Genomic DNA, 56,724 nt, shown 5'->3' with positions numbered 1-56,724 from the left:
CATCCTGGCCACGCCGGTCGTCGAGCGCCTCACGGGCCTGCTCGACGACCTGGCCGCCCGTCCCGAGCTGCGGGTGCTGGTGCTGCGCGGCAGCGGGGACCGGGCGTTCAGCGCGGGCGCCGACGTCCACGAGATGGCGCGCCTCGAGCCCGGCTCGGCGCGCGCGTTCATCCGACGCCTCGCGCGTCTCTGCGAGACGGTCCGGACCTTCCCGGTGCCGGTCCTCGCACGTATCCCCGGCTGGTGCCTCGGCGGCGCGCTCGAGCTCGCGATGGCCTGCGACCTGCGGATCAGTAGCACCGAGGGCCGCTTCGCGATGCCGGAGATCGAGGTCGGCATCCCGTCGGTGATCCACGCCGCCCTGCTGCCGCGGCTGGTCGGCGCGGCCCGCGCCCGCCGGTTGATCCTCACCGGCGAGACCGTCGACGCCCGCACAGCGCTCGACTGGGGTCTCGTAGACCAGGTCGTCGAGGCCGATCAGCTCGACGACGCCGTGCGGCGGGCCGCGGAACGCCTCGCCGGCTTCGGGCCCTTGGTCGTGCGGCAGCAGAAGCGCCTGCTGCGGGAGTGGGAGGAGCAGGGCCTCTGCGAGGCGGTCGAGGCGAGCGTCGCCGAGTTCGGTGCGGCGTTCGAGACCGGCGAGCCGCAGGAACGCATGCAGCGGTTCCTCGCGCGCAAGCGCGGCTGACCGGCCGCGCGAGGTGGGGCCAGCCCCCCTGGTCGGTCGGCGGGTCTGCCGGGTGGGTTCGCCGCTCGCGCCCCGTCACGCTCGACGGCATGACGACGAAGCGCACAGGTGCGCTGCTGGCCGCCACCACCGCCGTTCTCCTCGCCGCAGTGCCGCTGCGCGCAGCGGCGGACCCCGTCGGCCACGCGCCGGCCGCTCCGTCGTGGAGCGCGTGCGTGGGCGCGGGGCTCGACCCGCGGCAGGAGTGCGCCACGCTGGAGGTGCCACTGGACCACGACGATCCTCGTGGCGAGCGCATCGACCTCGTGATCTCCCGCATCCCCGCCGCTGACCCCGCGACGCGCCGCGGCACGCTGCTGCTGGTGCCCGGAGGGCCGGGGGAGCCGGGGCTGTCCGACCCGACCACCGCCGCCCGCAGCCTTCCCCCGGAGGTGCTGGACGCCTACGACCTGGTCAGCTTCGACCCGCGCGGGGTCGCGAAGTCCTCCCCGATCAGCTGCGACCTGGCCGGCGAGGACCTGTCCCTGGTGAAGCTGCGCTCCTGGCCCGGCGCCGACGGGGAGATCGCGGAGAACGCGGCGACCGCGCAACGCCTGGCCGACGCCTGCGCAGCCCACGGTGGCCCGCTGCTCGACGAGATCAGCACGGCGAACGAGGCCCGCGACATCGACCACATCCGGCGAGCGCTGGGGGAGGCCCGGATCTCGCTGTGGGGCGTGTCGTACGGAACCTACGCCGGCGCCGTCTACGCCCAGCTGTTCCCCGAACGCACCGACCGCGTGGTGCTCGACAGCGTGGACGACCCGGACCCGACGCGGGTGGCCCGCGGCTGGCTGGCGAATTACGCGGTCGGGGTCGAGGACGCCTTTCCCAGCTTCGCGCGGTGGGCGGCCGACCCGACCAACCCGCAGCATCTGGCCGACGCTCCCGAGCAGGTGCGGCCGCTGTTCCTGGATCTCGCCGCCCGCCTGGACCGCGAGCCCGTCCCGTGGCCGGGCGCCAACCCGCCGCAGCTGTCGGGCAACGTGCTGCGGCAGACGCTGTTGGACGCCCTCTACGCGCCCGACCGATACCCGGCGTTGGCCGAGCTGATGCGCGCAGCCCTGGACGGCACCGCGCTCCCCGCGGCGAAGACCGCGCCCGACGAGGTGGTGCAGAACTCGGCGGCCGTGATCGCGGCGACCATCTGCAACGACGTCGCCTGGCCCACCGACATCGACCACTACGCCCGCAGCGTCGCCACGAGCCGGGAGCGCCACCCGTTGACCGCGGGCATGCCGGTGAACGTCACGGCCTGCGCGTTCTGGAACGGCGGGCCGGCCGAACCGCCCGTGGAGATCACCTCACGGGGCCCGTCCAACGTGCTGCTGGTGCAGAACCTGCGCGACCCCGCCACCCCGCACTCCGGAGCCCTCCGGATGCGCGAGGCCCTCGGTGACCGGGCACGGATGATCACCGTCGACGCCACCGGCCACGGTTCCTACGCGAGGACCGGCAACGCCTGCGGCGACCGCCACGTGACCACCTTCCTCCTGACCGGCCACCGCCCTGACCAGGACACGTTCTGCGATGGGTGAGCGCCCCACGACTGGTCACGCCCGATCGGCGGCCGCCACGACGCACACCGGGGACGGAACGACCTGCGACCCCACGAGCTCCGGCACGCCGGTGGCCGGGTCGAGCCGGAACGTGCTGATCTCGTCGGACCGCTCGTTCGCGACGTGCAGCCACCCGCCGTCCACCCAGATGTCGCGGGGCCAGGTCCCGCCGCAGGGGGTGTCGACCACCGGGCGCAGGCCCACGTCGGTGACCTCGTGCGTGGTGATCACGTCGGCGCCGCGGGTGGAGGTGTAGACGAAACGCCCGCCGGCACCGAGCCGGATGGCCGCGCCCGAGGAGCCGTCGTCCGTGGCGGCCACGGTCACCGGCGTCTCGGCGCGGATCCGCAGGTCGGCGTACCCGGCGCCCGGCGTCAGTGCGATTACGGTGCGCCCGAGCTCGGTCAGGACGAACACCGTGCCGTCGGGGTGGATCACCATGTGCCGCGGGCCGCAGCCGGCGGGCAGCGGGATGTCGGCGACGGGGCGGAGATTCCCGCCCTCGACGCGGTGGGCGCGCAGCAGGTCGGCGCCGAGGTCCGTGCTGAGCACGGTGGCGTCGGGGGCGAACGCCACCGCGTGGGCGTGCGGCCCCTCCTGGCGGTCCGATCGCGGCCCGCTGCCGTGCCCGGGCACCGTGGAGACGGGCCCGTCGAGCCTGCCGTCGGTCAGCGGGTGGGCGCTGACCTCGCCCGTGCCGTAGCTCGCAGCCACGACGACGCCCTCGCCCGCCGCGAGGTGGCACGGCGCGGCGGCGACGGCCGCGGAGCCGGTCGGGCGCAACCGGCCTCCGGCGGCGTCGAAGGCGAGCACGGCGCCGGGGTCCTGCTCGCTCACCGCGTACAGCGCGCTGCCGCGCGCCGCCAGGTAGGAGGGGCTGTCCACCTCGACGGCGAGCACGGGGGCCTCGAGGACGCCGTCGGGGGAGCGGTCCGCGCGGTAGATGCCGCGCCCGTTCCCGGCCGCGCCGGTGTAGGTGCCGATCCAGAAAGCCGACGACATGGGTGTCCCTTCGCTGCGGTCCGCGAGTATCGGATCACGCGGCCGGGAGCACCTGCGCCGGAGGTCCCTCGCCCACCAGCCGGCCGTCGCGCAGCAGCAGGCAGTGGTCGGCCCCGGCCGCGACGTCCGGGTCGTGGGTCACGCGGACGACGGTGACGCCGTCGGCGGCCGCCTGCCGGAGTGCCTCGTCGATCCGGACGCGGGCCTGCGCGTCGAGGCCGGCGGCGGGCTCGTCGAGCAGCAGCAGGTCCGACTCCTGGGCCAGCCCCTGCGCGACCAGCACCCGCTGGCGCTGCCCGCCGGACAGGGCGCCGAGCGGGCGGTCGGCGAGGTCGGTGACGCCGAGGCGCTCCAGGCAGTCCGCCACGACGCCGCGGTCGCGCGCGGTGAGCCGCCGCCACGGCCCGCGGGTGGCCCAGCGGCCCATCGTGACGGTGGCCCGCGCGGTGATCGGCAGCGTCTCGGGGGCCGTGCTGCGCTGCACGACGTAGGCAGGGCGGGCGTTCCCGAGCCGTTCCACCACGCCCGCGACCGGGGTGAGCACGCCGGCCAGCACGTCCAGCAGTGTCGACTTGCCCGCGCCGTTGGGGCCGAGGACGGCGGTGATGACGGCCCGGGGGATCGCCGTGCGGATCCCGTGCAGGGCGGGGTCGCCGTGCCCGGCGACGAGGTCGCGGACCCGGATCGCGTCGTGGATCTCGTCGTCGCTCATCTCGCCGTCGTTCATCTCGCCGTCGCTCATCTCACAGCCTCTCGATAACGGAAATCGATGTCGTTAAGGTACCCGGCGTGCTGGAGTGGCTGCTCGTCCCGTTCGAGGTGTCGTTCGTCCGGCGGGCGTTGGTGGCCGGGGTCCTCGTGTCCCTCGTGTGCGCGCTCGTCGGCACCTGGGTCGTCCTGCGCGGGATGGCGTTCCTGGGCGAGGCGGTGTCGCACGGGCTCCTGCCCGGGGTGGCGCTCGCGTCGCTGACCGGGCAGAGCGTCCTGCTGGGCGCCGCGCTGAGCGCGGGCGTGATGGTGGCAGGCGTCGCGCTGGTCGGCCGCTCCCGCCGCGTCTCCCGCGACACCGCGATCGGCCTGCTGTTCGTCGGCATGCTCTCGGTCGGAGTGATCATCGTCTCGCACTCCGACTCGTTCGCCGTGGACCTCACCGGGTTCCTGTTCGGCGACGTCCTCGCGGTCGGGCCTGCGGACCTGTGGCAACTCGGCGCCGCGCTCGCCGTCGCCGCGGTCGTCTCCCTGCTCGGCCACCGCGCGTTCCTCGCGCTGGCGTTCGACGCGCGCAAGGCCCGCACCCTCGGGCTGGCGCCGGGCGTCGCGCACGGCGTGCTGCTCGCCCTGGTGACGCTGGCGATCGTGGCGTCGTTCCGGGTGGTCGGCACGCTGCTGGTCTTCGGTCTGCTCATCGCCCCGCCGGCCGCCGCGCTCCTGTGGGCCCGCCGCGTCGCCACGATCATGCTCGGCGCCGCGCTGGTCGGTTGCGCCTCCACCGTGCTGGGGCTCGTCGTCTCCTGGCACGCCGGCACGGCCGCGGGCGCGACCATCGCCGCGGCCGCGGTCTCCCTGTTCTTCGTCTCCGCGCTGGCCTCGCACCTGCGAGGTCGGCTGTCCGTCGGCGCCACCGTGGCGTCCCCCGAGGAGGTTCGCGCGTGATCGCGCATTCCCGAACACCGCTCTACCGCGCCACCGTCCTGGCCGCCACGGCCGCCGTCGCCGTGGCCTGCGGCGCGCCCGCCGAGGAGCCCGCGCCCGAGGCGCCCCACGGCTACGTGGCCGGCGCCGAGGAGACGGCCGAGGTGCAGTCGCGCCTCGTCGTCGCCGACGCGGCGGGCGCCGTCCGCGTGCTCGACCTCGCCACCGAGGAGGTGGTCGAGGCGGGCCGGGTCGACGGCGTCGGGTCGGTGACCGGCGACGGGCGCCACGCCTACCTCGCGAGCGACGACGGCTCGGTGCGCATCGTCGACAGCGGCTCCTGGACCGTCGACCACGGCGACCACACGCACTACTACCGGGCCGCGGTGCGGGAGGTCGGGTCGGTGCCCGGCGCCGACCCCGTCGCGGTGCACGCCGACCAGGCCGTCACCGCGCTCGCCCTCGCCGACGGCACCGTCGCGCTGCTCGACCGCGCCCGCCTCGACGAGGGCGCTGTCGTCGAGCTCGCGACGATCCCCCGGACGCCGCACCGCGGCCCGGCCGTCCCGTACGAGGGGCACGTGCTGGCGTCGGTGGCCGAGCCGGGGCAGCAGTTCGGGTCGGGCGTCGCGGTGCACGACCGGGCCGGGGCGCCGGTCGCGACGATCGACGAGCCGTGTCCTGCGCTGGAGGGCGCCGCCGTCACCCGGCGCGGCGTGGTGTTCGGGTGCGCCGACGGGGCGCTGCTGGTGAGCGGCTCCGACGGCGCGTTCGCCGGGGAGAAGATCCCCTACCCGCAGGCGGTGACCGCCGACGAGCGCGTTCGCGAGTTCCGGCACCGCCCGGGTAGCGCGCTGCTCACGGCCCGGGCGGGGGAGGCCGGTATCTGGGCGCTGGACGTCACCGCCCGGACCTGGACCCGCCACGACACCGGCCCGGTCGCGGCCGTGAACAGCGCAGGCGCGGGCACGGCACTGCTCACGCTCACCGCGGACGGCGTGCTGCACGCCCTCGACCCCGCATCCGGGGCGGAGCTCGCGGCCACGCCACTGCTCACCGCCCCGGTCGCGCCGGGCGTCCGCATCGAGGTCGACACCTCCCGCGCCTACGTCAACGACCCGGCCGCCGGCGTGATCCACGAGATCGACTACGCCGACGCCCTGCGCGTGGCCCGCACCTTCGACCTCGGCGGGACGCCGAGCCGCATGGTGGAGACCGGGCGATGAGGCGGCGTGCGCTCGCAGCCCTCGTCGGGGTGCTGCTGCTCGCCCTCGCCGGGTGCGGGGAAGCGGAGCAGGAGCGCTCGGTCGTCGTGACGACCAACATCCTCGGCGACGTCACCCGCCAGATCGTCGGCGACCAGGCGGAGGTCACGGTGCTGATGGCGCCGAACGCCGACCCGCACTCGTTCGGCGTCTCCGCCCAGCAGGCCGCGCGGCTCGAACGCGCAGGGCTCGTCGTGCACAACGGCCTGGGCCTGGAGGAGGGCGTGCAGCGCCACGTCGACGCCGCCCGCGCCGCCGGCGTCGCGACGTTCGCCGCGGCCGAGGCCGTCGACCCGATCGCCTTCGCCACCGACGGCAGCGCCGGGCATCCGGACCCGCACTTCTGGACCGACCCGCAGCGCGTCCGCCGCGTGGTCGACCTCGTGGCCGACGAGGTGGTCGCGCACGTCGAGGGCGTCGACGAGGCGGCGGTCCGTGCGAACGCCGCACGCTACGGCGCCGCCGTCGACGAGCTCGACGCCGCGCTGACCGCGCAGTTCGCGCGCATCCCGGCGGAACGGCGCAAGTTGGTGACCAACCACCACGTGTTCGGCTACCTCGCCGAGCGCTACGGCTTCGAGGTGGTGGGCGCGGTCATCCCGAGCGGGACGACGCTGGCCTCACCGAGCGCCTCGGACCTGGAGTCGCTCGCCACCGCGGTGCGCACCGCGGGCGTGCCGGCCGTGTTCGCCGACTCCTCCCAACCCGACCGCCTCGCCCGCGTGCTCGCCGACCGCGCCGGCGTGCAGGTGGCGGTGATCCCGCTGTTCTCCGAGTCGCTGACCGACGAGGGCGGTGGCGCGGCGACCTACCTGGAAATGATGCGCGCCAACGCCGACGCGATCGCGCGCGGCCTCGGCGCGACGCCCTGAGGCCGTACCCCCCGAAACCGAGTAGAAGAACGAAAGGCGATCGCATGCCCCTCCCCGTACGCGTCGCGGCACTCGCCGCCGGAGCGCTGGTCCTCGCGGCCTGCGGTTCCGGCGCCGGTTCCGAGGAACCGCAGGCCGCCGCGCCTGCGCCCGCGCAACCCGCGCCCACCGTCGCCGAGCCACTGGTGACCACCTACGACGGTGGTTTCCACGTGCTCGACGGCACCACCTTGGCCGTGGCCGCGGACATCCCGCTCCCCGGCTTCAACCGCGTCAGCCCCGCGGGCGACGACCGGCACGTCATCGTCTCGACCTCCGAGGGTTTCCAGGTGCTCGACGCCGGGGCCGCGACCCTCACCGACGTGCGGTTCCCGGGCGCCGAGCCGGGCCACGTCGTGCGCCACGCCGGCCGCACCGTCCTGTTCACCGACGGCACCGGCCAGGTCCGGGTGATCGACCCGGCCACGTTCGGGACCGGCGCGCCGAGCGTGCAGGAGTACACGACGCCCGAGCCGCACCACGGCGTCGCCGTCGAGCTGGCGAACGGCGAGCTGGTGACAACGGTGGGCAACGAGGAGGAGCGCCCCGGCATCGTCGTGCTCGACGCGCAGCGCCAGGAGATCGCCCGCAACGAAAACTGCCCCGGCGTGCACGGCGAGGCAACCGCGCAGGGCGAGGCCGTCGTGATCGGCTGCGAGACCGGCGCGCTGGTCTACCGGGACGGCGCGATCACCAAGATCACCAGCCCGACGCCGTACGGCCGCATCGGCAACCAGGCGGGCTCCGACGCGTCCCCGATCACGCTCGGGGACTACAAGCAGGACCCGGACGCCGAGCTCGAGCGCCCCACGGCGGTCTCGCTGATCGACACCACCGACGCGACCCTGCGCCTGGTGGACCTCGGCACCAGCTACACGTTCCGCTCGCTCGCCCGCGGGCCGCAGGGGGAGGGGCTCGTGCTCGGCACCGACGGGCACATCCACGTGATCGACCCCGCGGCCGGCGCCGTGACGCGGACGATCCCGGTGATCGAGCCGTGGCAGGAGCCGATCGAGTGGCAGCAGCCGCGGCCGGCGATCTTCGTGCGCGGTGCCACGGCCTACGTGAGCGACCCGGCGGAGAACGCGGTGCACGCCGTCGACCTCGCGGCAGGCACGGTGACGGCGACCGGAACGCTTCCGTCGACCCCGAACGAGCTGAGCGGGGTGCTGGCAGCCCACTGAGCCCGCCCCGGCCGTGTCTGCTAGACGCGCCGCGGACCGATCACGGTCCGCGGCGTGCACGGGCCGGCGATGCCCGCCCCCATCCGTCCACGTCGAGGAGCGTGTGCTACGGATTCCGGCGGGGTTTCTGATCCGGGTCGATCCATTTCGGCGGGATGAACTCCGGTAACCCGTCACGGATCCGCACCACCCACCCAGAATCGTGGATCAAGCGGTGGTGCACCTTGCACAAACTCACCAGGTTGCCCAGTTCGGTGGGCCCGCCGTACTCCCACTCCCAGATATGGTGGATTTCGCACCAAGAAGGTGTCCGGTCGCAGCCCGGGTGCGCGCATCCACGATCCCGGGCGGTGACCGCCCTGCGCAACCCGTCGGGGATCACCCGGGTGGAGCGCCCCACGTCCAGGGGTTGCCCGGCGCCGTTCATGACGATGGGTACGACCGCGGCGTCGCAGGCCAGCATCCGTAGCGAGGCGGGGCTCATGCGGCCGCCGAAGTCGAGCATCGCCGAGCGGGCGCGGGTTTCGAGGTCCTCGAGCCGGATCAACACGTTCAGGTGCGGCCGCCGCCCGCCGGCGTCGGGGAGGGTGGCGTGATCGGCGTGAGCGAGGACGAACCCACACGCATCGGCGAGGGCCTCGGCCTGACGCTGCCCCGTCGATCGTTGATCATCGCGGCCGAGGGGCTTCGCCTTGGCACCGATCACAGTGGCGATCGCATCGAACATCGCCGCATCGTCGAACTGCCCGCTGATCGTCCCGCCCGACCCGTCGCGACGCTTACGGACCTGCAGCCGGTTGACCGGCTCCGGCGGATTGTCATCAGGCTCGGGACCGTCGCCGTCGAGCGCTTCCAGGAGCTGGGTGCCCAGCTTGCGTAGTTGCCCGGGCGAGTATTCGGCGGCCATACCGGCCAGCTGCTCTTCCAACCCGGCCCGCTGCCAGTCGGTGATCCGCCCGGCCTCGGGGGTGTTGAGAAGGGCGGCGATGACCTCGACGTGACGCAGCCCGGCCTGACCGGCCGCGAACGCCTTCCCCGTCGCCGGGAGCCGGGCGGGCAGCACGGTGCCGTCGAACCCGATCTGCTCGCACGCCTGCTCCGCGGCCACCACGCGGCGGCGCGCCTCGTAGGAGTCGCATCCCAGCAAGTCGGTCAACGCGCCTTCGGGTTTGCGATAGCCGCGTTCGGCGAACGTGCCGCGCCGTTGCAGCGCGGCAGTGGTGGAGACGGTCACGTAATCCAACTGCCGCGACACACCTTCGGTCACCGACAACACCGACAGCAGCTCATTGTCCGAGGCCAGAGCGGATTCCGCAGCCGTCCGCAAATCCTCGATCGCCTCGTGGAGGCGTTCGTATGCGGCGGCGACTGCGGACATACCCCGAGTTTAGTCGAACAGGTGTTCGATGGCATGGGTCTGTTCGGGTGGTCCACCATTTGCAATAGTGAACGGTGCAGCGGAGGGCGCAGCGACCGGTCCGCATCCACCCCGCCCGTGCACCCCTTCTCCGCCCCAGGCCACCCGTCGGCGGGGTGCGCGACACGAATCCGGGGGCATGACCGGACACAGCGAGCGTGAGCGTCCCGCCGTCCCGGCGTCCCGCCGTCCCGGCGTCCCGGCGTCCCGGCGTCCCGGCGTCCCGGCGCCCCCGCGCCCCGCGACCGGCCTCCCCGGGGTCCTGCCTCGTAGCCCGGTTTGCCGTGGGCGCGCCGTTCCCGGCTCGACGCCTCCTGCCTCACCCCGTAGCTGGGTCTCACTCGCAGTCGGTTCGGCGCCGACCCCGACCCCCCGCGCCGAGGACGGCCGGGTTGGGCGCAACCCACGAATATCGTGGTCGGCTGGGCAGTCGTCCCCGACACGGGCCCAGGCCTGTCCACGACGAGCCCGTCGCAGCCGGGTGCCACTCGACCGGCGGTGGTGCCGTCCCCGAACCCCTCCGACGACGCCCTTGATCAGCGCACCGGGGACACGAACCGCACCCCTGCAGCCCATGTCCCAATCCCGCCGATCATGAGGGGTGAACACGCCTCGAACCGGCCCGATGATCATCTGGAAGGGGTGGAACGGGACCACCGCAAGGTGCGCGAGCACGCAGCAGGGGCGGGCTCGTCCGGACGGGCCTGGGCCCGCATCGGGGACGGCCGCCCGGCCAGCCACGATATTCGGCAGTTGTGCCAACCCGGCCACCCCGCCGACGGGCAGGAGTAGGGGGAACCGGCCGATTTCACGGAAGACCTGGACCGAAGGCGTGGGGCAGTGGCAGCGAGCCGGGAACGGCGCGCCCACAGGAGATTCCATGACCATATAGACGTGAGAGGGGTTGGATCTTCCCCGAATCCCTCTCACGTCTATCTGATCATGAAACGGACGTGGAATGCGAAACACGCGCGGCCATGAGCAGTGCCGTGGCGATCATGACGGCGAGCCGGCGGGTGAGGAGTAGCCCTCTCTCCGCGCTGATCACGAACCGAACCCGGTCATGCGTCGGTCTGGCGCCGGCCCACCGCAGGCACGCGCCGACGCGCTCAGGGCAGAGGCGTGCTCGGCGGCCGTGCAGACACCGACCCCGAGGCAGGCGACGACGGCCAGCGTGATCGTGAGCGGAGAGCGGTCCCCGTCGATGATCCAGAAGTACGGGATGACGAAGACTGCGGAGAACGCGATGCGAACAGGATCACCGGCTTGCGCCCGATCCGATCGGACAGGGTGCCGAAGAGCAGCGACCGCCACGTTCGGATCTGGTCGCGGGTGATCGCCCGCAGCTGTGGGATGCGCTCCATGATCGACTCCCTGGCCGCGACGGGAATGGCGGTCGCCGATGCGAGGCGTTCGTGCCCGGCCACGTCCTCGGCCGGGAGGTCCGCGCCCGGCTGCTCACGGGCGCGTTCTGAGCTCGTCGGGAGACACCGCTCACATCCGGCGCGTCCTGGCTTCCCCATTGCTTGCGGATGCGCAACCGTTGTGCCATGAGTGCTGCACAAGCGCGCCCGGCGCAGGACCGGGACTGGAAGGACCAGCTGGTCGAGCTGCACGTCCTCGCGGCGAACGGCGACAAGGCCGCTGCCTCGGAAGCCGAGCGGTGGATGGCCGACGACCCCGAGGTCCGCAAGGCGTGGGCCGAGGTCGAGGCCACCTGTGATCGGATCCGCGGCTCCGAGGGGTCCGCGTAGCCGGGATCGCGGGGTGCCGGTCCGCGCATCGGCAGACTGGTGCCGTGGCCGATCCCGGCAGCGACGAGGTCTCCGCGGTGATGAGAGCCGCGCGCCTGCTCGTGGCGCTCAGCGCGCGCTCGGTGGCGCTGGTCGAGGACGTCGTGACGTTGCCGCAGCTGCGGGTGCTCGTGATCGTCGCCAGCCGCGGCCCGCTGCACCTCGGGGCTGTCGCTCAGGGGCTCGACGTCCACCTGTCCAACGCCACGCGCGCGTGCGACCGCCTCGTCGCGGCGGGCCTGCTCGACCGGCGTGACGATCCCGCCGACCGCCGCCACCTCCTGCTCGAGCTGACGGTGGCGGGCCGCGACCTCGTCGAGCGCGTCATGGGCCACCGGCGGGCGGCGATCGCCGAGGTGCTGGCCCGCATGCCCGCACACGAGCGCGAGGCGCTGGCCCCCGTGCTGCGCTCCTTCGCCGCGGCGGGCGGCGAGGTGCCCGAGCCGGCCGCCTGGGCGCTGGGGTGGACGACCTCGGACTGAGCGCGCGGATCCGCTCATCCTGTTACAACAGGTGATAGCGTCCCGACCGTGAAGGCCGTTCGCTACGAGAAGCCCCGCGAGTTCACGGTCTCGGACGTTCCCGAGCCTCATGCCGGGCCCGGCGAGGTGCGTCTGCGGGTCACCGCCGCGGGCGTCTGCGGCACGGACGGGCACCTGCACGACGGCCAGTTCGACCCGGTCTACCCGTTGATCCCCGGCCACGAGATCGTCGGCGATGTCGACGAGGTGGGTACGGGTGTCACCGATCTGCGCGCGGGCCGGCGGGTCGTGGTCGACAACATGCGGTCCTGCGGGGTGTGCAGCAGCTGCCGTCGCGCACGCCCGGCGTTCTGCCGCGACCTGGTCGCGCAGGGCGTCAACGCCCCGGGAGGGTTCGCGGAGTACCTCGTCGCGCCCGCCGGGAAGTGCCATCCCGTCGACGACCTCGAGCCCGAGGTGGCCGTCCTGACCGAGCCGCTCGCGTGTGTGATCCACGGCCTCGACGTCCTGGACCTGCGACCGGGCAGCGATGTGCTCGTGTTCGGGGCGGGGCCCACCGGCCTCCTGCTCGCCCAGCTGCTGCGCTACTCCGGGGCGAGCCGGGTGACGGTAGCGGCCCCCACCGCGTTCAAGCTGGAGATCGCGGCGCGCCACGGAGCGGACCGGACCGTGGAGATGGACCGCGAGCGCCCCGACGCCGCGCTGGAGCAGCTGCGGGCGCTGTCGCCCGAGGGGTTCGACGTGGTGGTCGACGCCACCGGGGCGGTCGGCGTGCTGGAACGGTGCACCGCGCTGACCCGGGACGGCGGCACCGTGTTCGTCTACGGGATGGCCGACGAGTCGGCGCGGATGACCGTGTCGCCCTACGAGGTCTTCCGCCGCGAGTTGGTCATCAAGGGCTCGTTCTCGCAGGCGTACAGTTTCGACCGCGCATTGCAGGCGCTGCGGTCCGGTCGTGTCATCGCCGATGGCATCATCACGCACCGCTTCGGGCTGGACGAGTACGGGGACGCACTGGCGGCGCTGCAGGACCGCGCCTGTGTCAAAGCGGTGATGCGGCCGTAGCGAGGTCCGGGGAAGGGCGGGAAGCGGTGTCGAGCGGGGGAGCTGCCGACGGCGGCCGCATCGACCGCACGTCGGCGTTGCCGTACTACCACCAGCTCAAGCAGCTCCTGGTGGGCGAGATCGCGCGCCGCGGGCTGCAGCCCGGCGATCTGCTGCCGGGCGACAACGCCCTGTGCGAGACCTACGACGTGTCGCGCACGGTCGTGCGCCAGGCGCTCACGGAGCTCGAGTTCGAGGGCGTCATCGAGCGGGTGAAGGGCAAGGGCACCTACGTCGCCCGACCGAAGACGGCCGAGGGGCTCGTGCAGTCCCTCACCGGGCTCTTCGAGGACGTGGCCGCGCGCGGGGCGCACCTGCGCAGCGAGGTGCGCACCCTGAAGGTCGTGCCCGCCGACAGCCAGGTGGCCGCCGACCTGCAGCTCGCTCCCGACGCGCCGGTCGTGCTGCTGGAGCGCCTGCGGTTCGTCGAGGGGCAGCCCTGGGTGCTCACGGTGACGCACCTGCCCTACGACCTCGCGCCGGGTCTCGAGCACGAGGACCTCACCGACCGCTCGCTCTACGCGGTGCTCGAGCAGACCTACGGGGTGCGGCTCGCCCGCGGCCGCCGTTCGGTGGAGGCGATGGTGGGCCGCCCGCCGCTCACGGGCGCGCTCGGGATCGCGGTGGGCGCGCCGGTGCTGGTCCTGCGCAGCCTCAGCGTCGATGCCGGCGGCAGGCCGGTGGAGAGCTTCGTGGCCTACCACCGCGGTGACCGCAGCCGGTTCGAGGTCGACCTGGTGCGCGAGCCCAGCCTCGCGTCCCGCCCGTCGATGATCGTCACGGAGACCGGCGTCACGTCAGGGTGAGCACCCGAGCGGGGTTGGTGACCAGGAGCAGGTCGAGCACGTCGTCCCCGACGCGTTGCCGGACGCGGGGCAGGAACCGCACCGGCAGGTAGTCGAGACCGGGGATGCCCCCGTAGGCGCGGTAGCGGCTGCGCCGGGCCACGTCCCCGCCCAGCAGCAACCGGCGGGGATCGCCGCGGGTCAGCACCTGCTCGAGGCAGTCGAGGATCGCGGCGTCCGGTGCCTCGCGGTGCCGGGCCATCCCGTCGTAGCCCAGGTACGCACCGGCGCGGGTCAGCTCGGCGTGCAGCCCGGGGTCGAGGTTGCGATCGGCGTGCGCCAGCACCACGCGCTCGGCGGACAGCCCGGCCGCGGCCAGCACGTCGAGCACCTCCCACGCCGCCGAGCCGTGCTCCAGGTGCACCATCATCGCGACACCCGTCGCGTTCGCGGTGGCGGCGCCCGCGGCCAGCACCCGCCGCTCGAAGGCGTCGATCCGCCAGTAGCCGACGCCGGCCTTGACCATCCCCGCGCGTACCGGGGCCCCGTCCGGGGCGGTGGCCACCGGGCCGTCCGTCGCACCCTCCGCCGCCGGGAGCCCGTCGCGGACGTCGGCGGCGAAGCGCGCGGCGAGGGCGGCCTCGGAGAGCCCGGTGAGCCGATGGCCCTCGCGGTAGTGCTCGCTGCGGTGCGCTCCGGTGACGTGCACGACGACCAGCCCGGTGGCCGCGCTGATCCGGGCCACGGCGGCCGGGTCGCGGCCGAGGCCGGTGGGGGTGGCCTCGACCATCGCGCCGATGCCCGCTCGATGCAGCGACACCGCTTCGGCGCCGCTCGCGGTCTCGTCGTCGAGCTCGTCGCCCGGGAGCAGCGGAGAGGTCTGGAAGAGGTGCTCGTGGTAGTCGCAACGCCCCAGCGCCGTGGCCGGAACGTCTCCCAGGACCGTGCGGACAAGGGGGCGGACCACGCTCACAGGGTCTCGAACCACGGTTCCAGCCGCCGGTAGGCGTCGAGGAACACCGCGTGTTCGCCCCGGTAGCGCGCGTGCGCCGCCGCGTCGGGGACGCACGGCGCCGCCTGCTCCGACATCCGCCGCGCCACCGCGAAGTCGTCGAACAGGCCGACACCCACCCCGCCGACGACCGCCGCACCCAGGGCCGTCGCCTCGTCCACCAGCGTGCGGCGGCGTACCGGCACACCCCAGACGTCGGCGAAGATCCGCAGCAGCGGAGCGGCGTTGGCGGCGCCGCCGATCGCGTCGATCCGCTCGATCGACGCGCCGTTCTCCAGGAACGCCAGCAGCCCGGTGCGGAGGTTGAAGGCCACGCCCTCGACGACGGCGCGGGCCAGGTGCCCGGGCCCGTGGTGGCGCGCGAGCCCTGCGAAGACCGCGCGGGCGCGCGGGTTCCAGTAGGGGGAGCGCTCGCCGAGCAGGTGGGGCAGGAAGTAGAGGCCGTCCTCGGCGGCCTGCACGCCGTCGGCCGCGTCGAGCAGCCGCTCGTAGCGGGACTCCTCGCCGGGGGCCAGCACATCCATGATCCATTGCAGGGACGCCCCGCCCGCCTGCATCGTCGCCGTCGGGACGTACCGGCCGGGGATCACGTGGTTGAAGGTCATCGAGCGCATCTGCGGGTCGTGCAGGGGCGCGTCGGCGGCGAGCGAGACCCAGGACGACGAGCCGAGGTAGGCGTAGGCGCCGGACGCGGCGTCGACGATGCCCGCGCCGAGCGCGGCCATCGGCCCGTCACCGCCGCCGAGGACGACCGGGGTGCCGGCCCGCAGGCCCGTGCGGGCCGCCGCGACGGCCGTCACCGTACCGACCTCCGTCGTGGACGCCACGACCTCCGGGAACAGGGCCCGGTCCAGGCCGGCGGCCTCGATGAGCTCGTCCGACCACGCGCCCGCGGACTGGTCGAACGCGTTGGTGCTGCTCGCGTCCGAGGGGTCGGTGACGAGCGCCCCGGTGAGCCGGTGCACCACGAAGTCCTTCGCGAGCACGACGCGGCGGGCCCGGGAGAACACCGCCGGTTCGGTGTCGCGCACCCACATGACCTTGGTGAGCGAGTAGGTCGGGTTGAGCCGGTGCCCGGTGATCCGGTAGCCGCGCTCCATCCCGACGCGCTCCAGCAGCCGGTCGGTCTGCGCCGTGGAGCGGGTGTCGGCCCAGATGATCGCCGGGCGCACGGGATCGCCCGCGGCGTCCAGCAGCACCGCGCCCATCATCTGCCCGGAGAAGCTGACGCCCTCGATGCGGTCGACCGCCCCCGGTACATCGTCGAGCAGCCGGCGGGTGGCCGAGCAGACCGCGTCCCACCAGGCCTCGGCGTCCTGCTCGGCCTTGCCCCGCGGGCCGAAGTCGGTGTCGTAGGTCGCGGTCACGGCGGCGACCACCCGGCCGTCGGCGTCGACCAGGGTGGCCTTGTCGCCGGTGGTGCCGAGGTCGTGGGAGAGGATCATTCCGGTGGTCATCGCAGGGAGAACCCTCCGTCGATGAGTAGTTCGGTGCCGCAGCAGAACGCCGAGTCCTCGCTGAGGAAGTACTCGACGGCACGCGCGATCTCCACCGGCTCCGCGAACCGGCCGAGCACCGTCTCGCCCTTCCACTGCGCGTGCATGTCGGTCTTCAGGCTGTTCAGCGGCGTGTTGACGTAACCCGGCGAGACCGTGTTGAGCCGCACGCCGCGGGGACCCCACTCCACGGCCAAGGACCTGGTCAGTGCGCTGACCGCGGCCTTCGACGTGTTGTAGGCGCTCTGGCGCTGCGGGTGGTTGACGATCGCGTTGCCCGACATGGACGCGATGGTGACGATGGCGCCGCCCCCGCGGGCGAGCAGCTCCCGCCCGAACTCGCGGCAGGCCAGGAACACGCCGCGCAGGTTCACGGCCATGACGCGGTCGAACTGGTCCAGCGACATCTCCTCGGCGGCGACGTCGTCCTCCACGATGCCGGCCGAGTTCACCAGGTCGACCGGCCGGTCGACGGCGGCGTAGAGGCCGCGCACCGCGGCGGCGACGGACTCCTCCGAGGTCAGGTCGGTCGGCACCGCCTCGACGCCTGCGGGCAGGCCGTCGAGACCTTTCAGGTCGAGGCCGTACACCTGCGCACCCTGCTCGGCGAGGCTGCGGCAGATCGCCAGGCCGATCCCCCCTGCTGCGCCGGTGACGGCGACACGCCGTCCCTCGAAGCGGTTCGTCATCGTTGTCGCTCTCCCGGGGTTTCGCGGCGGGCTGTGATGTAGTACTACTAGCTCATCGCCCGGCCGGGCGCAATGATTCGGGCCGTGCGGCCGCTCCCGACCGTAGCTTCTCGACACGGGGGCGGACGACTGTGCAGTGTCATGTAGCAGCACTACAGAACGAGCGCGTAGGAGATCTCCGATGACAACCTTCGGGCCGGTGCCCGAACCCGCCAGGCTGACCATCGACGTCGGCGGCGGGATGCGCGGGCGGACCGGCGGCTACGACAAGCGGCTCGGCGACATGACCGGCGTCTACCGGGACGGCGAGGCGCACGCGGGCGCCGTCACCGAGCGCGGGGCCGACCACCTCGTCTACCGCGTCGAGGAGCACCGCGCGGGCGACGGCCCGGGCGCACTGATCATCGGTACCAGCACCCTGGCGCCCGGCCGGTACGGCGACGAGTTCGCGATGACCCGCGGGCACCTGCACGCCAAGGCCGACCGCGCCGAGCTGTACCACTGCCTCAGCGGCCGCGGCGTCATGCTGCTGGAGACGCTCGACGGGCGCAGCGAAGCCGTCGAGCTCGGCCCCGGGGACGCCGCGCACGTGCCGGGGTACTGGGTGCACCGCAGCGTCAACACCGGCGACGAGCCGTTCGTGACCCTGTTCTGCTACCCCGCCGACGCGGGGCAGGACTACGCGCTCATCGCCGACGCGGGCGGCATGGCTCAGCTCGTGGTCGACGACGGAGCCGGGGGCTGGACCACCCGGCCCAACCCCGACCACACCGGATACCGGAAGGACGCCGCCTGATGGCCGCTGCAGACTTCGCCGAGACCGCCACCGACCCGGCCGCGCAGGACGGGGCCGACGTCTTCGACGTGATCGGGCGGCTCGCGGTGGTGCCCGTCGTGGAGATCGACGACGCCGCCTCGGCTGTGCCGCTCGCGCGCACCCTCGCCGACGCGGGCCTGCCGGTCGTCGAGGTCACGTTCCGCACCCCGGCCGCGCGCGCCGCCGTCGCGGCGATCGCGGCCGAGCTGCCGGACTTCCTGCTCGGCGCGGGCACGCTCATCACCGCCGACATGGTCGTGGCCGCCGCGCAGGCCGGAGCGCGGTTCGGCGTATCGCCCGGCCTGAGCAGTGCCTGCGTGACGGCCGCGGCCGAGCACGGGCTGCCGTTCGTGCCGGGCGCGGTCACGCCGAGCGAGGTGGGTGGCTGCCTGGAGGCGGGGGCGAAGCGCGTGAAGTTCTTCCCCGCGGGCGCCTACGGGGGAGTGGCCACGCTCAAGGCGCTCGACGGGCCGTTCGGGTGGACCGGCGTGCAGTTCATGCCGACCGGCGGGGTGCGGCCCGACAACGCGGCCGAGTACCTGGGCCTGCCGAACGTGTTCGCCGTCGGCGGTACCTGGATCGCGCCCCGGGCCGACATCGTCGCCGGCAACTGGGACGCCATCGCGGAGCGCGCCCGCGCGGCGGCGTCGCTGCGCCCCGGCGGAGCCCGACCGTGACGCCCGACCCGACGGCGCTCGATCCCGCGCCGGGGCAGCTGCCCCGGCCGGCGCAGCGCCCGACCCTGTACTTCATCGGCGTCACCACCGGGAAGTCGTCGATCCGCACGGTGTTCCCCCGCTGGGCCGACGCGCTCGGCCTCGGTGACGTCCCGCTGGTGGGCGTCGACCTGCCGCTGCACGCCCCGCGGGAGGACTACCGCCGGATCGTCGAGTTCATCGCGCGCGACCCGCTGAGCAGGGGGGCGCTGGTCACCACGCACAAGCTCGACCTCTACGCGGCGAGCCGGGACCTGTTCGACCGGGTCGACCCGCTCGCCGCGCTCATGGACGAGGTCAGCTGCCTCTCGAAGCGGGACGGGGCGCTGGTCGCGTCCGCGAAGGACCCGATCTCGTGCGGGCTCGCCCTCGACGCCGTCCTGGCGCCGGGACACTGGAGCGCGAGCGGCGCCGAGGTGTTCCTGATGGGCGCGGGCGGCTCGGCCATCGCGATCAGCTGGTTCCTCACGCGCCCGGAGCGCGGGGCGGACCGGCCGGCCCGGATCGTGGTCTCCGATCCCGACGCCGCCCGGCTGGAGGCGTTGCGCAGCGTGCACGCCGAGCTCGGCACCGACGTGCCCGTGGAGTACCGGCAGATCGCGGGCGCGGTGGACAACGACGAGGTGCTGGCCGGGCTGGCGCCCCGTTCGCTGGTGGTCAACGCCACCGGCCTGGGCAAGGACGCGCCCGGCTCGCCGCTGACCGACGCCGCCCGCTTCCCGCGCGACGCCGTGGCGTGGGACCTCAACTACCGGGGTGAGCTCGTGTTCCTCGACCAGGCGCGGGCCGCGGGTCACGTGCGGGTGGAGGACGGCTGGGTCTACTTCCTGCACGGCTGGACGCAGGTCGTCGCGGAGGTCTTCGACATCGAGATCCCCACGTCCGGGCCGTCCTTCGACGAGCTGGGGCGTATCGCGGCGGGAGTGCGCCGGTGAACCGGCCCCGCGTGCTCGTGACGCCGCGGTCGTTGACCCAGGCCGGGCTGGACACCGTGGCGGAGCTGGACCCGCTGCGCGCCGCCGGCTTCGGGCTGGTGGCCGGGCCTGCGGGAACGGCGCCGTCGGAGGCGGAGCTGCTGGAGCTCGTGCCCGGCTGCGTCGGGTGGCTGGCCGGGGTGGAGCGCATCGGCGCCCGGGTGCTCGAGTCCGCCACCGAGCTGCGGGTGATCAGTCGCAACGGCAGCGGTGTCGACGCCGTCGACCTGGCCGCGGCGCAGCGCGCCGGGGTGCGCGTCGAACGGGCGGCCGGGGCCAACGCCCAGGGCGTGGCCGAGCTGGCGCTGGCGTTGGCGCTTGGCGCGCTGCGCCACGTGCCCTGGTCGGCCACCGCGTTGCGCGCCGGCGCCTGGCAGCGGTGGCAGGGGCGCGAGCTCGACGACTGCCGCGTCGGTGTCGTCGGCCTCGGCGCCATCGGCCGCCGCGTGGCGCGCCAGTTCACCGCCCTCGGTGCCGAGGTCGTGGCGTACGACCCGGTGGCCGTCGCCGAGCCCGGCGTGCGCCTGGTGGGGATGGCCGAGCTGCTGGCCGGGAGCGACGTCGTCACCCTGCACGCGCCACCCCCGTCGGACGGGCACCCGCTGCTCGGCGCCGAGGAGCTGGCGGTCGTCGGCCCGGGCGCGGTGCTGGTCAACACCAGTCGCTCGGCGCTGGTGGACGACGCGGTCGTGTTCGCGGCACTGGACGACGGCCGGCTGGCCGCGTACGCGGTGGACGCGTTCGACACCGAGCCGCCGGAGCTCACCCCGCTGCTGCGCCACGAGCGCGTCCTCGCGACGCCGCACATCGGCGGGTACACCGGCTCGAGCGTGCGGCGCGCGACGGCCCAGGCCGTGGAGAACCTGCTCGCCGCGCTGCCGCGCACCCTGCAGGACACGGCGTGAAGGCGGACGCCGCCGACGGGCCCCTGCTGGAGGTGCTCACCGCCGGGATGGAGCGGATGCGGCCCTCGGAGCGCAAGGTCGCCGCTGTGGTGCTGCGCGACCCGGGCGCGGCGGTGCAGCTCAGCATGGCGGCGCTCGCCGACGCGGCCGGGGTCAGCGAGCCGACCGTGATGCGCTTCTGCACCGGGCTGGGGTTCGCCGGCTTCCAGTCGTTCAAGCTCGGGCTCGCGCAGGCGCTGGCGATCGGCCTGCCCGTGACGCACTCGGCCATCGAGCTCGACGACCCGGTCGACGCGATGGCCGGGAAGATCTTCGATCACACGTTGAGCAGCCTGGACCGGACGCGCCGGGCGTTGGACACCACCGCGGTGGCCGCCGCCGTCGACGTCCTGCTGCGGGCGGGCAGCGTGCTCTTCGTCGGGCTCGGGGCGTCCGGGCTCATCGCCCAGGACGCCCTGCAGAAGTCGGTGCTGTTCGGCGTGCCCTGCGCCGCGCCCACGGACGTGCACCAGCAGTACATGGCCGCGTCGATGTGCGCGGAGGGCGATGTCGTCGTCGCGATCTCGAACACCGGACGGACGGACGCGGTGCTCGAGGTGGCGGCGGCGGCGCGGGCCGGCGGGGCCACGGTCGTGGCGATCACGGGAGGGCCGGGTCCGCTGGCGGAGCTCGCCGACGTGCCGCTGGTCGTGCGGACGTTCGAGGACACCGACATCTACACCCCGACGATCAGCCGGCTCGCCGGGCTGGTGCTGATGGACATCCTCGCGACGTCCGTCGCGGTGCGCCGCGGCCCCGAGCACCTGGAGCGGTTGCGCTCCATGAAGGAAGGCCTGTCGTCGTTCCGCGGCAGTGCCGATGAGCCGACCACTTGACATCCTGTCATTACAGGTGCTGCCATGTCGTCATGCATGAGGAGGTGCAGGGGATGACCAGCGACGGTGCGTCCTCCGCGACCGGTCCGACGGGTGAGGTCGTGTTCTCCGCCCGCGGTGTCGGCAAGAGTTACCCCGGCGTCCAGGCGCTCTCGGACCTGGACCTGGACGGCTACGGCGGCGAGGTGCTCGCGATCTGCGGGGCCAACGGCGCGGGCAAGTCCACGTTCTCCCGGCTCCTGGCCGGGCAGGAGGCCCCCAGCAGCGGCGAGATCCGCGTGGCGGGCCACGCGGAGCCGGTCACGAGCCCGGCCGAGGCCGACCGGGCCGGCATCCTGCTCATGCACCAGGAGCCGCTGATCATCGACGACTTCACCGTCGGCGAGAACGTCTGGCTCTACCGGCTCCGCTCGGGTCGCGACATCCGCGCGTGGTCCCGCGCGCGGCGCAGCGACGACGAGGAGACGCGCCAGGCGCTGCGCGACGTCGGCCTCGGTGACGTCCCGGCCGGCCGCCTCGCCGGGTCACTGGCGCCCGGCCAGCGCCAGATGCTCGCGCTCAGCCGCGCCCGCGTGATGCCCCACAAGGTGCTGATCCTCGACGAGACCACCGCCTCCACCACGGAGGAGCACTTCAAGGACGTCCAGGAGATGGTCGCGGTCGAGAAGGCCGCCGGCACCGCCGTCGTGTTCGTCTCGCACCGGATGCCCGAGGTGTTCGCGTTGTCGGACCGCATCGCGGTGCTGCGCAACGGGCAGCTCGTCGACGTCCTGCGCACCGCGGAGACCGATGCCGAGCAGATCACCACCCTGATGATCGGCGACGCCGTGCGCTCGCTGGAGCGCCCTCCCGCGCACCGCGCCGAGGGCCGCACGCCCGCGCTGTCGGTGCGCGGGCTGCACGCCGGCTCGGCGACCGACGTCTCGTTCGACGTCGGGGCGGGGGAGGTCGTCGGCCTCTACGGCCTCGTCGGCAGCGGCCGGTCGTCGGTGGCGCGGGCGGTGTCCGGGCAGGGACCGTCGCGGGGCGGCGTCGTCGAGATCGGCGGGGAGCCCGTTCGGCTGCGGTCCCCGGGCGCGGCCCTGCGCAGGGGAATCGCCTACCTCACCGAGGACCGACGCCGCGAGGGCTTCGTCGACGACTTCACCAACGCGGAGAACCTCAGCCTCGTGACGCTCCCCCGGCTCGCCCGGGCCGGTGTGGTCCGCCGCAGCGCCGAGCGCGCCAGGGTCACCGACCTCATCGAGCGGTTCCAGGTCAAGGGCGGCCCGGATACCCCCACGCGCACCCTGTCCGGCGGCAACCAGCAGAAGGTCTGCCTGGCGAAATGGCTGGAAGCCGACCCGGACGTCATCGTCCTCGACGAGCCGACGAAGGGCATCGACGTCGGTGCCCGCCTGAACATCTACGAGATCATCCACGACCTGACCCGGCAGGAGAAGGCCGTCCTCGTGGTCACCAGCGAGGCCGAGGAGGCCCTGCTGCTCTGCCACCGCGTCCTCGTGCTGCGCGACGGTCGGGTCGTCGCCGAGCTCGACGCCGCCGACGCCAGCACCGAGGACCTCATCCGCGCCGCTCTCGGAGGAGAAGCAGCATGACCCTGACCGAGAAGAGCGTCGAGGCGGGCGCGGCCACGACCCCGTCGCGAGCGTGGGCGGGCCGCGCCACGGGCTGGCTGCGCCACCAGTACCCGCTGCTCATCCTGATCGTCCTCGCGATCATCGCGGCCACGCTGAGCGACGCGTTCCTGTCCAGCCGCAACCTCGAGAACCTCGTGCTGCAGATGGCGGTCATCGGCATCGTCGCGCTGGCGCAGTTCATCGTGGTGGTCTCGGGCGGCATCGACATCAGCGTCGGCTCGGTGCTCGGCCTGGCGTCCGTGCTCTGCGTCGGGCTCGGCGGGTCGAACCTCGTGCTGGCACTCGTGGTGGCGCTCGCGGTCGGGGCGGCGCTCGGGGCAGTGAACGGCTTCCTCATCGCCTTCCGCGCCCTGGAGCCGTTCATCGTCACGCTGGGCATGCTCGCCCTCGCCCGCGGGCTCGTGTACGCCTACACCGAGGGCGTGCCGGTGCGCCCGTCCGACGAGTCGTTCACCGCGCTCGGCACGGCCACGTTCGCGGGCATCCCCGTGCTGGGCTGGCTCTGGGCCGCGGTGGCCCTCGGTATGGGGTTCCTGCTGCGCCGCACGGTCTTCGGGCGCCGCGTCTACGCGGTCGGCAGCAAGCCGGAGGCCGCGCGGGCGTCCGGCATCCCGGTGCGCGGCACCCTGCTGTCGGTCTACGTCATCGCCGGCGGGCTCGTCGGGCTCGGCGGGTTCCTGCTGGCCTCCCGCGTGGGGGCAGGCACCCCGACCGCGGGCACGCTCTTCGAGCTCGACGCGATCGCCGCCGTCGTCATCGGCGGCGCGCGGCTGAACGGCGGTCAGGGCCGGGTCTTCGGCGCCGTCGTCGGAACCGTGATCTTCGGCGTCATCACCAACCTGCTGGTCCTGCTCAACGTCTCGACCTTCCTCCAGGACGCGTTCCGCGGCGGACTGATCCTGCTCGCGGTGGCGCTGGCCACGATCGGCCGCGGCTCGCCCCAGCGCGGCCACTGATCCCCATCCCTTCCCATTCCCCGGAGATCCTCCATGCGCACCACCCGGCTACTGGCCCTCGCGGCCGCCACATCGATGGTCGTGCTGTCCGCCTGCGGCACGACCGGCTCGGGGTCGGACCCCGCCCAGCAGCAGGAGGCGAAGCCCGCCTCCGAGGTGAAGATCGGTTTCGCCCAGCGGCAGATGGACGCCCCGTTCTACGCGGCGATGGAAGCCATGGCCCAGCAGCGGGCGCAGGAGGACGGTTTCGAGCTGCTGTTCCAGAACGCGGGCGGCGACCCCGTCACGCAGCTCAACCAGGTGCAGGCGATGCTCTCGCAGGGCGTGGACGCCCTCGTGGTCAACGCGATCAGCCCGGAGACCCAGCGCACGCAGCTCGAGCAGGCGGCCGGTGAGGTCCCCGTGCTGTTCGTCGACACCGGGGTGCCGGAGGTCGGCCTCACCGCGGTGCAGTCGGACAACCACGAGATCGGCAGGCTGTCGGGGCTGCTGACCGCGCAGCGGCTCGGCCAGGGAGCGAGCATCCAGGTCGCGATCCTCAACGGCGGCCCGAACGACGAGATCGTCGGCCCGGCCCGCCAGGAGGGGTTCCTCGCCGGGCTGACCGAGGGCGGGGTCACCGCCGAGGTCGTCGCCTCCGCCACGGCCACCTACACCCAGGAGGAGGCCGTGCCCGCCACCGAGTCGATGCTGGCGGCGCACCCGGACACCGACCTCGTCCTCGGCCTGAACGACGCGATGGCGCTCGGCGCCCTCAGCGTGCTGCGCAACCAGGGCAACACGACCACGCTCGTGGCGGCGGCCGCCGACGGTCAGAAGGAAGCCCTCGCCGAGATCTCCGAGGGTGGGTGCACCGGGCAGTACGTCTCCACCGGCCTGAACTCGCCCAGCATCGCGGCGGACCAGGTGTTCGACATCGCCGTGGGCGTCGCCACCGGTGAGATCGACCCCGCGACCGTCGAGCCGACCTCGCTGACCCAGGCCGCCGGCATCGGCTGCGAGAACGTCGGCGAGTTCTACAACCCGGAAAGCATCTTCTGAGCTCGGAAAGGGCTGAACCGATGGGCAGGATGCGCCAGGTCGTCGTGACGTCCAGCGACGACATCCGGGTGGAGGACGTTCCCCGGCCCGGTCCGCCCGGGGCGGGGGAGGTGCTGGTCGCGAGCAGGCTCGTGGGCATCTGCGGCACCGACGTCCACGCCGCCGCCGGCCACCACCCCTTCATCGACCGGCCCTACCGACCCGGCCACGAGGTGGTCGGCGTCGTCGAGCAGGTGGGGGAGGGGGTCACGGCCCTCGCGGCGGGTGATCGCGTCGTGCTCGAGCCCAACCTCGTCTGCGGGCAGTGCCGGCAGTGCCGCGACGGTCGGTACAACATCTGCCGCAACCTGGCCGTCTTCGGCTGCCAGACGCCCGGCGGGATGTCCGACGCGTTCGTCGTGGCGGGTGACCGGCTGCACAAGCTGCCCGACGACATGTCCGACGAGCTCGCCGCCCTCGTCGAGCCGCTCGCCACCCCGGTGCACGCCGTGCGCAGGGCGGGCGTCCGTGCCGGCAGCCGGGTGGTCGTGCTCGGCGCGGGCCCGATCGGGTTGCTCGTGCTGGTCGCCGCCCGCGCGGCGGGCGCCGAGACCGTGGTCGTCACCGACGTCCTGCCGGAGAAGCTGGAGCGGGCCCGTCGGCTCGGTGCGGACGTGGGCGTGCGCGCCGACGCGCCGGACGCGATCGGGCTCGTCGCCGCGGCGGTGCCCGGCGCCGACGTCGTCTTCGACTGCGTCGCCACCGCGAGCTCCATGGCCCAGGCCGTCGAGCTCGTCGACAAGGGCGGCACGGTGGTGGTGGTCGGCATCGCCGCGGGCGCCACGTCGATCCCGCTGCACCTCGTGCAGGACCGGGAGATCTCCGTGATCGGCAGCCTCATGTACGTCCGGGAGGACGTCGAGCACGCGATCGCGCTGCTGGCCTCCGGTGTCGTGGCGGCGGACGAGCTCGTCACCGGGGTGTTCCCGCTGGAACGCGCCGCCGAGGCGTTCGCGGCGTCCTCGGACCCGCGGCAGGTGAAGGTGCTCGTCTCGGTCGGCTCTCCCTGAGGCTCGCCCCCAGGTCGGTCAGGTTAGGCTCCTCTAACCTACCGAGGATCGATCTGGGGGCCGTCCCGTGAGAACCATCCCGCCTCCCGCGGTCGGTCCCTCCCGTCGCGGGTTCCTCGCCGGGGGCCTGCTGCTGGCCGGCGCGCTCGCCGGCTGCGGCGCCCCGCGGGAGGCTGCGGGCACGACGGCCCCGGCGGCGGGCTTCCCGCGGCGGGTGGACACCGCGCTGGGGCCCGTCGAGATCCCGGCGAAGCCGCAGCGGATCGTCACCCTGGGCCGGGAGGCGGAGGTCGTGCTGGCTCTCGACGTCGCCCCCGTCGGCATGCCGAAGAGCTACTACGCGCCGGGCGTCGAGCCCTACCTGGAGGACCGGATCGCCGGGCGCGAGGTCACCGTCCTCGACACGGCGCAGGGCATCCCCTACGAGCAGATCGCCGCGTTGCGGCCGGACCTGATCCTCGCCGGCACCTACTTCGGCATCGAGGCCGAGGTCGCGCGGCTGTCGGAGATCGCGCCCGTGGTGACCTACCGGCACGGGTCCTACGTGGACACCTGGCAGGAGCAGGCGGCGCTCATCGGCGAGGCCATGGGCGAGGAGCAGCGTGCGGCCGCCGTCGTGTCGGGGCTCCAGGACCGGATCGCCGGCGTCGTGGCCGCGCACCCGTCGTGGCGCGGCCGGACGTTCACCCTCTCCTTCAACTACGAGGCCGGCCGGATCACCTCGATCGTCGACCCGGACGACTTCGCCCTGCGGATGGTCGCCGAGCTCGGGCTCGTGCCGTCGCCGGAACCGGCGCAGCTGACGACGCGGGGCGACGCAGGCCAGGCCGACCTCAGCTACGAACTCGCGTCCTCGCTCGACGCCGACGTGGTGCTGATGGCGCACATCTCGCCCTCGGTGCAGGCGCAGCTCGAGTCGCTCCCGGTGTTCGCGGGGGTGCCCACGGTGCGCGAGGGCCGCTACATCCCGGTCGACCTCATCACGGTGAGCGTCCTGCGCTCGCCGATGGTCCTGGGCATCGAGCACGCCCTCGACCGGCTCGTACCGGAACTGGAGCGCGCCCTCGGCTGAGGGCCGTCAGCGCCGGCCCGCCAGGATCGGGCGCAGTGTCTCCGCCAACGCCAGCGGATCCGTGAACTGGGGTACGTGTGCCCCCGGCGTCTCGATCAGCGGAGCGCCGAGACCGCGGGCGAGCCATTCGGACGCCTCGTGGAACCTGGCCGGACCTGCTCCACCAGGCCGGCGAGTCGCGAGGGCATCCCGGCTGCGGTCGTCGGCCCACGCCGAGGAACAGCCCTCGCGAGCAAGATCTTTCCGAGATCCAGCTGTTCGCCCCGCCCAGGGCGATCAGCTCGATCTCGCAACGATCGATCCTTCCGAGATCGAAGGGATCGCCCTCCGCGGGGCGATCCGGTGGATCTCGCAACGATCATCGGCCGCCGCGGGCCGCCCGGGCCCGTCCCCAACCCCGCGGGCGGTACAGCTCGTGTCGACCGGAGGCGTGTCCACCCTCATGATCGGCGGGATCGGGACATGGGCTGCAGGGGTGCGGCTCATGTCCCTCATTCACTGATCAAGGCCGTTGTCGGAGCGGTTCGGGAACGTCACCACCACCGCCGCCGCTTCAGCAGCTGCTCAGGCCAGCAGGTCGTCCAGGGCGGCCAGCGCGTCGCGGCTGCGGTCGTCCGCCCCGTCCACCACGCCGAGGAAGGCGAAGTAGCCGTGGATGAGCCCCGGCCCGGGCAGGTGGCGCACCGGCACGCCGGCCGCGCGCAGCCGCTCGGCGTAGGCGTCGCCCTCGTCGCGCAGGGGGTCGAACTCGGCCGTGACGACCACGGCGGGCGGAAGGCCGGTCAGGTCGGCCGCGTGCAGCAGGGCGACGGTCGGGTCCGACCGCTGCGCCGGGGTGGGGAGGTACTGGTCGTAGAACCAGTCCAGGTCGGCGCGGGTGAGGAAGTACCCCTCGCCGTTCTCCCGGACCGATGCCATCCCCATGCTCGGGTCCGTGCACGGGTAGACCAGCAGCTGGGCGGCCAGCGCCGGTCCGCCCTCGTCGCGGGCCCGCAGCGCCGCTCCCGCGGCGAGGGACGCCCCCGCGCTGTCCCCGGCCACGACGTGTGGCCTGCCCGGGAACGTGCTCGCGGTCCACACGAGCGCGGCCGTCGCGTCGTCGAGGGGCGCGGGGTGCGGGTGTTCCGGGGCCAGCCGGTAGTCGACCGCGACCACGGTGGCGCCCACCGCGTTGGCCACCCGCCGGCACACGGGGTCGTGGGTGTCGAGGTCGCCGACCACCCAACCCCCACCGTGCAGGTAGGTGACGATCCGCCCGCGGTCCTCGAGCGGGCGGTAGACCCGCACCGGGAGCCGGCCGCCCGGCCCGTCGAGCGCGCGGTCCTCGACGTCGGCGACCGGTTCCGGCTGGTAGTCGCCCCCGCGGCGGGCCATCGCGAGCGACCGGTAGTGGCTCCTGGTCTCCTGCGCGGTCCCGCGGACCAGGGGAACGGCCCCGGTCTCCTCGAGCCGGTCGAGCACTGCACGGAACTGCGGGTCGAGCGGTGGCACTGGTCCCTCCAGCGGGTCGGTGCATACGGTGGCAGTTGTTGAGCATGCCCAACGATCCACGGAGGCGGAATGGGTGAGGCGGAGCGCGACCTGGACGCCGTGGTCGTCGGTGCCGGCTTCTCGGGCCTGTACATGCTCCACCGGCTGCGGGGCCTCGGCCTCCGCACGGCGGTGCTCGAGGCGGGCGACGGCGTCGGCGGTACCTGGTACTGGAACCGCTACCCGGGTGCCCGGTGCGACTCCGAGAGCTACTACTACTCCTACTCGTTCGACGAGGACCTGCAGCAGGAGTGGGAGTGGAGCGAGCGCTATCCCGAGCAGCCGGAGATCCTGCGCTACCTCGACCACGTCGCCGACCGGTTCGACCTGCGCCGCGACATCCGTTTCGGCACGCGGGTGGCCGAGGCGGTCTTCGACGCCGACGCCGGCCGCTGGCGGCTGCGCACCACCGACGGTGAGCGCTTCACGGCCCGGTTCCTCGTCACCGCGGTCGGGTGCCTGTCCGCGGCGAACGTCCCGGAGATCCCGGGGCTCGATTCGTTCCGGGGCCGGTGGTTCCACACCGGCCGGTGGCCGCACGAGGGCGTCGACTTCACCGGCCTGCGGGTGGGCGTCGTCGGAACGGGGTCCACGGGCATCCAGGCCATCCCGGTGATCGCCGAGCAGGCGCGGCACCTCACGGTCTTCCAGCGGACGGCGAACTACAGCATCCCGGCGCGCAACGGGGCGATGGAGGCGTCGTTCCAGCGCGAGGTCAAGGACGATTACGAGGCGATCCGGCGCACGCAGCGCGCCTCGACCAACGGCCACCCCTTCGACGTCTCCGACCGGCCCGCGCTGTCGGTCTCGGAGGAGGAGCGCCGCGCCGTCTACGAGGCGGCCTGGGAACGCGGTGGCCTACGGTTCCGGGCGACCTTCGCCGACCTCCTCACCAGCAAGGAGGCCAACGACACGGCCTCGGAGTTCCTCCGCGCCAAGATCCGCGAGATCGTGCGCGACCCGGCGACGGCCGAGAAGCTCGTGCCGCGTGACCACCCGTTCGCCACCAAGCGCCCGCCGATCGACACCGACTACTTCGAGACCTACAACCGCGACGACGTCACGCTCGTCGACGTGCGCGCGACGCCGATCGTCGAGATCACGCCGGACGGGCTGCGCACGACGGCGGGGACCCACCCCCTCGACCGCCTCGTGTTCGCCACCGGTTTCGACGCCCTGACCGGGCCCCTGCTCGCCATGGACATCCGGGGCACCGGCGGGCGGTCGCTGCGGGAGAAGTGGGCCGACGGCCCGCGCACGTACCTCGGTCTCCAGGTCGCGGGCTTCCCGAACATGTTCACGATCACCGGGCCGGGCAGCCCGTCGGTGCTCACGAACATGCCCACCTCCATCGAGCAGCACGTGGACTGGATCGCCGACTGCATCGCCCACCTGCGCGAGGCCGAGCTGGACCGGATCGAGGCCACGGAGGAGGCCGAGCAGGCCTGGGGCGAGCACGTGGACGAGGCGGCGCACGCGACGCTCCTGCCGCTGGCCGCGAGCTCGTGGTACCTCGGGGCCAACGTCCCGGGTAAGCCGCGGGTGTTCCTGCCCTACGCAGGCGGTTTCGCGGCCTACGCCCGCCGGTGCGCCGAGGTGGCGGACTCGGGTTACGACGGCTTCGCCCTGACGCCCTGACGGCCGCGCTGCAGGACGGCGCGATCGTCACCGGCCGCGTGAGCGCCAGCCGCTCGTCTGCGCCGCCGCGGCGATCTGTGCCGCCACTTCCGCGTGGCCCTCGGCCAGCAGGCCCGTCGTGACGCGGATGTGGTCCTGCACCGGCGGCCCGATCGTGAACGGGGCGCCGGGCGTGACGCCGATGCCCTGGCTGGCGAGCCGGACGATGGCGGCCGACTCGTCGTGCACCGGCACCCAGATGTTGATCCCGTCGGTGCCCCCGACCGGCACACCTGTGGCCGCGAGTGCGTCGACCACCAGCCGGCGGCGGCGCGCGTACTCGTGGCGGGCCGCCGCCACCGCGGCGCCCGCGGCGTCGTCGGTGAGCAGGCTGAGCAGGATCCGTTGCAGCAGCCTGCTGCTCCAGCCCTGGCCGTTCTGGCGCCGCGCGGCGACGGCGGCGAGCACGTCGTTCGGCCCGCTCATCGCGGCCAGTCGCAGGTCGGGGCCGTGGGACTTGGAGAAGCTGCGCACGTGCACGGTCTGGTGGGGCAGGCGAGGGCCGAGGCTCGTGGGCGGTGAGATCGAGGTGGCGCCGGCCGAGTCGTCCTCCACGACCAGGGTGGAGGTGCCCTCGAGCAGCCCGGCGAGGGCGTCCGCCCGGCCGTGCCCCATCGAGACCCCGGTGGGGTTCTGGGCGCGCGGCTGCAGCACCACGGCGGCCAGCGGGGTGCGCAGCGCCTCGGCGAGCGCGTCCGGGTCCGGTCCGTCGCCGTCCAGCGGCAGCGCGACGACCTGCGCGCCGACGGCCTCGAGCAGGTCGACCAGCGGCGGGAAGCACGGGTCCTCGATCGCGACCCGGTCGCCGAACCGCAGTACCGAGCGGGCCACCAGGTCCAGGCCGTCCATCGCCCCGTCCACGATCGTCAGCTCGTCCGCGTCGTAGGGCCAGTCCGCGCGCAGGACCTCGCGCAGCTCCGGCAGGACGGGCTCGTCGAGGTAGCTCCCGGGCGTGCCGGCCGTGGTGAGCGCGGCGAGCGCGCCGGTGAGGCTCGGCAGCAGCGTGGCGTCGGGCACCCCGGTCGACAGGTCGGTGCGGAAGTGCGTCTGGTGCTCCAGTGCCTGGCGGTATCGCCCGGCGCGCGGCTCGGACCGGTCGACGACCGTGGTGCCGCGCCTGCCGTCGGTGCGGATGGTCCCCGAGCGGGTCAGCAGGGCCCACCCGGCGCTGACGGTGGTGGGGGAGAGCGCCAGCTCGGTGGCGACCTCGCGGATCGGCGGGAGCTTCGTGCCCGGCGCCACGACCCCGTCGCTGATCGCCCGGCCCACGGCATGGGCCAGGTCCCGCGCGGTGGGGTGTGCGAGCCGCTGCTCGATCGCGGACAGGAGCTCGGCGCGCACTTTTGTCACAGAGCAAAAGGTATATTGTTCTAGCGCATCGTCACACATACCGTGCCCAGCATGACGACGCGCATCTCCCACTGGATCGACGGCCACGAGACCCCGGGCACCTCCGGCCGCGCGGCGCCGGTGTTCAACCCGGCCACCGGGCAGCAGACCGGTGAGGTCGACCTCGCGAGCGTCGCGGAGACCGGCACCGCGGTGGCGTCGGCCGTCGTCGCCGCGAAGGCGTGGCGTCGCGCGTCGCTGTCGAGCCGCAGCGCGGTGCTGTTCCGGTTCCGCGAGCTGCTGCACGACCGCTCCGACGAGCTGGCCGCGATCATCACCGCGGAGCACGGGAAGGTGCTCTCCGACGCGGCTGGCGAGATCGCCCGCGGCCTGGAGAACGTCGAGTTCGCCACCGGGGTGCCCCAGCTGCTCAAGGGCGGGTTCTCCGAGCAGGCCTCCACCGGCGTGGACGTCTACAACATCCGCCAGCCGCTCGGCGTGGTCGCCGGCATCACCCCGTTCAACTTCCCCGCGATGGTGCCGCTGTGGATGTGCGCGAACGCGATCGCGTGCGGCAACGCGTTCGTGCTCAAGCCCAGCGAGAAGGACCCGTCCGCCGCGCTGTTCCTCGCCCGGCTCTGGCAGGAGGCCGGCCTGCCCGACGGCGTGTTCACGGTCCTGCAGGGCGACGCCGAGGCCGTGAACGCGCTGCTGGTGCACCCGGACGTCGCCGCGGTCAGCTTCGTGGGCTCCACGCCGATCGCGCGCCACATCTACGAGACGGGCACGGCGCACGGCAAGCGGGTGCAGGCGCTCGGCGGCGCCAAGAACCACGCGATGGTGCTGCCCGACGCCGACGTCGACATGGCCGCCGACGCCGTGGTGTCCGCGGCGTACGGCGCCGCTGGGGAGCGGTGCATGGCGCTGTCGGTCACCGTGGCGGTCGGGGACGTCGCCGGCCCGCTCGTCGACGCGATCGCCGCGAGGCTGCCGAAGCTGACGATCGGCGACGGAGCCGCAGCCGGCACCGACATGGGGCCGCTGATCACCCGGGAGCACCGCGACCGGGTCGAGGGCTACATCGGCGCCGGTGCCCAGGCGGGCGCCACCGTCGTCGTCGACGGCCGCGAGGCCGACGTGCCGGCCGACGGGTTCTTCCTCGGCACGACCCTGCTCGACCACGTGCGCCCGGAGATGACGGTCTACACCGACGAGATCTTCGGGCCGGTGCTGTCGGTGGTGCGCGTCGACACCTACGAGGAGGGCCTGGAGCTGATCAACGCGAACCCGTTCGCCAACGGCACCGCCATCTTCACCCGCGACGGCGGCGCCGCGCGGCAGTTCCAGTTCGACGTCGAGGTCGGGATGGTCGGCATCAACGTGCCGATCCCGGTGCCGGTGGCCTACTACTCGTTCGGCGGCTGGAAGTCCTCGCTGTTCGGCGACACGCACATGTACGGCCCGGAGGGGATGAACTTCTACACCCGCGGCAAGGTCGTCACCTCGCGCTGGCCGGACCCGGCCACGTCGTCGGTGGACCTCGGTTTCCCGAGGACGCGGTGAGCGGAGCTCGCGGAGCGAAAGGACAACGCTGATGACGATCACCGCGCCCGAGCCGGCCCGCGTGCGCACCGTCGACCACGTCTTCCACTCGTGGTCCGCGCAGGCCCGGATCGACCCGCTGCCCATCGCCCGTGCGGAAGGCTCGTACTTCTGGGACGACCAGGGCCGGCGCTACCTCGACTTCTCCTCCCAGCTGGTCAACGTGAACATCGGCTACCAGCACCCGCGGCTGGTGGCGGCGATCGCCGAGCAGGCCGCCAGGCTCTGCACGGTGGCGCCGGGCTTCGCCAACGACACCCGCTCCGAGGCCGCCCGGCTGATCGCCGAGGTGGCGCCCGGCGACCTCGACAAGGTGTTCTTCACCAACGGGGGTGCGGAGGCCAACGAGAACGCCTTGCGCATGGCGCGGGTGCACACCGGACGGCACAAGGTGCTCGCCGCCTACCGCAGCTACCACGGCGCCACGGCGGGGGCGATCGCGGTGACGGGCGAGCCCCGGCGCTGGGCGTCGGAGCCCGGGGTGTCAGGGGTGGTGCGCTACTGGGGGCCCTACGCCTACCGCTCGGCGTTCCACGCCGCCGACGAGCAGGAGGAGAGCGCGCGGGCGCTGCAGCACCTGCGCGACCTCCTCGCGGTCGAGGGTCCGCACACCGTCGCCGCGATCCTGCTCGAGACGGTCGTGGGCACCAACGGCGTGCTGGTCCCGCCGCCGGGCTACCTCGCGGGCGTGCGCGCGCTGTGCGACGAGTTCGGCATCGTCATGATCGCCGACGAGGTGATGTCGGGCTTCGGTCGCTGCGGCGAGTGGTTCGCGGTGGACCACTGGGACGTCGTTCCCGACCTGATCACCTTCGCGAAGGGCGTGAACTCCGGGTACGTGCCGCTCGGCGGCGTCGTGATCTCGACGGCGATCGCCGCCACCTTCGACGAGCGCCCCTATCCGGGCGGGCTCACCTACTCCGGGCACCCGCTCGCGTGCGCCTCCGCGGTGGCCTCGATCGGCGTCTTCCGCGAGGAGGGGATCCTCGAGCACGCGCGTGCCCTCGGCCGCGACGTGATCGGCCCGGAGCTGCGGGCGCTGGCGCAGCGGCACCCGAGCGTCGGGGAGGTCCGCGGGCTCGGCGTGATGTGGGCGCTGGAACTGGTGCGCGACCGCGACACGCGCGAACCGCTCGTGCCGTTCAACGCCACGGGGGCCGCGGCGGCGCCGATGGCCGAGTTCGCCGCGGCGTGCAAGGCGGGCGGGCTCTGGCCGTTCACCCACTTCAACCGCACCCACGTCGTGCCACCCTGCACGACGACACCCGAGGAGATCCGCGAGGGCGTCGCCGTCCTCGACGCCGCGCTCGACACGGTGGACCGCTACTACACCGGCAAGTAGGAAGGTGACCATGTCAACGTCGACAACGGTCCCGAAGGTGTCGCCGGCGAAGGTCGCGTTCGCGAGCTTCGTCGGCACCACCGTCGAGTGGTACGACTACTTCATCTTCGGCACGGCCGCCGTGCTCGTGCTCAACGAGCAGTTCTTCCCCACGCTCGACCCGGTGGCCGGCAGGCTCGCCGCGTTCGCCACGTTCTCGGTGGCCTTCGTCGCGCGGCCGCTGGGCAGCATCCTGTTCGGCCACTACGGCGACCGCGTGGGCCGCAAGAAGATGCTCGTGTACTCGCTGCTGGGGATGGGGCTGGCCACCGTGCTGGTCGGCGTCCTGCCCGGCTACGCGACGATCGGCATCGCCGCGCCGGTGGTCCTCGTCGCCCTGCGCTTCGTGCAGGGCTTCGCCGTCGGCGGCGAGTGGGGCGGCGCGGCGCTGATGGCGCTGGAGCACGCCCCGGCCCGCAAGCGGGCGTTCTTCGCCAGCTGGCCCCAGGCCGGGGTGCCGGCCGGGATCGTGCTCGCGACCGGCGCGTTCTACCTGGTCCAGCTCATGCCCGAGGCGCAGTTCCAGGCGTGGGGGTGGCGCATCCCGTTCCTGGCCTCCGCGGCGCTGATCGCGGTGGGGCTCTACATCCGGCTGCGGATCACCGAGTCGCCGGAGTTCGAGGCGCTGCAGCAGGTGCAGGCCCGCCGCGAGGAGCCGCAGCGCGCGCCGATCGGGGAGGTGCTGCGCGGACACAAGCGCTCGGTGCTGATCGGGGCGCTGTCCATCGCCGGCGGAAACACCGTGTTCTACCTGGCCACGGTCTACATGCTCGCGCACGGACCGCAGGACCTCGGGTTCGACCGGGGCCTGATCCTGCTCATGATCATGGCCGCCGCGGCGATCGACATCGTCAGCATGCCGCTGGTGGCGATGATCGCCGACCGGATCGGCCGCAAGCGGCTGCTGCAGTTCGGCGCCGTCATCGGCATCGTGATCGGCGTGCCGATGTTCGCCCTGTTCCAGACGGGCACGGCGTGGGGCATCTTCCTGGCGGCGTTCCTGGCGCTTCCCGTGGGACACGCGTTCTCCAGCGCGGTGATCACCAGCTTCATCCCCGGGCTGTTCGAGACGCGCGTGCGCTACACCGGCGCGGGCCTGTCCTACCAGCTCAGCGGCATCATCGCCTCGGCGCCCGCTCCGTTCGTCGCGACGTTCCTCTACGCCTCGACGCAGAGCAGCCTGGCCGTCGGCGCGTACCTGTCCGCGGTGTCGCTCGTCGCGCTGGCCGCGATCTCGTGCGGGCCGCGGACGCACCTGGACCGCGAGGTCACCCCGGCCCAGGGGCTGGTGGCGCCGTGAAGGTCGTGACCGGCCCGCGCATCGTGGCGCTGGAGGGCCCGGAGCCCGAAGCGCTCGCGGTCGACGGGGAGTGGATCGTCGCGTCGGGTTCGCGGGCCGAGCTGCGGGATCGCTACCCCCTCGCCGAGTGGGTGGAGCTCGATGGCGCGCTCCTGGTGCCCGGCTTCAACGACGCGCACTGCCACCCGTCGCAGGCCGCGCTCGCGCGCGTCCGCGTCGACCTCACCGGGGCGCGTGACCGGGAGGCGGTGCGCGCCGCGCTGCGCGAGCGGGCCGCCGTCGTGCCGTCGGGGGAGTGGGTGGTCGGCCAGCCGATCAACGAGCGCGAGATCGGCGGCGTCGACCGGGACTTCCTCGACACGGTCTCCACCGAGCACCCCGTCGTGATCATCCAGTACACGTTCCACCGTGCCGTCGTGAACAGCCGCGCGCTGGAGGTGCTCGGCTACCGCAGCCCGGCCGACGCGCCGTCCGGCGGGGAGCTGACCGTCGACGCCGACGGCCGACTCGACGGCTGGATGTACGAGCGGGCGTGGCTGGACCCGTGGCTGCCCGGCCCGCGGACGCCCTCGATCGCCCCGGCCGGGGAGACCGCCGCGCAGGTGGCCGCCCTGCGGGAGGTCAACGCCGAGCTGCACCAGGTCGGGATCACCTCCTACTGCGACGCGATCGTCACGCCGCTGGAGCAGGAGATGTACACCGCCGCGCTGCGCGCCGAGCAGCTCACGCCGCGGGTGAGCATGCTGCTGTGGCACAGCTGGTTCGACCCGGCCACCTGGCCGGCCGAGCAGCCCGACAGCACGCACCTGCAGCTCGCGGGCGTCAAGCTGATGCTCGACGGCGCGTTCTCCGGCGGCACATGCCTGTGCCGGCACCCGTACACCAGCGCCACCGGTAGCGACAACGGCCTGCAGGTGCTCGGTGACGCCGACTTCGCCGAGACGGTGCGCGCCGTGGACGCCGCGGGCCTGCGGGTGGCCGTGCACGCCAACGGCGACCTCGCGATCTCGAAGGTCCTCGACGTGCTGGAGTCGCTGCCGGCCCGCCCGGCGCGGCCCAACCACCGCATCGAACACTGCAGCATCGTCGACGACACCCTGATCGCCCGCATCCGCGACGCCGGCGTGACCCCGGTGCCCTTCGGCCCGTTCATCGCGCTGTTCGGGGAGGCGGTGAGCGAGTTCTACGGGTCGCAACGTGCCGGGATGGCGTGCGCGCACCGGTCGCTGCGGGACGCGGGCGTGCAGGTCGGCGGCTCGTCGGACTTCCCGATCGTGCCCATCGACCCGCTGCTCGCGCTGCAGAGCCTGGTCACCCGCCGCACAGCAGCGGGCCTGGTGGTGGGGCCCGAGCAACGGCTCGACGTGCTCGACGCGCTCGCCGTCTACACCGCGGGCTCGGCCCACGCCACCGGCGAGGCCGCGATCAAGGGGCGGCTCACACCCGGCCGGCTCGCCGACTTCGTGGTGCTCGACGCCGACCTGACGGCCGTCGGCCCCGGCGAGATCGCGTCGATCGGGGTGCGCTCGACGTGGGTGGGCGGGAGCTGCGTCTGGGCCGCGGGCTGACGTGCGACCCCGGTGAGGCCCGAGGTGTGCGCCCAGCTACCGGAATTCTCCGTCCGGCTTTCGGGGAGGGTTCCCGGCTTGGTCAATGGCTTGATACATCGCCAGGCTTGCTGCATCACGTGAATCCGCGAACCCGTGGAGCTCGGTAGCGGTGGTCTCGTGCCAGGCGTTCCACCACCAAAGTTTCCGTACCTCGAGGAACACGACCCGGGTGTCCCACCGCAGGGAAGAGGGCCACAGACCGTTCATCGCACACCGCCTCCGGCAGCGTGCACGGTCACCACGTCGTCAGCCACGATCGTTCCCATCGTTCTCGGTTCTGCCGGTCGCGCGGCCGAGAGGACGACCGGCGGGCGAGCGCGTTCGCGTAGCCTGTCGGACACGGAGGGTCGCTGGAACGGTTCTGCTGTCTACACGGCGTCTACCGCCGTCTACAAGGAGCGAGTTCGTGTCGGACCTCGGCGGGAACCTGCGCGCCGCGCGCGAAGCTGCCGGACTGAGCCTGTCCGCGCTGGCGGGACGTATGCATTTCAGCAAGTCGCTTCTGGGCCTGCTGGAGACCGGCAAGCGGACCGTCGCCCCGGAGCACGTCAGGGCCTACGCGAAAGCGCTCGACGTGCCCGTGGAGCAGCTTCATGACGCGGGGCCACCGGACGCGATGGACGATCACGACGGTCGGTGGTCGGCTCGGGCAGCACCGCTGGATGCTGAGTACGTCGAGTGCCTCCGGGCGCGCACGCGCACCCTGATCGATCTTGAGATCCAGTTCGGTGGCGACCAGCCGGCTGCGATTGCGCGAGGGCTGTTCCGGTCGGTCCATCGCACGATCGGCAGCGCTCCCCGTGCGCCTGGTGTCGAACGGGAGCTGGTCGCCGCGGCCGCGGAGTTGGGTGAGTTGACCGGCTGGCTGCTTTACGACGCGGGCGAACACGCGCTGGTCAGAACTGCGAATCATGAGGCCTTGCACCTTTCCCGGCTCGCAGGGGATACGAGCATGGAGCTGTTGACCCTGCAGAACATGTCCATGCACGCGGTCGATCGGGAACGTCCGGCGGAGTCTCTCGGCATCGCCCGGATGGTGCTGGACACCGCCAGACTCTCTCCGCGTCTCGAGGCGTTGTTCCGCATCCGCGAGGCGCGCGCACTCGCGCAACTCGGGGACGGGTCCGGAGCGGAGCGGGCCTTCCGGCACGCCCGATCGCTCTACCTCGACGGTCTCCGGGATGACGACCCCGAGTGGACGTGGTGGATCAATGACCACGAGCTGGCGTGGCACGAGGCCATGATCAGAGCCGACACGGCCGACCGGGGAGCGGCCATCGATACCTTGGCCACCTCGATCGCGAGCATCCCCGGCCGCGAGGCCCGGCGCCGCTACAACGACATGGCCAACTTGCTCAAGCTGCAGGCGCTCGCGGCGGCGTGGGTCGATGTGCAGGCGACGATCACGAGCATCGCGCCGTGTGTCGACGAGGTTCGTTCAACTCGAACCGACATCACCGTGCTGGCCGCGCTGGACACGCTGGGTGCCGCGGACGCGCCGCCGGTGGTCCGCGAGGCGGCTCGGCATCTCGGGAACGTGGTGGCGGGTGCCGGGTCCGGCATGCCCGCAGGGTGATCGACAGGTCCCGGCCGCGCCGCGTGGCCCGTCGGAGTGGCGGGCGCGGTCGGCAGCGGATCGCCGTAGCCGCCCGGGCGGGGTGATTTTCACGGCTCGGCCGGGCGTAGGTTGTGCTCATGACGATCTCCGTGGGTGACCGGATCCCCGATGTCGAACTGCGTGTGGTGACCGCGGACGGCCCGACCGTCGTGAAGTCCGGCGAGGTGCTCGGCAGCGGCAAGGTCGTGCTGTTCGCCGTGCCCGGCGCGTTCACCCCGGGCTGTTCCAACGTGCACCTTCCCGGGTTCGTGGAGCGGGCCGACGAGCTCAAGGCCAAGGGCATCACGACGATCGCGTGCGTCGCGGTCAACGACCCGTTCGTGATGGACGCCTGGGGCAAGGCCCACGGCGTCGGTGACGACATCCTGATGCTCTCCGACGGCAACGGCGAGTTCGCCGCGGCCATGGGCCTCGAGCTGGACGGCCGCGGCGCCGGCCTGGGCACGCGGTCGAAGCGCTACGCCGCCATCGTCGAGGACGGGGTGCTGAGCAGCCTGGACGTCGACGAGAAGGGCATCGACCTCTCCTCCTGCTCGAACCTGATGCTCAAGCTCTGAGCGGGCACCCCGGTCCGCGTGGCGTCGACCGGGTTTCCGGTGGCGGGGCCGACCACCACCGGCGCCGCCGGAGGAGCATGCTCGGTGCATGACCCGCTACGTGGTGCCCGTCCTCGGTGTCCTCCTGCTCGCGATCGGTGCACTGTGGACGCTGCAGGGGGCCAACGTCGTCGGTGGCAGCTTCATGTCCGGGTCCCGGCTGTGGCTGGTGATCGGCATGGTGGCGCTGGCCGCCGGCGTGGCCCTGTTGGTCCGGGCGGTGCGCGCCCGGCGCTGAGGCCCGAGGCCGGCGGCTCGTCAGGCCGGGGCCCAGTCCTGTGACAGCACCACGGCCATCCCGCGCGCGGGGAAGATCGAGCGGACGAATGCGTCGTGCAGGTCGTCGTCGGCGTCGGCGCAGCAGTCCTGCAGCACCGTGACCCGGTAGTCCCGGTCCGCGGCGGCGTACGCCGTGGCGGCGATCATCGCGCTGGTGGCGACGCCGGTCAGGACGACCTCGTCGATGCCGCGGGCGCGCAGAACGAGGTCGAGGTCGGTGCCGGCGAACGCGCTGGCGCGCCGTTTGAGCACGGTCACGTCGCCGGCGTCACGAACGAGCGCCGGATCGACCTCGGTCTCCGGCGCGCCCTCGCGGAAGGCATCACCGGTGTCGAAGAACGCCGTGATCAGGGGGTTGGTCTCGGCGAGGTCGGTCCGGTTGGGCCGGAACGCCGTGCGGACGAAGACCGGCAGGACGCCGGCGGCCCGGGCGCGGGGAAGCAGCGCTGCCACCGGCGGGAGCACCCGGCGGCTGAAGGCGTAGTCGCGGGTGATCCCGACCTGCAGGTCGCCGACTACGAGCGCGGCGGTCATCGGCGCACCTCCGACCCCACCCGTCGACCGACGAACAGCAGCACCGCGAGGCCGAGCCTCGGGGTGCGCCGGAACCGGGGCACGGCCGTTCCGGCACCCGCGACATCGATGCTGACGTTCACGAGGACGAGCATGCCGTCCCCGGTGGAGGTCGCGCACCGGGGGCCGGCTTCGTGGAAGAACTGGCAGGACAGACGGAGCGATCGGTCCTCGGAGGTCGCGGACCGGCAGCCCTCGTCAGCCCGCGGAGTGGGCCGGGACCATCGACAGCGCCTGGGTCAGCAGCGTGACGAGCGCCTCGTGCTGCACGTCGGCCGAGGACCCGACCTCCTCCTCCGAGCCGTCGAGCGCCTGAGCAGCGAGGCCGGCCTTGCTGTCGATCAGCTCGGCGATCCGGGCGTCGATCGTCTGCGCGGCGATGATGCGCCACGCGGTGACGGGCTGCGACTGGCCGATGCGGTGGCTGCGGTCGATCGCCTGGGTCTGCTCCGCGGCGGTCCAGGAGAGCTCGGCGAGCACGAGGTCGGAGGCGACCTGGAGGTTGAGGCCCACGCCGGCCGCGGTCAGCGAGCAGACCGCGATCGCGACGCCCGGGTCGTTCGTGAAGGCGTCGATGTTGCGTTGCCGCGCGCTGGACGTCTGGTCACCGCGGATCGAGGCGAAACGGACCCCCTGCTCGGCGAACATCTCCTCCGCGGCGTCCATCACGTCGACGTGCTTGGCGAAGAAGACCACCTTGCCCGCGCTCCGTGCGAGCTGAGCGGCGTAGTCGGCGGCGAGACGGGACTTCGCCTGACCGATGCGGCGCATCATGCTGAAGACGTTCTCGCCGGTCTTCGAGTTGGCGGCGTCCTTCTGCTCCCACCGGGCCACCTGGCGCACGAGGTCGTGGTCGATGCCGTCGTCGGGGCCCTCGATGGCACCGGACCGGGCGGCCAGCGCCTCCTCGTACCGCAAGACCATCCGGTGGGCGAGTTCGCGCTCGGCCGCGCGGATCGATCGGCCGGCCGGCCCGTCCAGCTCGACGGGGAGGTCGGCGATGCGGCGCGCCGGGATGTCGGCAGCCACGTCGACCTTGCGGCGGCGGACGATGCCGAGGTCGACGACGCGCTGGCGGGCCGCGGTGTAGAAGCCCGGGTCGGCGGGTGTCAGGCCGGTCTCGTCGAGCGCGCTCATCAGCTCGGCGAGCGGCTTGCGCTCGTCGATCCAGCCGAGGAACTGCCAGATCGCCCGGAAGTCCTCGATGTCGTTGATCAGCGGGGTGCCCGTGAGCGCCATCAGCAGCGGGCGTGCGGTGAAGGACCGGATGCGCTCGGAGAGCTCCAGGACGTGGCGCGAGCGCTGGGAGGTCTTGTTCTTGATGAAGTGCGCCTCGTCGACGATCATGCCGCGCAGCCCGAAGTCGGCGAGCCACCCGACGTGGCGATCGAGCACCTCGTAGTTGACGACGACGATGTCGGCGAACCCGTCGATCGTGTCGCCGTTGCCGTGGATCACGGTGGTCGAGCGGTGGGGTGTCCACATGCCGGCCTCGCGTGCCCAGTTCGTCTTGACGACGTTCGGCACGACGACCAGCAGCGGGTAGGCGTTGGCGGCCTCGGCGGCGAGCAGCGCCTGGGCGGTCTTGCCCAGCCCCGGCTCGTCGGCGAGCAGGAACGTGCGGTGCCCCCTGGCGGCCGCCGCGACCAGCTCGGCCTGGTGCGGCATGAGCTTCAGGTCCCGGGGCGTGTACCGGGAGGTCGGCGCGGGCAGGCTCATGCACGCCGCGCCGGTGCTGCCGGCGCGCTCGAACGAGCTGAGCAGCGGCCCGATCAGCTCCCACGTGGCCAGCCGCGTCCGGGGGCGGGTGGTCGGCCGGACGGCGGAGGCGTCGGGGGCGAGGAACGGGTTGGCCAGCTGCCGTGAGACGACCGACTGCGGCACCACCCGGTTCTTGGGGGCGGGGGCCGGGGGCTCCACCGGCGGGAGCTCGTCGACGGCCGGCTCGATGCCCGCGGTCCGCAGCACGTCCCGCTTGAGCGACCTGGCCTCGTCGGAGACGACGGCATCCTCGGCGAGGAGCGCCAGTAGCCCGGCATCACGGACGGCGGTCTTCGCGAGGATCGTCGCGACGCCGTCGAGGCGCTTGAGCTGCTCGGCCCGGTGCGCGTCGCTGCTGCTCGCGTCCGCCCGGACCCGGGCGCGCTCATCACGCAGCAGGAGCGCCACCGCCTGGAACTTCGTACGTGTCGCGGGGGTCACGCGGCCGCCCCGCAGGGCTGCTTCGACCTCCCGGACGGCGCGCGCGAGTACCGACATGACGTCGTCGGGCCCGCTCTCGCGGCCGCGTCGTCGGTCCCGTGGGGCGCCACGGCGAGCCCTGGTCTGGGGCTGGCCTCGTCGAGCCACGAACTCCTCCTCCTGGGTGCACGGCACGGCCGCCGTGGCGGCCGTGCCGCACACGGTGGTGCGATCAGGCGGTGGGGCGTCGCGGGGAGCGGGCCGAGGTGGCTCCTCCGCGCTGCGACCCGGTTCCACGGATCTGCGGGTAACCGACGCCGCGGGGGCGAACAGCCCGCACACGGGAAGGCATGGCCGTCGATCGACGGCCGCGGATCCCACCGCACAGATCCAGCCGTCGATCGACGGACGGCATGCGCCGGGTCGGTTCCCCCGGCCGATCCTACCGTCTGGCGGCGGGTGTGAGGAGGGCACCGACGGGCTGACACGGATGACCTGCGTAACACGACAGCCGACCGCGTCGGCACACACCTGCCGGGCTCCGCACACAAGACCCATCGTGTGTGCGGAGCCTGCGAGGTGTGTGCGGTGCCCGGCGCGGGCGTCGGCGTCAGCGGCGGGCCTTGCGGCCGGTGACGCGGTTGTAGATGACCAGAACGATGATGGCGCCGATGACGGAGCCGATCCAGCCGGAGGGCTCGAAGCCCCGGAGACCGCCGGTGATCAGGCCGAACAGCAGGCCGCCGACGACCGAGCCGATCATGCCGAGGCCGATCGTGCGCAGGATGCCGATGTCGTCCTTGCCCGGGACGATCGCGCGAGCGATGAACCCGGCGATGAGGCCGAAGACGATCCATCCGATGATCGTGCCGATCATGAGTGCTCCCCCGTAGGTCGTGCCGTCTGCGTCGTTGGCGACGCCTGCCGATCAATGTTTTCACCCTGCTCGGCAACCAGCGACGCTGGCCTCGACTCGCTGCCCGTCGCCGTCGGTGACAAGGTGCAGATCGGCGAGGGCTACGAGCGAGGCGCCCGCTGCGGGGTGAGCAGGACGACCGGGATCTCGCGGTCGGTCTTCTGCGCGTACTCGTCGTAGAGGGGAAAGATCTGCGCCATCCGGGGCCAGAGTGATTCACGCTCGGCCGGGGACGCGACGCGGGCGCGGGCGGTGAACCGGTGGGTGCCGACCTGCACCCCGACGCTCGGTTCCGCCAGGAGGTTCGTGAACCATTCCGGGTGCTCGTCGGCGCCGCCCTTGGAGGCGACGACGACGAACTCGTCGCCCGCGCTGCCGTAGATCAGGCAGGTGCGGCGCGGCAGGCCGGTCCTGCGTCCGGTCGTGGCGAGCACGAGCGTGCGCACCCCGTTGTTCTCGTGTCCTTCGGTGCCGCCCGAGGCCAGGTAGGTGCGGGTGTGCTCGGCGACCCAGTCCCACTGCGAGTCGGTGGCTCGGTCGAGGTCATCGGCGACGGCCATCTCGAGGGTCCTCTCCGGGTGTGGTGCGGCCCGGATGGTCGCACCTGCCCCGGGGACGGCGCCGGCAGTCCGTTCTCGACATCCTCTGCGGATGCCGAAGGCGAATATCCCGTTGGCGAATCGCTCAGGCAGCGGCGCGCTCCTCGACCGGCCGGCGGCGTCGCGCCACCTCCGAGACCGCCAGTGGCGACGGAGAGACGTCGAGGAGCCCGATGTCGGCGCCGGGCGGTGCGATGACGTCGAGCTGGTCGAGGACGTCCTCACCGAGCACGGTGTCGGCACCGGCGAGGAGGTCCTCGAGCTGCGCCGGCGTCCGAGGCCCGATGATCGCCGAGGTCACCGCGGGGTGTGCGATGGTGAATGCCATGGCCAGCCTGGTCAGCGGTGTTCCGACCTCGTCGGCGAGAGCCAGGAGCCGCTCCACGACGTCGAGGGTGTGTGCATCGGTGAGATGGCGCGGAACCCACCGCATCCTCGCGTTCTGGATGGTGTGTCCCTTGCGGTACTTGCCGGTCAGCAGGCCCATCGACAGCGGCCCCCACACGAGGGTGCCGAGGCCGTAGCTCTGGCAGGTCGGCAAGACGTCGCGTTCGATGGCGCGGTTGAGGATCGAGTAGGGCGGCTGCTCGGTGCGGTAGCGGGCCAGGCCCCGCCGCTCCGATGTCCACTGCGCCTCGACGATCTCCGTCGCGGTGGAGTTCGACGCTCCGATCGCTCGCACCTTGCCGCTGCGCAGCAGGTCGGTCAGGGCGCCGAGGGTCTCCTCGACGTCGGTGTCCGGGTCGGGGTGGTGGATCTGGTAGAGGTCGATGTGGTCGACCTGCAGACGCCGCAGCGAGTCCTCCACCGCGGTGGTGATCCAACGTCGCGAGCTGCCGACCCTGTTCGGGTCCCCGCCCATGCGCCCGTTGCCCTTGGTGGCGAGCACGACGTCGTCGCGCCGACCCTTCAGGGCTTTGCCCAGGATGACCTCGGACTCGCTCCCGGAGTAGACGTCTGCCGTGTCCACGATGTTGATGCCGCTGTCGAGCGCGCGGTGCACCATCGCCACGCACTCGTCGTGATCGGCATTCCCCGCCGCGCCGAACATCATCGTGCCCAAGCAGAACGGGCTGACGCGGATCCCGGTCCGTCCCAGCAGCCGTGTTCTCATCGTCGTCACGGTCAGTAGCTCGCAGCCACGTCCAGAACCCAGGTGATGCCGAAGCGATCGGTCACCATCCCGAACCCCGGCGCCCACGGCGACGGCCCGAACGCCTCGATCACGGTGCCCTCGGCCGCGAGGCCCTCCCAGAACCCACCGACCTCCTCGACCGTCTCCCCTCGAAGCGACAGGAAGAACCGCTCCGTGGTGACCGTGGTGCCGTGCTCGCGCCGCGTCGCCGGCGCCGGTCCCTGCGGCCCGTCTGCGCCCGGCACGTCGTAGGCCATCACGCGGAAGCCGTTGGGCGCCACGACCTGTCCGAACACCACCTTCTCCGCGCCCGGCGCGTCCTCGGGCGCGCCGAAGTCGCCGTAGGTGGCCACGGTGGTCTCGCCACCGAACACCGACCGGTAGAACTCCAACGCCTCCCGGGCCTCGCCGTGGAAGTTCAGGTGGGCGACCGCGTTCACAGACATCTCGGGCTCCTCGCCGATCGTCGGCCGGGGGCGTCCCGGCGACAGGAGCCACTCTCACACCGGTAGCGGACAGGGAACGTCCTGTTCTGCTGGCATGCTCGGGACATGCCCCTCAGCGCCGCCCCGACGACGTCGCAGCGCCTGCTGTCCCTGTTGTCCCTGCTCCAGGTGCGACGGGACTGGCCGGGCGACCTGCTCGCCCAGCGTCTGCGGGTCAGCCCTCGCACCGTCCGCCGCGACGTCGACCGGCTCCGCGAGCTCGGCTACCCCGTGCGCGCGACGAAGGGACCCGAGGGCGGTTACCGCCTCGACGCGGGGAGCCAGATGCCGCCGCTGCTGTTCGACGACGACCAAGCCGTGGCCCTCGCGATCGCGCTGCGCGGCGCCCCGCAGCTCGGCGCCGGGATCGGGGAGGCCGCCGCACGCGCCCTCGCCACCCTGCGCCAGGTGATGCCCTCCCGCCTCCGCAGCCGCCTCGACGCCGTGGAGCCGACCGTCGTCGACCGTGGCCCACCCGCCGGGGCCGACCCCGACGTCCTCCTCGCCGTGGGTGCTGCCGTCCGCGCTCACGAGGAACTCCGCTTCGACTACGCCGCGCCCACGGCGCCGGCCGAGCAGGACGGGCCGCCGCGGCGTGTGCAGCCCCACCACCTGGTCGCCCGCGCCGGCCGGTGGTACCTGATCGCGTGGGTGCCCGACCGCGAGGCATGGCGGACCTACCGCGTCGACCGGATGACCCCGCGCGTCCCCAACGGTCCGCGCTTCACCCCCCGCGACGTTCCCGGGGGAGACCCCGTCGCCTTCCTCTCCGCGCGGTTCAAGGGCTCCGACGGACCCGACCAGTGGCCTTGCCGCGCCGAGGTCGTCCTCGACCTCCCCGCGGCCGAGGTCCTCCCGTTCGCCGGAGACGGTGTCGTCGAACCACTCGACGCTGCCCGCTGCCGCCTCCAGATCGGGTCGTGGTCCTGGCCCGGCCTCGCCGCGTCACTCCTGCGCTTCGACGCCGACATCGAGGTGGTCACCCCACCCGAACTCCGCGCCGCGTTCGGTGACCTGGCGGTGCGAGCGGAGAAGGCGGCCCGCGTACGCGGCGACTAGCTCGCAGCCTGACTTCGTGATCTGCGCGGCGGGTGCCGTGGCGGGGCCGGCCAGAAGCATGATCGTCGGTTGGGTGCACGGGCGGCCGCATCCGGCCGTTCCTGCACCCAACCGCTGATCACCGCAGCTCCAGGGCATGCGCACGGCCGGTCCTTCTCGAAGTCCTCCGTCACCCACTCACCCGGGCGGCCGGATGACCCGAGGGGTGACCGACCGGGGCCCCGTCCCACTCCGCCGCTGATGGACGACCTGGTTGCGCCGGCAGCAGCCGATTCAGGAGCGCAGGGCGATCAGGACGACGCCGAGCCCGAGGGGTACGTCGAGCGCGATGCAGGCCTCTGCGAGTGAGCGGGGCACGACCGTGTTGCGGTGGTTCGGGTCGATCGAGACCCTCCGGCACCACTTCGCCCGGCACCTCGGTACCGCCCCGAGGGCCTACCGGATGACGTTCCAGGCGGGGCGGGAACGGCCCGGGACCTGACCCGACGCAGACGAAGCGACCAGGATCGCGGTGGACAGACCGGCGGTCACACCCCTTCGGCCGGCTACACGTCGTAGTAGCGCACACCGTGTGTTGTGCGAACCCGCCAATCCGTACCGGGGCCAGGGGTGGGCGTCGAAACGGCGGGCGCGCTGGCGAGTGGGCGGTCGCCCACCCGCGGCCGGTGCATCGCAAGTCTCGATGGTGGGTGGCACCGTCGGTGGAACGGGTTGCCGGCCGGGAGCGCGGGTGCCCGTCAGGCTCCCGGGTCGGGCAGCACGTCGCGCCAGGAGTGCCGCGGCTCGTAGCCGAGCAGCCGGCGGGCCTTGTCGATGCAGTAGAACGTCTCGTCGCGGCCCATCGGGCGTCGCACGTCCACCCCGTCGTAGAACCGGTCGATGATCTCGGTCGTGGTGGCGGCGACCGACATGTCGGCGTTCGCGACGTTGAAGACCTCGTAACCGAGCCCGTCGGTCTCCAGGCAGCGCAGCGTCAGCTGCCCCAGGTCGCGGGTGTCGATGTAGGCGAAGAGGTTGCGCCTGCGCAGCGCCGGGTCTTCGAGGAAGCCCGGGAAGAGCTCGGTGTACTCGTGGGGTTCGATGACGTTGTTGATGCGCAGGCCGTAGACGTCGGCGCCGGTGCGGGCGTGGAAGGACCGCGCGGTCACCTCGCCCGCGACCTTCGACATGGCGTAGGAGTCCTCGGGGACGACCGGGTGCTCCTCGTCGACCGGGACGTAGAGGGGCTTGCGTTCGCCGCGCGCGAAGCAGACGCCGTAGGTCGTCTCCGAGGAGGCGAACACGATCTTGCGGATGCCGAGGGCGGTGGCGGCCTCCAGGACGTTGTAGTGCGCGAGGACGTTGGTCGCGTAGGTGGCCTGGTCGGAGGCGAGCAGCGGGCGGGGGATCGCGGCGAAGTGGACAACCGCGTCGTAGGCCGATCCGCCGTACGGTTCGGGGCGGGGGTCGTCGAAGTCGTCCGGGGTCGGGACGCCGGCCAGCGCCGAGTAGACCTCGCCGACGTCGGTGAGGTCCACCCGCAGGTCGGTGACGTCGTGGTGGCCGAGCGGGGTGAGGTCGGCGTTGGTGACCTGGTGGCCGCGGGAGGCGAGGTAGGGCGCGACGTGGTGCCCGGCCTTGCCGCTGCCGCCGGTGAAGAAGATCCGCATGAGGCCAAGTCAAGCACCCCGGCGGGCCGGAGCATGTCCGGCTGAGGAGGGTCGGTGCCCGCCGACCACAGGATTTCCGCAGCTCAACGGTCATACAGTGGCCATGCTCGTCCACGAACGACCACCCCGGTACAGGCCGATAGTCACTCAGCTGGTCACTCAGCGGGCGCTGCCGCGGTTCGCCCTGACCGTGTTCGCGAATACGCGGATGCGGGAGGCCGGCGAGGTCGAGCGGGCGCGCCGGGCGATGGCGCGCTGCATGGCGGGCGGATCGTGCGGGCGTTGGACGCCGACCTGACCGTGATTCGTAGGACCATCGGGTGTTCTGGCACGACGAAGGCCCGGTCTTTCCGTCCGAGGACAGGAACACCGGGCCTTCGCAGTCTGACGGCCTGATCATGCTGCCCAGACCTGTTGCCACAGGTCAGGCAGGGCTACCGATCAGACGTCGTAGTAGAGCGCTATGTATTGCGCTGACCTGCGCGGATGAACATCATCTCGAAGATCGTGGCACATCTGTGGCACATGGGCGCGGCCCGGGACGCCGGGGGAGCGCCGGCAGTGCCGAGTCGATGATCTCCTTCGTTCGGCTCTCGCTGCTGGGGAGGAGGTGGGTGTAGGTGCGCAGGGTGAACGCTGGGTCGGCGTGGCCAAGGCGTTCGCTGACCGTCTTGATGGACTCGCCGCCGTCGAGCAGGACGCTCGCGTAGTAGTGCCGCAGCGCGTGGCAGCCGTTGTCCCGCGTCGGCGGGACACCGGCGACGACGAGGGCCGGCTTCCAGATCTTCGCGTTGAAGTAGTGCCGGTTCACCGGCGTGGACTCCCGGCTGGTGAAAACCAGCGAGACGGTGAGCGGGTCTCCGTCGGGTCGGTCCCACGGCAATGTCAGCGTCCGGGCGGGGTGGTCCGTGATCTGGTCGAGGACCGCGTCGATCACCGATGCGGGAACGGGAACCGACCGGGTCTTTCGGCCCTTCGGCAGGGCGAGGTACGGCTGGTTGCTGGCCGTGAGCTTGACCTGCCGTCGAACATGGACCGTCCCCTGCCGGGTGTCGATGTCGTCGGGGGTGAGGCCCAGGATCTCGCCCTGTCGCAGTCCCGCGCCTGCGGCGAGTGTGGCGAGGACGGCGTACCGGGCGGGAAGGGCTTCGCGGACGTCGGCGACCCACCGCGCTGGCCACGGGATGATCGTGCGCGGGTCAGGGACCGGTTTGCGAACGGTCCCGGATTGGCAGGGGTTCTTGGCGATGAGGTCGTCGGCGATGGCGGCGTTGAAGACCTGGGAGACGTTGGCGAAGATCGTGCGCTGGTAGCTGCGCGCCATCCGCAGGCCGCTCGTCCACTGGCGGATGAAGGATGGGGTGATGGTGCGCAGGGGCAGGTGCCCCAACGTCGGGTAGACGTGGAGCCGGAACCTGATCCCGACCTGGTAGGTGGTTCCAGGGTCGGAGAACTGCGCCTGTCTCCACTGCTCGGCGTAGTCGCGGAAGCGGATCATGCCGGCGTCCGGGTCGAGGTAGGTCCCTCGTGCCAGTTCGGTCTCGATCTCGGCCGCGGCGCGTTCGGCGTCTGCCTTGCGGGCGAAGGACTTCTTACGGGGTGTGCCCGCGTCGTCGCGCCATCGGACCAGCCACCGGGAACCGACACCGTGGCGCGATGTGGGGACCTTCTGCGTGGTCCCGTCCGGCCGCTTGATCAGTGCGTACCAGTTGTCGTCGACGGTGGCCATCGGCTACCCGACGTGCGTCGGCAGGCGGCCTCGCCGGAACGGGCCGCGCGAGGCCGCGGCGGGGGAGATCACGTGACCGTCTCGCTTTGGTCGCTGAACCAGCTGCGGACATCGTCAGGGTCGTAGCGGATATAGCGGCCAACGCGACGGCCTCGGGGTCCGTACGCGCGGTGGCGCCATTGGTAGAGAGTGGCGACGGGAACGCCGAGGTAGGTGGCGACCTCATGGACGCCCCACAGCTGGTGCGGCTGACCTTCCATCGATTCCTCCGAAATGATGTGCCTCTATCCGGAGAGTTCGCGGCCGTTGCTGTGGCTGCGTTGCTTCGTGTGGTCGATCGCGGTCATGACCGGGTTCGCGGGCTCATCCATGAGGGATCGCCGGTATTTGCGCCGGTCGCATCGCGGTCGATCACGGCACAACCACGTTGTTTTGTCCGGCCCGCAGGCTAGCTGTGGGAGGTGGATCAACCACCTCCCCGACAGATCCCGATCGATCCGTGGTCGCAGCGTGGCGTATCCGTGGTCAATGCGTTGCTGCCCGAGGACGTGGTGGGGGTTCGGTACCGAGGACCGTCTTGACCACTACGTCCACGCCCTGCGACGTGAAGCGCGGTTCGCGTTGTAGGCGCGGCGGCTGGCGAACGACATGTCCGCTCAGCATCTCGTCTTGAGCGCCGGGTCGAGAGCTGAGCGTCGATGGCGACCCGCCTGATTCGGCAGTCGAAGCTCAGGCACGGATCCCGACGACAGATGACGACTTTCGCCGGTACGTGCGGTCCCATCACGGATGCAACGTCCGCCGATTGCGCGGGCGCACCTTGACGACGACAGCAATACTGCTGTAACCATGGTTGCATGACAGCGGGTGGCGAGTGGGTGCTGCTGTGCTACCGGGTGCCTCGGGAGCCGTCAACGCCGCGGATCGCGGTGTGGCGACGGTTGAAGGCGTTGGGGGTTGCGCAGGTGGGGGACGGGGTGGTGGCGCTGCCGGCGGACGCCCGGACCCGTGAGCACCTGGAGTGGGTGGCCGAGGACGTGGTGCGGGTCGGCGGCTCGGCGATGGTGTGGGTGGCCTGGCCGGGCGCGGCGCGGCAGGCGCGGGAGCTGGCGGAGCGGATGCGTGCGGCTCGGGACGAGGAGTACGTGCGGCTGGTCGACACAGTGCGGCAGGCGACCGCGGACCCGGACCGGGCGGCGCCGGGCCGGGTGGGGGCGCTGCGCAGGGTGCGGGCCGAACTGCGGCGGGTGGAGCGGCGGGACTACTTCCCCGGCCCGGCCCGGGCGGCGGCCCGGGCAGCGGTGGCCGCGCTGGCCGCCGATATCGACGCCCGGACCGACGTTGCGGCGGAGGCAGGTCGATGAGGTGGGCGACCCGGGCCGGGGTGCACATCGACCGTGCGGCGTGCGCCTGGTTGATCCGCCGTGCCGTCGACGAGGATGCCGAGTTCGTGTTCGTCGACGATCCCGAACAGGTCCCTGGGGACGCGACACCGTTCGACATGCGCGGTGTGGTGCTGGGGCACCAGGGCGCCGACTGCTCCTTCGAGACGATCCTGCGTCATCACGGGCTGGCCGACCCGGTGCTGTGGTCGCTGGCGCGGATCGTGCACGAGGCCGACCTGGAGGACGGCCTCTTCGACGCCCCCGAGGCGGCGGGTCTGGACGTGGTGCTGCGCGGGCTGTCGATGGTGTGTGACGACGCGGCGGTGCTGGCTGTGACTAGACCGGTGTTCGACGGGCTCTACGAGTACTTCCGCCGGGCCACCCTGCTCGACCGGCCCCCGGCCTGACCACCCCGACCCCGCCCTGCCCCCTGACAAGGAGAACGATGACCCACCCCGCCGACGACCCGACCCCCGGCGCCCGGACCGGGCCGCCGGACATCACCTCCGGGCCTGCGGCATCTCCGGTGGTGGCGTCCCCTAGTGGGCCGGGGCGCTCCGACGGTGATGTGGTGCCGTTCGGGTCGGCGGTGCGGGCGTGGTTCGCGATCTCGTTGCAGACCTTCGGGGGTCCGGCGGGGCAGATCGCGGTGATGCAACGGGCGCTGGTGGATGACCGGCGCTGGATCGGGCAGCGCCGGTTCCTGCACGCGTTGAACTACTGCATGCTGCTCCCCGGCCCGGAGGCGCACCAGCTAGCGATCTACGTGGGCTGGCTGCTCAACGGGCTGCGCGGCGGGGTGGCCGCCGGGGTGCTGTTCGTGCTGCCTGGGATGGTCGCCCTGCTGGCGTTGTCGGCACTGTATGTCGAGTTCGGCGACACCACCGCGGTCGCGGCGCTGTTCACCGGCCTGGGAGCCGCGGTGGTCGCGGTGGTGGTGCAGGCGGTGGTGCGGGTCGGGCGGCGCGCGCTGACCCATCCGGTACTGGTGGTGCTGGCGGTGGCCGCGTTCGTCGCGCTGGCCGGGTTCGCCGTGCCGTTCCCGGTGGTCGTCGGCGGCGCTGCCGTGGTGGGGCTGCTGGCGGGGCGACGGATCCCGACCCTGACCCGACCGGCCGGGCACGACCCCGGTTCGGAGGGTGCTGCACCGTTGGTGCCTGATGATCACCTGCACGCCGAGCGACCCTCGATGCGGCGGACGGTGCGGCTGCTGGGGATCGGCCTGCTGCTGTGGACCGCGCCGGTGGGGGTGGTGGCGCTGGTGACCGGGGTGGGGAGCGTCTTCACCACGCAGGGTGTGTTCTTCGGCGGCACGGCGCTGGTCACCTTCGGCGGGGCGTATGCGGTGCTGGCGTTCGTCGCGCAGCAGGCGGTGTCCACCTACGGGTGGGTGAGCGCGGGGGATATGGTCCGCGGGCTGGCGCTGGCCGAGTCCACCCCCGGTCCGTTGATCATGGTGGTGCAGTTCGTGGCGTTCCTCGGCGCGTACGCCGACCCGGGGCCGTTCGATCCGTGGGTGGCCGGGGTGCTGGCGTCCGTGCTGGTGACGTGGGTGACGTTCGTGCCGAGCTTCCTGTTCATCTTCCTGGGCGCCCCCTACATCGAGGCGCTGCGCGCACACCGGGGTCTGGCGGCGGCGCTGGCCGGGATCACCGCCGCGGTGGTGGGGGTGATCGCGCACCTGGCGGTGTTCTTCGCCGCCGCGACCCTGTTCGCCACCACCCCGGTGGTGGCGGCCGGCCCGTTCGTGGCGACGGTGCCGGACGTCGCGTCGCTGCGTCCGGTCGCGCTCGGGATCGCCGTCGTCGCCGCCGGGCTGGTGTTCGGGGCGCGATGGCCGGTACTGCGGGTCCTCGGGGTGTGCGCTCTGCTCGGGCTGGGAGCCGGGCTGGTCGGTCTGCCGGTCAGCTGAGCTGCCCTCGCGCCTGCATCGGCCGGAGTGCACCTGGGCCGGCGAGCCAGTCGGCCAGCGGGCGTGGTGGGCGTACGGCCAGCTCGGCCACATCGCCGGTGGTGAGGTCGAGGCCGCCGCTGCGGACGTGACGGCGAGCTCGTCGGGGGTCATGTCGAGCTGGCGGAGGGTCGATCGGGTCCGCCGGCAACGAGCTTGCCGCGGTCTACCGGATCCGGGTCGGGCGTCGGAACAGGTCGGCCGCGCTCGTCGCCGACGGCCTGCACGCCCGCACCGACGTCCTCACCCCCTCGCCGTCGTCCCCGCCGCGCCGGGCGTGCTCGTTGGCTTGCCGCTGGTCGACCTGATCATCGGCCTGCTCATCACCGTGGTGATCCCGGTCGTGCTGCGCAGCGCGGCCCACGACGTCGCCACACAACCGAGCACCGGCTGCTGCACGCCGTACCGAAGCTCCACCCGTCCACCGTGTACGTCAGGCCCCGGTAGCGACTCGGGGACGACCCGCACGCCGTCCTCGCCCACCACACCCGCGCGTCGGCCTCGGTGACCGCACGATGACGCGATGCGCCCTCACGTGCGCAGCGACCAGCCGAGCACCGCGAGCGCGACGACCATCCAGGCGACGAGATGGCCGAACGCGACGCTCGGGGAGGCGAAGGTGTAGAGCAGCCCGGCGACGGCGCTGGCGGCGACGTTGCCACCGGCCTGCCGTGGCGAGCATTCCGAACGCCGACCCGCGCAGCCCAGGCGGCGCGGTGGCGGCGATGGCGGCGTGTTCGGCGGTCTCGGCGCAGCCGATCCCGACCCCCGCGTACGCGAACGCCACCGTGAGCACGACCAGCTCGGGCCCGGCCACGGCGAACAGCGTGTAGGCCAGCGCGAACGCCGCCACCCCGAGCAACGTGACAAGCAGCGGCCCGCGGCCGCCGCCTGCGGATTCCGGAACCGGGACAACTACTGGCGCCGGGTACGGTTGCACTGCACCCGGCAGACCCGCCGATTGTCAGCGAGGAATCCGACGGTGCCCGCCTAAAGTCGAAGAGCCTAGAATCTCGCACCGTGGAGCAGGGGCAGTCGCGGACATCGGTCTGGTCATGGCTGGATGCTCACGTCAACCGTGAAACGGGAGTGGGCATCCCGCCTGGTGGGTCGGTGTTGCCGCGCCCTGACCTCGGCGCCATGGAGCGGCTCCTCGGCGTGCTGGGCCATCCCGAGCGTCAGCTACCGGTGGTGCTCGTGGCCGGAACGAACGGCAAGTCGACGACTGCTCGGGTCCTCGCCCGGCTGTTGGAGCGCAGTGGTCTTCGGGTAGGGCTGTACACCAGTCCTCATCTCGATGTGCCGCACGAGCGCATCGTCATCGGGGACACCACGATCACCGATGAGGAACTTGCGTCCGTGCTCCGCCCGGTAGTCGAGCATGAGCGGGACGGATCGAAGCCGCCGAGCTGGTTCGAGCTGATGACCGCGGCCGCCGTCCGCTGGTTCGCCGACCAGGGTGTCGATGTCGCGGTGGTCGAGACTGGCCTCGGCGGCAGCGGCGACGCCACCACCGCGCTCGGCGCTCGGGTCGTGGCGGTCACGTCGGTGGGGATCGATCACGTCGAGTACTTCGGCGCAACCCTGTGGGACAACGCAATTGCCGAAGCCGGTGCCGTCCCGGCGGGAGCGGCCGTGGTGCTCGGTGAGCCGGACGCGGCGATTCACCCGCCGTTCGAGGCGCGCTGCCCGTCCTTGCTGCTGATCACCGGTCACGACTTCGGTGTCATTGCTGACTCGCCGGTGGCGGCCGGGCGATCGGTGTCGTTGTTCACACCAGCCGCGACGTACGACGAGGTCTTCCTGCGTTTGCTCGCGCCGTGGCAGACGGCCAGCGCCTCCGTGGCGCTGGCCGCGGCAGAGACGTGGCTCGGCGCGGCGGTGGACGACCAGGTGGTCCGGGACGTGTTCGCTGCGACGCACGCCCCGGGGCGGTTCGAGCTCGTGCACGCTCCGGGTCCTCTCGTCGTGGACGGGGCACACAACGCCGCGGCAGCCGCCGCCCTGTCCCGCGGGTTGCGCGAGCGGTTCGCCGGGCCTGCTTCCACCGTGGTGGTCGGCATGACTGGGGAGCGCGATCCCGAGACGTTCTTGCGTGCCCTTGGAGTGCGGCCCGCAAGTCTGGTCATCTGCACATCGCCTCGCACAACCCGGGCAATGCCGGTCAGCGCGCTAGTCGCTGCCGCGCGAGCGGTAGGCGCGCGGACTGTCGAGGTCGAGGCCGACGTCGGTGCAGCGGTCCGCCATGCTGCCCGCCACCGCGACCGTGGTGTCGCGGTGGTCACTGGATCGCTGTATGTCGCGGGCGAGGCACTGCCGGTTGCGCGCTCACTGGCATTGAGCTTGGCCCCTGGCACCGGACACTGTGATGTTGACCCCGCTTCACGGACACGTCGGTGAGGAGATCAGGCCCGACGGGCGGTCGATGGTTTCGAACTGTACGGGGCTCATCCACTCCAATGCGGAGTGTCGGCGGCGTCGGTTGTAGAAGCCCTCGATGTACTCGAAGATCGCATTCGCGAGCTCGACGCGGGTGCGCCAGCGCCGGCGGTCGAGTAGCTCGGTCTGCATCCGTCCCCAGAAGGCCTCGGCGACGGCGTTGTCGTACGGGTCGCCGATGCTGCCCAGCGAGGGCAGCAGGCCCGCTCTGCGGGCGCGTTCGGTGAAGGTCCAGGAGGTGAACTGCCTGGGCTCAACTGGTGGTTGCAACACCGGCTTGGTGCAGCGACCGTAGCTGCTCGTCGAGAACTTCGGCTGGCGTCTTCCAGACCAGGACTTTCCGGGGTCTGCTGTTGACCGCCGCCTGGACGGCGAGTAGCTCGTCGTGGGTCCAGCGAGACAGGTCGGTGCCTTTGGGGAAGTACTGTCGCAACAGGCCGTTGGTGTTCTCGTTCGTGCCGCGCTGCCAGGGCGAGTGCGGGTCGGCGAAGTAGACGGCGATGCCGGTGTCGACCTTGAACTGCGCGTGAGCGGACAGCTCCTTGCCGCGGTCCCAGGTCAGCGACCGCAGCAGTTCGGCGGGCATCGTGGTCATCGT

The 56,724-nt window shown here is 72.7% G+C and carries 54 protein-coding genes and 1 pseudogene (1 of these 55 only partly in view); 34 read left to right on the top strand and 21 right to left on the bottom strand.

The window, feature by feature from the left end; all coding sequences use genetic code 11:
• A protein-coding gene (locus tag CFP66_RS35510) for an enoyl-CoA hydratase (RefSeq protein WP_094929721.1) crosses the window boundary here: on the top strand, positions 1-688 show its 3' portion. It extends 101 nt beyond the left edge of the window; the window shows 688 of its 789 coding nt (coding positions 102-789); its start codon lies off the left edge, out of view; the stop codon is at positions 686-688.
• Positions 689-777: 89 nt separating this feature from the next.
• On the top strand, positions 778-2,265 hold the full coding sequence (locus CFP66_RS35505) for an alpha/beta hydrolase (protein WP_094929720.1): 1,488 nt from the start codon (positions 778-780) through the stop codon (positions 2,263-2,265).
• 15 nt (positions 2,266-2,280) lie between these two features.
• On the opposite strand, the gene CFP66_RS35500 is transcribed toward CFP66_RS35505, so the two are convergent.
• Both CFP66_RS35500 and aztA read right to left on the bottom strand, forming a co-directional pair.
• Positions 2,281-3,288, bottom strand: coding sequence for a lactonase family protein (locus tag CFP66_RS35500; RefSeq protein WP_094929719.1), 1,008 nt, complete (start codon positions 3,286-3,288; stop codon positions 2,281-2,283).
• Between the two features lie 34 nt (positions 3,289-3,322).
• Entirely contained in the window at positions 3,323-4,030 is a 708-nt protein-coding gene (gene aztA, locus CFP66_RS35495; protein WP_233159978.1) for a zinc ABC transporter ATP-binding protein AztA, read from the bottom strand.
• 50 nt (positions 4,031-4,080) lie between these two features.
• Between aztA and aztB the strand changes: the two genes are divergently transcribed.
• Genes aztB through aztD form a run of 4 tightly spaced genes read left to right on the top strand, consistent with a single transcriptional unit; the run spans position 4,081 to position 8,280 of the window.
• Positions 4,081-4,941, top strand: a complete 861-nt coding sequence (gene aztB, locus CFP66_RS35490; protein ID WP_094929809.1) for a zinc ABC transporter permease AztB — start codon at positions 4,081-4,083, stop codon at positions 4,939-4,941.
• Entirely contained in the window at positions 4,938-6,146 is a 1,209-nt protein-coding gene (locus tag CFP66_RS35485; RefSeq protein ID WP_233159977.1) for a hypothetical protein, read from the top strand. The genes aztB and CFP66_RS35485 overlap by 4 nt, the downstream gene beginning before the upstream one ends.
• A complete protein-coding gene (aztC, locus tag CFP66_RS35480; protein ID WP_094929718.1) occupies positions 6,143-7,057 on the top strand; it encodes a zinc ABC transporter substrate-binding protein AztC in 915 nt (304 codons plus the stop codon). The genes CFP66_RS35485 and aztC overlap by 4 nt, the downstream gene beginning before the upstream one ends.
• Positions 7,058-7,101: 44 nt before the next feature.
• Positions 7,102-8,280 (top strand): zinc metallochaperone AztD, encoded by a 1,179-nt coding sequence (gene aztD / locus CFP66_RS35475; RefSeq protein ID WP_094929717.1) that lies wholly within the window; start codon positions 7,102-7,104, stop codon positions 8,278-8,280.
• 106 nt (positions 8,281-8,386) lie between these two features.
• Here the strand turns inward: aztD and CFP66_RS35470 are convergent, their stop codons facing one another.
• Positions 8,387-9,658 (bottom strand): HNH endonuclease signature motif containing protein, encoded by a 1,272-nt coding sequence (locus CFP66_RS35470; protein ID WP_094929716.1) that lies wholly within the window; start codon positions 9,656-9,658, stop codon positions 8,387-8,389.
• A gap of 1,589 nt (positions 9,659-11,247) precedes the next feature.
• Between CFP66_RS35470 and CFP66_RS35460 the strand changes: the two genes are divergently transcribed.
• The 4 genes from CFP66_RS35460 to CFP66_RS35445 are packed head-to-tail and all read left to right on the top strand — an operon-like array spanning position 11,248 to position 13,882.
• A complete protein-coding gene (locus tag CFP66_RS35460) occupies positions 11,248-11,451 on the top strand; it encodes a hypothetical protein (protein ID WP_094929714.1) in 204 nt (67 codons plus the stop codon).
• A gap of 44 nt (positions 11,452-11,495) precedes the next feature.
• Complete coding sequence (locus CFP66_RS35455) at positions 11,496-11,972, top strand: MarR family winged helix-turn-helix transcriptional regulator (RefSeq protein WP_233159976.1); 477 nt, start codon at positions 11,496-11,498, stop codon at positions 11,970-11,972.
• Positions 11,973-12,020: 48 nt separating this feature from the next.
• A complete protein-coding gene (locus CFP66_RS35450; protein ID WP_094929713.1) occupies positions 12,021-13,037 on the top strand; it encodes a zinc-dependent alcohol dehydrogenase family protein in 1,017 nt (338 codons plus the stop codon).
• Between the two features lie 26 nt (positions 13,038-13,063).
• Positions 13,064-13,882 (top strand): GntR family transcriptional regulator, encoded by an 819-nt coding sequence (locus tag CFP66_RS35445; protein WP_198961883.1) that lies wholly within the window; start codon positions 13,064-13,066, stop codon positions 13,880-13,882.
• Here CFP66_RS35445 and CFP66_RS35440 read toward each other — a convergent pair.
• From CFP66_RS35440 to CFP66_RS35430, 3 genes are read right to left on the bottom strand one after another with little or no spacing between them, the layout of a single operon-like run.
• Positions 13,869-14,828 (bottom strand): phosphotriesterase, encoded by a 960-nt coding sequence (locus CFP66_RS35440; protein WP_094929806.1) that lies wholly within the window; start codon positions 14,826-14,828, stop codon positions 13,869-13,871. The two genes, CFP66_RS35445 and CFP66_RS35440, sit on opposite strands and share 14 nt — an antisense overlap.
• Positions 14,829-14,830: 2 nt before the next feature.
• On the bottom strand, positions 14,831-16,330 hold the full coding sequence (gene xylB, locus CFP66_RS35435) for a xylulokinase (RefSeq protein WP_198961882.1): 1,500 nt from the start codon (positions 16,328-16,330) through the stop codon (positions 14,831-14,833).
• Entirely contained in the window at positions 16,327-17,058 is a 732-nt protein-coding gene (locus CFP66_RS35430) for an SDR family NAD(P)-dependent oxidoreductase (RefSeq protein WP_094929711.1), read from the bottom strand. The genes xylB and CFP66_RS35430 overlap by 4 nt, the downstream gene beginning before the upstream one ends.
• Before the next feature lie 181 nt (positions 17,059-17,239).
• Here CFP66_RS35430 and CFP66_RS35425 point away from each other — a divergent pair, with 181 nt between their 5' ends.
• The 10 genes from CFP66_RS35425 (at position 17,240) to CFP66_RS35380 (ending at position 27,103) form a co-directional block, all read left to right on the top strand.
• The gene (locus tag CFP66_RS35425; protein ID WP_094929710.1) at positions 17,240-17,854 is read left to right on the top strand and encodes a glucose-6-phosphate isomerase family protein; all 615 of its coding nucleotides are present in this window, start codon (positions 17,240-17,242) and stop codon (positions 17,852-17,854) included.
• Positions 17,854-18,552, top strand: coding sequence for a bifunctional 4-hydroxy-2-oxoglutarate aldolase/2-dehydro-3-deoxy-phosphogluconate aldolase (gene eda / locus CFP66_RS35420; RefSeq protein WP_094929709.1), 699 nt, complete (start codon positions 17,854-17,856; stop codon positions 18,550-18,552). The genes CFP66_RS35425 and eda overlap by 1 nt, the downstream gene beginning before the upstream one ends.
• Complete coding sequence (locus CFP66_RS35415) at positions 18,549-19,526, top strand: shikimate dehydrogenase (protein WP_198961881.1); 978 nt, start codon at positions 18,549-18,551, stop codon at positions 19,524-19,526. The genes eda and CFP66_RS35415 overlap by 4 nt, the downstream gene beginning before the upstream one ends.
• Positions 19,523-20,470 (top strand): NAD(P)-dependent oxidoreductase, encoded by a 948-nt coding sequence (locus CFP66_RS35410; protein WP_094929708.1) that lies wholly within the window; start codon positions 19,523-19,525, stop codon positions 20,468-20,470. The genes CFP66_RS35415 and CFP66_RS35410 overlap by 4 nt, the downstream gene beginning before the upstream one ends.
• A complete protein-coding gene (locus tag CFP66_RS35405; RefSeq protein WP_198961880.1) occupies positions 20,467-21,345 on the top strand; it encodes an SIS domain-containing protein in 879 nt (292 codons plus the stop codon). The genes CFP66_RS35410 and CFP66_RS35405 overlap by 4 nt, the downstream gene beginning before the upstream one ends.
• Before the next feature lie 53 nt (positions 21,346-21,398).
• The gene (locus CFP66_RS35400; protein ID WP_094929707.1) at positions 21,399-22,943 is read left to right on the top strand and encodes a sugar ABC transporter ATP-binding protein; all 1,545 of its coding nucleotides are present in this window, start codon (positions 21,399-21,401) and stop codon (positions 22,941-22,943) included.
• On the top strand, positions 22,940-23,941 hold the full coding sequence (locus tag CFP66_RS35395) for an ABC transporter permease (protein ID WP_094929706.1): 1,002 nt from the start codon (positions 22,940-22,942) through the stop codon (positions 23,939-23,941). The genes CFP66_RS35400 and CFP66_RS35395 overlap by 4 nt, the downstream gene beginning before the upstream one ends.
• 33 nt (positions 23,942-23,974) lie before the next feature.
• Entirely contained in the window at positions 23,975-24,982 is a 1,008-nt protein-coding gene (locus tag CFP66_RS35390; protein WP_094929705.1) for a substrate-binding domain-containing protein, read from the top strand.
• Positions 24,983-25,002: 20 nt separating this feature from the next.
• Positions 25,003-26,031 carry a zinc-binding dehydrogenase gene (locus CFP66_RS35385; RefSeq protein ID WP_094929704.1) on the top strand — a complete coding sequence of 343 codons (1,029 nt, stop codon included), beginning with the start codon at positions 25,003-25,005 and terminating at the stop codon, positions 26,029-26,031.
• A 67-nt stretch (positions 26,032-26,098) separates the two neighbouring features.
• Entirely contained in the window at positions 26,099-27,103 is a 1,005-nt protein-coding gene (locus tag CFP66_RS35380) for an iron-siderophore ABC transporter substrate-binding protein (protein ID WP_094929703.1), read from the top strand.
• 564 nt (positions 27,104-27,667) lie between these two features.
• On the opposite strand, the gene CFP66_RS35375 is transcribed toward CFP66_RS35380, so the two are convergent.
• Positions 27,668-28,594, bottom strand: coding sequence for an alpha/beta hydrolase (locus CFP66_RS35375; protein WP_094929702.1), 927 nt, complete (start codon positions 28,592-28,594; stop codon positions 27,668-27,670).
• A 69-nt stretch (positions 28,595-28,663) separates the two neighbouring features.
• On the opposite strand from CFP66_RS35375, the gene CFP66_RS35370 reads away from it, so the two are divergent.
• Positions 28,664-30,271, top strand: a complete 1,608-nt coding sequence (locus CFP66_RS35370) for an NAD(P)/FAD-dependent oxidoreductase (RefSeq protein WP_094929701.1) — start codon at positions 28,664-28,666, stop codon at positions 30,269-30,271.
• Between the two features lie 27 nt (positions 30,272-30,298).
• On the opposite strand, the gene CFP66_RS35365 is transcribed toward CFP66_RS35370, so the two are convergent.
• The gene (locus tag CFP66_RS35365) at positions 30,299-31,660 is read right to left on the bottom strand and encodes a PLP-dependent aminotransferase family protein (RefSeq protein WP_198961879.1); all 1,362 of its coding nucleotides are present in this window, start codon (positions 31,658-31,660) and stop codon (positions 30,299-30,301) included.
• 51 nt (positions 31,661-31,711) lie between these two features.
• Between CFP66_RS35365 and CFP66_RS35360 the strand changes: the two genes are divergently transcribed.
• From CFP66_RS35360 to CFP66_RS35330, 7 genes are all read left to right on the top strand, one after another.
• Positions 31,712-33,202, top strand: a complete 1,491-nt coding sequence (locus tag CFP66_RS35360) for a CoA-acylating methylmalonate-semialdehyde dehydrogenase (RefSeq protein ID WP_094929699.1) — start codon at positions 31,712-31,714, stop codon at positions 33,200-33,202.
• Between the two features lie 31 nt (positions 33,203-33,233).
• Positions 33,234-34,583, top strand: coding sequence for an aspartate aminotransferase family protein (locus tag CFP66_RS35355; protein WP_094929698.1), 1,350 nt, complete (start codon positions 33,234-33,236; stop codon positions 34,581-34,583).
• A gap of 10 nt (positions 34,584-34,593) precedes the next feature.
• Entirely contained in the window at positions 34,594-35,922 is a 1,329-nt protein-coding gene (locus tag CFP66_RS35350; RefSeq protein WP_094929697.1) for an MFS transporter, read from the top strand.
• A complete protein-coding gene (locus tag CFP66_RS35345; RefSeq protein WP_158228328.1) occupies positions 35,919-37,490 on the top strand; it encodes an amidohydrolase in 1,572 nt (523 codons plus the stop codon). The genes CFP66_RS35350 and CFP66_RS35345 overlap by 4 nt, the downstream gene beginning before the upstream one ends.
• Positions 37,491-37,938: 448 nt before the next feature.
• Positions 37,939-39,108: a helix-turn-helix domain-containing protein gene (locus CFP66_RS35340; RefSeq protein ID WP_233159975.1), complete on the top strand. Its 1,170-nt coding sequence runs from the start codon at positions 37,939-37,941 to the stop codon at positions 39,106-39,108.
• A gap of 119 nt (positions 39,109-39,227) precedes the next feature.
• Positions 39,228-39,707 carry a peroxiredoxin gene (locus tag CFP66_RS35335; protein WP_094929695.1) on the top strand — a complete coding sequence of 160 codons (480 nt, stop codon included), beginning with the start codon at positions 39,228-39,230 and terminating at the stop codon, positions 39,705-39,707.
• 88 nt (positions 39,708-39,795) lie between these two features.
• Entirely contained in the window at positions 39,796-39,984 is a 189-nt protein-coding gene (locus CFP66_RS35330) for a hypothetical protein (protein ID WP_094929694.1), read from the top strand.
• 20 nt (positions 39,985-40,004) lie between these two features.
• Here CFP66_RS35330 and CFP66_RS35325 read toward each other — a convergent pair whose 3' ends face one another.
• From CFP66_RS35325 to CFP66_RS35300, 7 genes are all read right to left on the bottom strand, one after another.
• Entirely contained in the window at positions 40,005-40,559 is a 555-nt protein-coding gene (locus tag CFP66_RS35325) for a cysteine hydrolase family protein (protein ID WP_094929693.1), read from the bottom strand.
• Entirely contained in the window at positions 40,556-40,681 is a 126-nt protein-coding gene (locus CFP66_RS50040; RefSeq protein ID WP_255413916.1) for a hypothetical protein, read from the bottom strand. Before CFP66_RS50040 ends, CFP66_RS35325 begins: the two co-directional genes overlap by 4 nt.
• A 115-nt stretch (positions 40,682-40,796) precedes the next feature.
• Positions 40,797-42,800 carry a DEAD/DEAH box helicase gene (locus CFP66_RS35320; protein WP_233159974.1) on the bottom strand — a complete coding sequence of 668 codons (2,004 nt, stop codon included), beginning with the start codon at positions 42,798-42,800 and terminating at the stop codon, positions 40,797-40,799.
• 589 nt (positions 42,801-43,389) lie between these two features.
• Positions 43,390-43,656: a GlsB/YeaQ/YmgE family stress response membrane protein gene (locus CFP66_RS35315; protein WP_094929692.1), complete on the bottom strand. Its 267-nt coding sequence runs from the start codon at positions 43,654-43,656 to the stop codon at positions 43,390-43,392.
• A 140-nt stretch (positions 43,657-43,796) separates the two neighbouring features.
• Positions 43,797-44,255, bottom strand: coding sequence for a nitroreductase family deazaflavin-dependent oxidoreductase (locus tag CFP66_RS35310; RefSeq protein WP_094929691.1), 459 nt, complete (start codon positions 44,253-44,255; stop codon positions 43,797-43,799).
• A 124-nt stretch (positions 44,256-44,379) separates the two neighbouring features.
• Complete coding sequence (locus CFP66_RS35305) at positions 44,380-45,408, bottom strand: aldo/keto reductase (RefSeq protein WP_094929801.1); 1,029 nt, start codon at positions 45,406-45,408, stop codon at positions 44,380-44,382.
• Between the two features lie 11 nt (positions 45,409-45,419).
• Positions 45,420-45,875 carry a VOC family protein gene (locus CFP66_RS35300; RefSeq protein ID WP_094929690.1) on the bottom strand — a complete coding sequence of 152 codons (456 nt, stop codon included), beginning with the start codon at positions 45,873-45,875 and terminating at the stop codon, positions 45,420-45,422.
• A gap of 105 nt (positions 45,876-45,980) precedes the next feature.
• Here CFP66_RS35300 and CFP66_RS35295 point away from each other — a divergent pair, with 105 nt between their 5' ends.
• Positions 45,981-46,973: a YafY family protein gene (locus tag CFP66_RS35295; protein ID WP_094929689.1), complete on the top strand. Its 993-nt coding sequence runs from the start codon at positions 45,981-45,983 to the stop codon at positions 46,971-46,973.
• Positions 46,974-47,710: 737 nt separating this feature from the next.
• Here the strand turns inward: CFP66_RS35295 and CFP66_RS35285 are convergent.
• The 3 genes from CFP66_RS35285 to CFP66_RS35270 all read right to left on the bottom strand — a co-directional run bounded on the left by CFP66_RS35285 (position 47,711) and on the right by CFP66_RS35270 (position 50,611).
• A complete protein-coding gene (locus CFP66_RS35285; RefSeq protein WP_094929687.1) occupies positions 47,711-48,622 on the bottom strand; it encodes an NAD(P)-dependent oxidoreductase in 912 nt (303 codons plus the stop codon).
• Between the two features lie 493 nt (positions 48,623-49,115).
• Positions 49,116-50,351 carry a site-specific integrase gene (locus CFP66_RS35275; RefSeq protein WP_085915314.1) on the bottom strand — a complete coding sequence of 412 codons (1,236 nt, stop codon included), beginning with the start codon at positions 50,349-50,351 and terminating at the stop codon, positions 49,116-49,118.
• A 68-nt stretch (positions 50,352-50,419) separates the two neighbouring features.
• Positions 50,420-50,611, bottom strand: a complete 192-nt coding sequence (locus CFP66_RS35270; protein WP_085915313.1) for an AlpA family transcriptional regulator — start codon at positions 50,609-50,611, stop codon at positions 50,420-50,422.
• 597 nt (positions 50,612-51,208) lie between these two features.
• Here CFP66_RS35270 and CFP66_RS35265 point away from each other — a divergent pair.
• Genes CFP66_RS35265 through chrA form a run of 3 tightly spaced genes read left to right on the top strand, consistent with a single transcriptional unit; the run spans position 51,209 to position 53,648 of the window.
• Positions 51,209-51,715, top strand: coding sequence for a Chromate resistance protein ChrB (locus CFP66_RS35265; RefSeq protein WP_085915312.1), 507 nt, complete (start codon positions 51,209-51,211; stop codon positions 51,713-51,715).
• Positions 51,712-52,143, top strand: a complete 432-nt coding sequence (locus CFP66_RS35260; RefSeq protein WP_085915311.1) for a chromate resistance protein ChrB domain-containing protein — start codon at positions 51,712-51,714, stop codon at positions 52,141-52,143. Before CFP66_RS35265 ends, CFP66_RS35260 begins: the two co-directional genes overlap by 4 nt.
• Positions 52,144-52,181: 38 nt before the next feature.
• On the top strand, positions 52,182-53,648 hold the full coding sequence (gene chrA, locus CFP66_RS35255) for a chromate efflux transporter (protein ID WP_085915310.1): 1,467 nt from the start codon (positions 52,182-52,184) through the stop codon (positions 53,646-53,648).
• A 282-nt stretch (positions 53,649-53,930) separates the two neighbouring features.
• Here chrA and CFP66_RS50480 read toward each other — a convergent pair whose 3' ends face one another.
• Positions 53,931-54,104, bottom strand: coding sequence for a hypothetical protein (locus CFP66_RS50480; RefSeq protein WP_158092275.1), 174 nt, complete (start codon positions 54,102-54,104; stop codon positions 53,931-53,933).
• 254 nt (positions 54,105-54,358) lie between these two features.
• Here CFP66_RS50480 and CFP66_RS48170 point away from each other — a divergent pair, with 254 nt between their 5' ends.
• Together CFP66_RS48170 and CFP66_RS35245 are read left to right on the top strand one after the other, a co-directional pair.
• On the top strand, positions 54,359-54,520 hold the full coding sequence (locus CFP66_RS48170; protein WP_158228327.1) for a hypothetical protein: 162 nt from the start codon (positions 54,359-54,361) through the stop codon (positions 54,518-54,520).
• Positions 54,521-54,707: 187 nt separating this feature from the next.
• Complete coding sequence (locus CFP66_RS35245; protein WP_125911366.1) at positions 54,708-56,087, top strand: folylpolyglutamate synthase/dihydrofolate synthase family protein; 1,380 nt, start codon at positions 54,708-54,710, stop codon at positions 56,085-56,087.
• On the opposite strand, the pseudogene CFP66_RS35240 reads toward CFP66_RS35245, so the two are convergent.
• Both CFP66_RS35240 and CFP66_RS35235 read right to left on the bottom strand, forming a co-directional pair.
• Positions 56,070-56,372 (bottom strand): annotated as a pseudogene (locus CFP66_RS35240) (transposase); the annotation flags it as partial. The gene CFP66_RS35245 and the pseudogene CFP66_RS35240 sit on opposite strands and share 18 nt — an antisense overlap.
• A 7-nt stretch (positions 56,373-56,379) precedes the next feature.
• On the bottom strand, positions 56,380-56,724 hold a 345-nt coding region (locus CFP66_RS35235; RefSeq protein ID WP_143517466.1), incomplete at its 5' end, for an IS30 family transposase.

It is taken from the genome of Pseudonocardia sp. MH-G8 (assembly GCF_002262885.1).
Taxonomy (GTDB): Bacteria; Actinomycetota; Actinomycetes; order Mycobacteriales; family Pseudonocardiaceae; genus Pseudonocardia.
The sequence above is the reverse complement of the archived record's forward strand: the minus strand, read 5'-3'. Positions and strand labels throughout refer to the sequence as shown.

Coding starts and splice junctions, on each gene's coding strand:
- eda (WP_094929709.1), top strand. CDS start 17,854: ATGGCCGCTGCAGACTTCGCCGAGACCGCCACCGACCCGGCCGCGCAG.
- CFP66_RS35325 (WP_094929693.1), bottom strand. CDS start 40,559: ATGACCGCCGCGCTCGTAGTCGGCGACCTGCAGGTCGGGATCACCCGC.
- CFP66_RS35385 (WP_094929704.1), top strand. CDS start 25,003: ATGGGCAGGATGCGCCAGGTCGTCGTGACGTCCAGCGACGACATCCGG.
- CFP66_RS35305 (WP_094929801.1), bottom strand. CDS start 45,408: ATGAGAACACGGCTGCTGGGACGGACCGGGATCCGCGTCAGCCCGTTC.
- CFP66_RS35315 (WP_094929692.1), bottom strand. CDS start 43,656: ATGATCGGCACGATCATCGGATGGATCGTCTTCGGCCTCATCGCCGGG.
- CFP66_RS35430 (WP_094929711.1), bottom strand. CDS start 17,058: ATGACGAACCGCTTCGAGGGACGGCGTGTCGCCGTCACCGGCGCAGCA.
- aztC (WP_094929718.1), top strand. CDS start 6,143: ATGAGGCGGCGTGCGCTCGCAGCCCTCGTCGGGGTGCTGCTGCTCGCC.
- CFP66_RS35355 (WP_094929698.1), top strand. CDS start 33,234: ATGACGATCACCGCGCCCGAGCCGGCCCGCGTGCGCACCGTCGACCAC.
- CFP66_RS35275 (WP_085915314.1), bottom strand. CDS start 50,351: ATGGCCACCGTCGACGACAACTGGTACGCACTGATCAAGCGGCCGGAC.
- CFP66_RS35500 (WP_094929719.1), bottom strand. CDS start 3,288: ATGTCGTCGGCTTTCTGGATCGGCACCTACACCGGCGCGGCCGGGAAC.
- CFP66_RS35360 (WP_094929699.1), top strand. CDS start 31,712: ATGACGACGCGCATCTCCCACTGGATCGACGGCCACGAGACCCCGGGC.
- CFP66_RS35460 (WP_094929714.1), top strand. CDS start 11,248: ATGAGTGCTGCACAAGCGCGCCCGGCGCAGGACCGGGACTGGAAGGAC.
- xylB (WP_198961882.1), bottom strand. CDS start 16,330: ATGACCACCGGAATGATCCTCTCCCACGACCTCGGCACCACCGGCGAC.
- CFP66_RS35260 (WP_085915311.1), top strand. CDS start 51,712: ATGAGGTGGGCGACCCGGGCCGGGGTGCACATCGACCGTGCGGCGTGC.
- CFP66_RS35310 (WP_094929691.1), bottom strand. CDS start 44,255: ATGGCCGTCGCCGATGACCTCGACCGAGCCACCGACTCGCAGTGGGAC.
- CFP66_RS35300 (WP_094929690.1), bottom strand. CDS start 45,875: ATGTCTGTGAACGCGGTCGCCCACCTGAACTTCCACGGCGAGGCCCGG.
- CFP66_RS35335 (WP_094929695.1), top strand. CDS start 39,228: ATGACGATCTCCGTGGGTGACCGGATCCCCGATGTCGAACTGCGTGTG.
- CFP66_RS35395 (WP_094929706.1), top strand. CDS start 22,940: ATGACCCTGACCGAGAAGAGCGTCGAGGCGGGCGCGGCCACGACCCCG.
- CFP66_RS35390 (WP_094929705.1), top strand. CDS start 23,975: ATGCGCACCACCCGGCTACTGGCCCTCGCGGCCGCCACATCGATGGTC.
- CFP66_RS35400 (WP_094929707.1), top strand. CDS start 21,399: ATGACCAGCGACGGTGCGTCCTCCGCGACCGGTCCGACGGGTGAGGTC.
- chrA (WP_085915310.1), top strand. CDS start 52,182: ATGACCCACCCCGCCGACGACCCGACCCCCGGCGCCCGGACCGGGCCG.
- aztD (WP_094929717.1), top strand. CDS start 7,102: ATGCCCCTCCCCGTACGCGTCGCGGCACTCGCCGCCGGAGCGCTGGTC.
- CFP66_RS35270 (WP_085915313.1), bottom strand. CDS start 50,611: ATGGAAGGTCAGCCGCACCAGCTGTGGGGCGTCCATGAGGTCGCCACC.
- CFP66_RS35330 (WP_094929694.1), top strand. CDS start 39,796: ATGACCCGCTACGTGGTGCCCGTCCTCGGTGTCCTCCTGCTCGCGATC.
- CFP66_RS35295 (WP_094929689.1), top strand. CDS start 45,981: ATGCCCCTCAGCGCCGCCCCGACGACGTCGCAGCGCCTGCTGTCCCTG.
- CFP66_RS35285 (WP_094929687.1), bottom strand. CDS start 48,622: ATGCGGATCTTCTTCACCGGCGGCAGCGGCAAGGCCGGGCACCACGTC.
- CFP66_RS35470 (WP_094929716.1), bottom strand. CDS start 9,658: ATGTCCGCAGTCGCCGCCGCATACGAACGCCTCCACGAGGCGATCGAG.
- CFP66_RS35425 (WP_094929710.1), top strand. CDS start 17,240: ATGACAACCTTCGGGCCGGTGCCCGAACCCGCCAGGCTGACCATCGAC.
- CFP66_RS35370 (WP_094929701.1), top strand. CDS start 28,664: ATGGGTGAGGCGGAGCGCGACCTGGACGCCGTGGTCGTCGGTGCCGGC.
- CFP66_RS35350 (WP_094929697.1), top strand. CDS start 34,594: ATGTCAACGTCGACAACGGTCCCGAAGGTGTCGCCGGCGAAGGTCGCG.
- aztA (WP_233159978.1), bottom strand. CDS start 4,030: ATGAGCGACGGCGAGATGAACGACGGCGAGATGAGCGACGACGAGATC.
- CFP66_RS35505 (WP_094929720.1), top strand. CDS start 778: ATGACGACGAAGCGCACAGGTGCGCTGCTGGCCGCCACCACCGCCGTT.
- CFP66_RS35265 (WP_085915312.1), top strand. CDS start 51,209: ATGACAGCGGGTGGCGAGTGGGTGCTGCTGTGCTACCGGGTGCCTCGG.